48 protein-coding genes and 2 rRNA genes (1 of these 50 running past the window's edge) are annotated in these 57,671 nt (G+C 36.5%); 27 read left to right on the top strand and 23 right to left on the bottom strand.

The window, feature by feature from the left end:
- Both EO244_RS10790 and EO244_RS10785 read left to right on the top strand, forming a co-directional pair.
- Positions 1 to 838 carry the 3' portion of a Cbp1 family collagen-binding glycoprotein adhesin gene (locus EO244_RS10790; protein ID WP_129254689.1) on the top strand. The gene continues 17 nt to the left of window position 1, outside the view, so the window shows 838 of its 855 coding nt (coding positions 18-855); the start codon falls outside the window, past its left edge; the stop codon is at positions 836 to 838.
- 171 nt (positions 839 to 1,009) lie between these two features.
- On the top strand, positions 1,010 to 1,390 hold the full coding sequence (locus EO244_RS10785) for a hypothetical protein (protein ID WP_129254688.1): 381 nt from the start codon (positions 1,010 to 1,012) through the stop codon (positions 1,388 to 1,390).
- Between the two features lie 78 nt (positions 1,391 to 1,468).
- On the opposite strand, the gene EO244_RS10780 is transcribed toward EO244_RS10785, so the two are convergent.
- From EO244_RS10780 to EO244_RS10745, 8 genes are all read right to left on the bottom strand, one after another.
- Positions 1,469 to 2,278 (bottom strand): ion transporter, encoded by an 810-nt coding sequence (locus EO244_RS10780; protein ID WP_129254687.1) that lies wholly within the window; start codon positions 2,276 to 2,278, stop codon positions 1,469 to 1,471.
- Between the two features lie 129 nt (positions 2,279 to 2,407).
- Complete coding sequence (locus tag EO244_RS10775; RefSeq protein ID WP_129254686.1) at positions 2,408 to 3,361, bottom strand: mevalonate kinase family protein; 954 nt, start codon at positions 3,359 to 3,361, stop codon at positions 2,408 to 2,410.
- A 9-nt stretch (positions 3,362 to 3,370) separates the two neighbouring features.
- Positions 3,371 to 4,408 (bottom strand): diphosphomevalonate/mevalonate 3,5-bisphosphate decarboxylase family protein, encoded by a 1,038-nt coding sequence (locus tag EO244_RS10770; protein ID WP_129254685.1) that lies wholly within the window; start codon positions 4,406 to 4,408, stop codon positions 3,371 to 3,373.
- A gap of 15 nt (positions 4,409 to 4,423) precedes the next feature.
- A complete protein-coding gene (locus EO244_RS10765; protein WP_129254684.1) occupies positions 4,424 to 5,359 on the bottom strand; it encodes a GYDIA family GHMP kinase in 936 nt (311 codons plus the stop codon).
- A gap of 7 nt (positions 5,360 to 5,366) precedes the next feature.
- Positions 5,367 to 6,692 (bottom strand): hydroxymethylglutaryl-CoA reductase, encoded by a 1,326-nt coding sequence (locus tag EO244_RS10760; protein ID WP_129254683.1) that lies wholly within the window; start codon positions 6,690 to 6,692, stop codon positions 5,367 to 5,369.
- Between the two features lie 37 nt (positions 6,693 to 6,729).
- A complete protein-coding gene (locus EO244_RS10755) occupies positions 6,730 to 7,722 on the bottom strand; it encodes a beta/alpha barrel domain-containing protein (RefSeq protein ID WP_129254682.1) in 993 nt (330 codons plus the stop codon).
- Positions 7,723 to 7,743: 21 nt separating this feature from the next.
- Positions 7,744 to 8,940 (bottom strand): acyl-CoA dehydrogenase family protein, encoded by a 1,197-nt coding sequence (locus EO244_RS10750; RefSeq protein ID WP_129254681.1) that lies wholly within the window; start codon positions 8,938 to 8,940, stop codon positions 7,744 to 7,746.
- A 132-nt stretch (positions 8,941 to 9,072) separates the two neighbouring features.
- A complete protein-coding gene (locus EO244_RS10745; RefSeq protein ID WP_129254680.1) occupies positions 9,073 to 10,683 on the bottom strand; it encodes a MutS-related protein in 1,611 nt (536 codons plus the stop codon).
- A gap of 280 nt (positions 10,684 to 10,963) precedes the next feature.
- Here EO244_RS10745 and EO244_RS10740 point away from each other — a divergent pair, with 280 nt between their 5' ends.
- From EO244_RS10740 to EO244_RS10705, 8 genes are all read left to right on the top strand, one after another.
- On the top strand, positions 10,964 to 11,332 hold the full coding sequence (locus EO244_RS10740; protein ID WP_164977470.1) for an NfeD family protein: 369 nt from the start codon (positions 10,964 to 10,966) through the stop codon (positions 11,330 to 11,332).
- Positions 11,333 to 11,340: 8 nt separating this feature from the next.
- Positions 11,341 to 12,327: an SPFH domain-containing protein gene (locus tag EO244_RS10735; RefSeq protein ID WP_129254678.1), complete on the top strand. Its 987-nt coding sequence runs from the start codon at positions 11,341 to 11,343 to the stop codon at positions 12,325 to 12,327.
- A gap of 199 nt (positions 12,328 to 12,526) precedes the next feature.
- Positions 12,527 to 13,651, top strand: a complete 1,125-nt coding sequence (locus EO244_RS10730; RefSeq protein ID WP_129254677.1) for a DNA polymerase III subunit — start codon at positions 12,527 to 12,529, stop codon at positions 13,649 to 13,651.
- A 340-nt stretch (positions 13,652 to 13,991) separates the two neighbouring features.
- A complete protein-coding gene (locus tag EO244_RS10725) occupies positions 13,992 to 15,143 on the top strand; it encodes a PSP1 domain-containing protein (protein WP_129254676.1) in 1,152 nt (383 codons plus the stop codon).
- Positions 15,144 to 15,247: 104 nt separating this feature from the next.
- Positions 15,248 to 15,745, top strand: coding sequence for a gliding motility lipoprotein GldH (locus tag EO244_RS10720; RefSeq protein ID WP_129254675.1), 498 nt, complete (start codon positions 15,248 to 15,250; stop codon positions 15,743 to 15,745).
- A gap of 42 nt (positions 15,746 to 15,787) precedes the next feature.
- Complete coding sequence (trmB, locus tag EO244_RS10715) at positions 15,788 to 16,570, top strand: tRNA (guanosine(46)-N7)-methyltransferase TrmB (protein ID WP_129254674.1); 783 nt, start codon at positions 15,788 to 15,790, stop codon at positions 16,568 to 16,570.
- A gap of 10 nt (positions 16,571 to 16,580) precedes the next feature.
- The gene (locus tag EO244_RS10710) at positions 16,581 to 16,925 is read left to right on the top strand and encodes an MGMT family protein (RefSeq protein ID WP_129254673.1); all 345 of its coding nucleotides are present in this window, start codon (positions 16,581 to 16,583) and stop codon (positions 16,923 to 16,925) included.
- A 140-nt stretch (positions 16,926 to 17,065) separates the two neighbouring features.
- Positions 17,066 to 18,163, top strand: a complete 1,098-nt coding sequence (locus tag EO244_RS10705; protein WP_129254672.1) for an Mrp/NBP35 family ATP-binding protein — start codon at positions 17,066 to 17,068, stop codon at positions 18,161 to 18,163.
- A 131-nt stretch (positions 18,164 to 18,294) separates the two neighbouring features.
- Here the strand turns inward: EO244_RS10705 and EO244_RS10700 are convergent, their stop codons facing one another.
- Together EO244_RS10700 and metG are read right to left on the bottom strand one after the other, a co-directional pair.
- On the bottom strand, positions 18,295 to 19,608 hold the full coding sequence (locus EO244_RS10700; RefSeq protein ID WP_129254671.1) for an SPFH domain-containing protein: 1,314 nt from the start codon (positions 19,606 to 19,608) through the stop codon (positions 18,295 to 18,297).
- A gap of 149 nt (positions 19,609 to 19,757) precedes the next feature.
- Positions 19,758 to 21,788 (bottom strand): methionine--tRNA ligase, encoded by a 2,031-nt coding sequence (gene metG, locus EO244_RS10695; protein ID WP_129254670.1) that lies wholly within the window; start codon positions 21,786 to 21,788, stop codon positions 19,758 to 19,760.
- A 313-nt stretch (positions 21,789 to 22,101) separates the two neighbouring features.
- Between metG and EO244_RS10690 the strand changes: the two genes are divergently transcribed.
- From EO244_RS10690 to EO244_RS10645, 10 genes are all read left to right on the top strand, one after another.
- Positions 22,102 to 23,007 carry a S66 peptidase family protein gene (locus tag EO244_RS10690; RefSeq protein ID WP_129254669.1) on the top strand — a complete coding sequence of 302 codons (906 nt, stop codon included), beginning with the start codon at positions 22,102 to 22,104 and terminating at the stop codon, positions 23,005 to 23,007.
- A 33-nt stretch (positions 23,008 to 23,040) separates the two neighbouring features.
- Complete coding sequence (locus tag EO244_RS10685; protein WP_129254668.1) at positions 23,041 to 23,406, top strand: YraN family protein; 366 nt, start codon at positions 23,041 to 23,043, stop codon at positions 23,404 to 23,406.
- A gap of 19 nt (positions 23,407 to 23,425) precedes the next feature.
- Positions 23,426 to 23,779, top strand: coding sequence for an MmcQ/YjbR family DNA-binding protein (locus EO244_RS10680; RefSeq protein ID WP_129254667.1), 354 nt, complete (start codon positions 23,426 to 23,428; stop codon positions 23,777 to 23,779).
- 63 nt (positions 23,780 to 23,842) lie between these two features.
- The gene (locus EO244_RS10675) at positions 23,843 to 25,051 is read left to right on the top strand and encodes a C1 family peptidase (RefSeq protein ID WP_129254666.1); all 1,209 of its coding nucleotides are present in this window, start codon (positions 23,843 to 23,845) and stop codon (positions 25,049 to 25,051) included.
- A gap of 391 nt (positions 25,052 to 25,442) precedes the next feature.
- Entirely contained in the window at positions 25,443 to 25,979 is a 537-nt protein-coding gene (locus EO244_RS10670) for an RNA polymerase sigma-70 factor (RefSeq protein WP_129254665.1), read from the top strand.
- A 128-nt stretch (positions 25,980 to 26,107) separates the two neighbouring features.
- The gene (locus EO244_RS10665; protein WP_129254664.1) at positions 26,108 to 27,283 is read left to right on the top strand and encodes a FecR family protein; all 1,176 of its coding nucleotides are present in this window, start codon (positions 26,108 to 26,110) and stop codon (positions 27,281 to 27,283) included.
- Between the two features lie 98 nt (positions 27,284 to 27,381).
- Positions 27,382 to 31,032 carry a SusC/RagA family TonB-linked outer membrane protein gene (locus EO244_RS10660; RefSeq protein ID WP_206734542.1) on the top strand — a complete coding sequence of 1,217 codons (3,651 nt, stop codon included), beginning with the start codon at positions 27,382 to 27,384 and terminating at the stop codon, positions 31,030 to 31,032.
- A gap of 17 nt (positions 31,033 to 31,049) precedes the next feature.
- Complete coding sequence (locus tag EO244_RS10655) at positions 31,050 to 32,597, top strand: RagB/SusD family nutrient uptake outer membrane protein (protein WP_129254663.1); 1,548 nt, start codon at positions 31,050 to 31,052, stop codon at positions 32,595 to 32,597.
- Positions 32,598 to 32,621: 24 nt separating this feature from the next.
- Entirely contained in the window at positions 32,622 to 33,533 is a 912-nt protein-coding gene (locus EO244_RS10650) for a zinc-binding metallopeptidase (protein WP_129254662.1), read from the top strand.
- Positions 33,534 to 33,538: 5 nt separating this feature from the next.
- Complete coding sequence (locus EO244_RS10645; protein WP_129254661.1) at positions 33,539 to 34,771, top strand: DUF4302 domain-containing protein; 1,233 nt, start codon at positions 33,539 to 33,541, stop codon at positions 34,769 to 34,771.
- Between the two features lie 90 nt (positions 34,772 to 34,861).
- On the opposite strand, the gene EO244_RS10640 is transcribed toward EO244_RS10645, so the two are convergent.
- The 4 genes from EO244_RS10640 to EO244_RS10625 all read right to left on the bottom strand — a co-directional run bounded on the left by EO244_RS10640 (position 34,862) and on the right by EO244_RS10625 (position 39,726).
- Positions 34,862 to 35,848: a LuxE/PaaK family acyltransferase gene (locus EO244_RS10640; RefSeq protein WP_129254660.1), complete on the bottom strand. Its 987-nt coding sequence runs from the start codon at positions 35,846 to 35,848 to the stop codon at positions 34,862 to 34,864.
- 232 nt (positions 35,849 to 36,080) lie between these two features.
- A complete protein-coding gene (locus tag EO244_RS10635) occupies positions 36,081 to 37,268 on the bottom strand; it encodes a phosphoglycerate kinase (protein ID WP_129254659.1) in 1,188 nt (395 codons plus the stop codon).
- A 180-nt stretch (positions 37,269 to 37,448) separates the two neighbouring features.
- The gene (locus EO244_RS10630) at positions 37,449 to 38,573 is read right to left on the bottom strand and encodes a DNA alkylation repair protein (RefSeq protein WP_129254658.1); all 1,125 of its coding nucleotides are present in this window, start codon (positions 38,571 to 38,573) and stop codon (positions 37,449 to 37,451) included.
- Positions 38,574 to 38,583: 10 nt separating this feature from the next.
- Positions 38,584 to 39,726 carry a Fic family protein gene (locus tag EO244_RS10625; protein ID WP_129254657.1) on the bottom strand — a complete coding sequence of 381 codons (1,143 nt, stop codon included), beginning with the start codon at positions 39,724 to 39,726 and terminating at the stop codon, positions 38,584 to 38,586.
- 237 nt (positions 39,727 to 39,963) lie between these two features.
- Between EO244_RS10625 and EO244_RS10620 the strand changes: the two genes are divergently transcribed.
- Positions 39,964 to 41,241: an OmpP1/FadL family transporter gene (locus EO244_RS10620; RefSeq protein WP_129254656.1), complete on the top strand. Its 1,278-nt coding sequence runs from the start codon at positions 39,964 to 39,966 to the stop codon at positions 41,239 to 41,241.
- Positions 41,242 to 41,283: 42 nt separating this feature from the next.
- Here EO244_RS10620 and EO244_RS10615 read toward each other — a convergent pair whose 3' ends face one another.
- The 3 genes from EO244_RS10615 to EO244_RS10605 form a co-directional block, all read right to left on the bottom strand.
- Positions 41,284 to 42,129 (bottom strand): HAD family hydrolase, encoded by an 846-nt coding sequence (locus EO244_RS10615; protein WP_129254655.1) that lies wholly within the window; start codon positions 42,127 to 42,129, stop codon positions 41,284 to 41,286.
- A gap of 111 nt (positions 42,130 to 42,240) precedes the next feature.
- Entirely contained in the window at positions 42,241 to 44,076 is a 1,836-nt protein-coding gene (gene glmS / locus EO244_RS10610; RefSeq protein WP_129254654.1) for a glutamine--fructose-6-phosphate transaminase (isomerizing), read from the bottom strand.
- A gap of 231 nt (positions 44,077 to 44,307) precedes the next feature.
- Positions 44,308 to 45,117 (bottom strand): glycogen/starch synthase, encoded by an 810-nt coding sequence (locus EO244_RS10605; protein ID WP_129254653.1) that lies wholly within the window; start codon positions 45,115 to 45,117, stop codon positions 44,308 to 44,310.
- 303 nt (positions 45,118 to 45,420) lie between these two features.
- On the opposite strand from EO244_RS10605, the gene panC reads away from it, so the two are divergent.
- From panC to radA, 4 genes are all read left to right on the top strand, one after another.
- The gene (gene panC, locus EO244_RS10600; RefSeq protein WP_129254652.1) at positions 45,421 to 46,260 is read left to right on the top strand and encodes a pantoate--beta-alanine ligase; all 840 of its coding nucleotides are present in this window, start codon (positions 45,421 to 45,423) and stop codon (positions 46,258 to 46,260) included.
- Between the two features lie 18 nt (positions 46,261 to 46,278).
- Positions 46,279 to 46,629 (top strand): aspartate 1-decarboxylase, encoded by a 351-nt coding sequence (gene panD / locus EO244_RS10595; RefSeq protein WP_129254651.1) that lies wholly within the window; start codon positions 46,279 to 46,281, stop codon positions 46,627 to 46,629.
- Between the two features lie 138 nt (positions 46,630 to 46,767).
- Positions 46,768 to 47,265, top strand: coding sequence for a D-glycero-beta-D-manno-heptose 1-phosphate adenylyltransferase (gene rfaE2, locus EO244_RS10590; RefSeq protein WP_129254650.1), 498 nt, complete (start codon positions 46,768 to 46,770; stop codon positions 47,263 to 47,265).
- Positions 47,266 to 47,340: 75 nt separating this feature from the next.
- Positions 47,341 to 48,711: a DNA repair protein RadA gene (radA, locus tag EO244_RS10585; protein ID WP_129254649.1), complete on the top strand. Its 1,371-nt coding sequence runs from the start codon at positions 47,341 to 47,343 to the stop codon at positions 48,709 to 48,711.
- 66 nt (positions 48,712 to 48,777) lie between these two features.
- Here radA and rnr read toward each other — a convergent pair whose 3' ends face one another.
- Positions 48,778 to 50,913, bottom strand: coding sequence for a ribonuclease R (gene rnr, locus EO244_RS10580; RefSeq protein WP_129254648.1), 2,136 nt, complete (start codon positions 50,911 to 50,913; stop codon positions 48,778 to 48,780).
- 391 nt (positions 50,914 to 51,304) lie between these two features.
- Between rnr and cysS the strand changes: the two genes are divergently transcribed.
- Both cysS and EO244_RS10570 read left to right on the top strand, forming a co-directional pair.
- Positions 51,305 to 52,780 carry a cysteine--tRNA ligase gene (cysS, locus tag EO244_RS10575; protein WP_129254647.1) on the top strand — a complete coding sequence of 492 codons (1,476 nt, stop codon included), beginning with the start codon at positions 51,305 to 51,307 and terminating at the stop codon, positions 52,778 to 52,780.
- A gap of 131 nt (positions 52,781 to 52,911) precedes the next feature.
- A complete protein-coding gene (locus tag EO244_RS10570) occupies positions 52,912 to 54,015 on the top strand; it encodes a glutaminyl-peptide cyclotransferase (protein ID WP_129254646.1) in 1,104 nt (367 codons plus the stop codon).
- An 8-nt stretch (positions 54,016 to 54,023) separates the two neighbouring features.
- Here EO244_RS10570 and EO244_RS10565 read toward each other — a convergent pair whose 3' ends face one another.
- The 5 genes from EO244_RS10565 to EO244_RS10545 form a co-directional block, all read right to left on the bottom strand.
- The gene (locus EO244_RS10565) at positions 54,024 to 54,863 is read right to left on the bottom strand and encodes a DUF3108 domain-containing protein (protein ID WP_164977469.1); all 840 of its coding nucleotides are present in this window, start codon (positions 54,861 to 54,863) and stop codon (positions 54,024 to 54,026) included.
- A 10-nt stretch (positions 54,864 to 54,873) separates the two neighbouring features.
- Entirely contained in the window at positions 54,874 to 55,185 is a 312-nt protein-coding gene (locus EO244_RS10560; RefSeq protein ID WP_129254644.1) for an MTH1187 family thiamine-binding protein, read from the bottom strand.
- A gap of 10 nt (positions 55,186 to 55,195) precedes the next feature.
- On the bottom strand, positions 55,196 to 56,959 hold the full coding sequence (locus EO244_RS10555; RefSeq protein WP_129254643.1) for an Ig-like domain-containing protein: 1,764 nt from the start codon (positions 56,957 to 56,959) through the stop codon (positions 55,196 to 55,198).
- A 377-nt stretch (positions 56,960 to 57,336) separates the two neighbouring features.
- Positions 57,337 to 57,447: ribosomal RNA gene (gene rrf, locus EO244_RS10550) — 5S ribosomal RNA — on the bottom strand.
- 114 nt (positions 57,448 to 57,561) lie between these two features.
- Positions 57,562 to 57,671: ribosomal RNA gene (locus EO244_RS10545) — 23S ribosomal RNA — on the bottom strand; the annotation flags it as partial.

The raw sequence follows: 57,671 nt of genomic DNA, 5'->3' as shown, positions 1-57,671 counted from the left end.
TGCACTATTAATCTTGCCTTTTTTTGTTGCTTGTAATCAAAAAGAGTTGAAGCAACTTAAAGAACAAAATTTACAGCTTACTGAAACTGCTAAGCAGAAAGAAGTTGCTATTAACGAATTCATCGCTACTTTAAATTCTATTGAAGAGAATCTTGAAATCATTAAAGAGAAAGAAAAGATTGTAGCTGTTGATTCTGAAACTCCTACTAAATCTCAAAAGCAAAAAATTGCAAAAGATATCACTTCTATCAACAATTTGTTAGAGCAAAATCGTGCTAAAATTGCTGAATTAGATAAAAAACTTAAGAATAGCTGGTACCAAAACTCTAAGTTGAGAAAATTAACTGATCGTTTGAAAGCTGATGTAGCTCAAAAAGAAGCTGATATCGCTGCATTAAACGAGCAAGTTGCTAACCTTAACGTTAAAGTTGAAGGCTTAAATGCTGACGTTACTAAATTGAATACTGCAGTTACTGAATTAACTACAGAAAATGCTGATCAGGCAAAAACTATTAGCGAAACAACTACTGCGATGAACACTGCTTACTATGTAGTGGGTACAACTTCTGAGCTAAAAGCTAAGAATGTAATCACAACTAAAGGTGGTATCATCGGAATCGCTTCTGCTAAAGTTTTAAGCGAGAACGCAGATACAAAAGAATTTAAGAAAATTGATATCACTGAGACTACTTTGATTCCTGTTGAAGGAAAAGGTGTTAAATTGATTACTACTCACCCTTCAAGCTCTTATAAGGTTGAAGAAGGTAAGGGTATTACAATTACAAATGCTGACGAATTTTGGAAATCTTCAAAATTCCTAGTAGTTAAGGCTCGATAATCAATTCATGGTTGAGTTTTAAGGTTGTCCAAGAAAGGCTGTCCATTACGGACAGCCTTTCTTATTTTAAGGCCTTAGGAACTTAAGCCATTAAAATTTTCACAAAGTCTATTGCATAGATTGAATTAATTAGTATTTTTATTTATTCTAAATAAAATAAACAATTCAATTATGGACAAAGCACATAATATCAATAAAGTTTACGCCCTTATTCTTATCCTATTGGGCTTATTTGGTTTCATCATGAGGTATATGGAACTAGGGGATATGCAGTATACGGCATTAATTCCTGCTGTATTTGGTCTGATTCTATTCGCATTTACCAGAGGTATTAAAAATGAAAATGCGGTAATAGGACATCTGGCAGGCGTCTTCACCATCGTTTTGGTTGTAATGTCAAGCGTCATGATAACAAAAGGCTTAGTCGCTGAATTCAGCCTGGGAAGAAAACAGATTATCTTTCTTATTGTAATTGCAGGAGGGATTTATAGTCTTCGTTCACAATTTCTCTATTTTAGAGCACAACGCCGAAGAAAAGCGAAATTAAAATAGTCATCCAAACTATTCAAAAACAAATCCCGATCTACTGCTGTAGGTCGGGATTTGTTATTTTCTTGAATAACAGAGAAATCAATTCATATGATAATCAATTTCATGACCACAGTGTGGACATTTATCTTCAACCTTGTTTAGGCTTGGCTTCTCAATTTTATTCATAAAACCAGCACTTATTAAACCTGTTGGTAGAGCAACAATACCAATACCCAAAATGGCAATCAAACCGCTGATAAACTTACCTAAACCCGTTACCGGGTATACATCGCCATAGCCCACAGTCGTTAATGTAGCAATTGCCCACCAAAACGATTCTAATATATTGGGAAATGCTTCAGGCTGTTTATCGCCTTCGATGTAGTACATGATAAAAGAGGCAATCAATAAAATTAAAAAACTCAAAAAGCCTGTCACTGCCAGTTCCGATTTCTTTTCCTTGATAACCATCCATATTAAATTTAAGGAATCGTTATATCGATTCAACTTCAAAACCCTCAGGAAACGGGTTAATCTTAATGCCCTTAAAAATCTTAAATCAATTTTGATGAGCATAGGTAAAAAGAACGGAAGGATAGCAAACAAGTCAATCAATCCATAGGTTGAAAAGACAAAACGAAACAATGATTTCAAGCGGCTTTTAGAAGGATGAGTTAAATCGGAAACATAAAGCCTCATACAATATTCAACAGTGAAAATTATAATCGAAAAAACATTAAACCCATCTAAAAAAAAGGTGTATTCAGAATAGACTTCGGGCATCGATTCCAAGATCATCGCTATCAGACTCAATACAATCAGAGTCATTATAGAATAATCAAATAACAAATTATGTTTCCGCCCATGCGAGCCTTTTTCTACTAATCTGAATATACTTTCTTTAATCATCGAAATATCGTTTTGTAATTGAATTATCGAAGTTAACAAAAAGTATAAATTATTCAGATAATATATACGCTTAGCACATGTGTATTATTGCATAATATAGATGAAGAATATAAGAAATCACAACTGAAACTAATTGTTCTGATAAACCGTTACAATCTTGTGTCCCTTGTCCTTAAGTAATTCCTGAGTTTGGCTATAGTTTTGAGTAAATCCTAAGAGAAAACCGCCTCCACCCGAGCCACACAGCTTAAGTGAAAACATCTTATTTTCGAGACCCAATTCCCAGATAGCCAAAAATTCATCAGGAATCATCGATCGGAAATGTTCTAACTGAAAACTTGATAGTTTGGCCACATTATTGAAAAAGGGCGTCGATTCACCTTTTATCAACTCTTGAATACAGTTGTTATTAAGCGGAATAAATTCTTGTTTAATCTGCTCAGAATATTCTTCCTCCTCACATTTTTTAAGAAAAGCTTTTACCAAAGGGGCCGTATTCCCTTGCTTATCGGTATCAACGAGAAAAATAGCACTATCCTGACCAAATTTGCGACCTGGCAAGGTCACCAATTCAATTTTCTGCGAATTATGAATCAATAAGGGTAATTTTAAATACGAATTCAAAGGGTCCAGGCCAGAACTTTGTCCATGAAAGCCAGATTCCAGTTGGGAAAACTGAGCTTTTAACTCTGTAATCTGTTCTGTCTTGATAATTCGATTATTCGGAATCGCCTTTCGTGCATATTTCTTATAAATCGCCGCACATAAAGCACCCGAACTTCCCAAACCATAACTTTCGGGAATACTCGATTCAAAATACAAACCTTTAGCAATATCCCGATTTAATGCTTCAAGCTTAATTACATCATCAAGCTTATTCTCCTTTAAAAAAAAAGAGAATTTACTCAACTCCTCATTTGATCTGCGAGCAAATTGTCTATCGGTATATTTATTCTCATCGATAAAACTCAACTCCCCCTTGAAGTGCGTATAAGGAATGCTTAATCCCATTGAATTAAACAGAACAGCGTACTCCCCAAAGAGTAGAATTTTAGCGTAATATTGTTCAGGTCTACGATTCATTGTAAAGTCTTATTTAATTCTCGTGGGGCCATTCCCCATACCATCCTGAATATATTTACCATCTTCCAAAAGCTCAAGCAATTCCTCTTGTATAAAATTTTGAATGACTTTTTCGTCAGCTTTGGGATACAAAAGATGAATATTAGGACCCGCATCAAGTGTAAAACACAACGGTAATTGATTGGCATCACGAAAAGCTTTAATTCGATCGATGGCAGTGAGCGTATTGGGTTTTAATAAAGTGTACGATGGATTTGAACTCATCATCAAGCCATGTAAACTAAGGGCTTCGTTCTCGACAATACGTGCAAACTTATCGAAATCCCCCTCTTCTAAAACAAGCAACAAATCGGCCATATTCAGTCGAGCTTGATGAAAACGGGCATCCGCATAGGGGTGATTCTTCATCAGCCCATGCCCCGCGGTACTCGAAACTTTCTTAGGTGAGGAGTCAATCATTAAAATGGTATCCTGAAGTTCCTGAAAAACGGGATGAATGTTCTCTTTAAAAGGAATTGCAAAATAGTTTGAACTTTCGGTCTGCCCTTCAACCTCACCCCAAATGGCATATTGTCCAAATACTGAACGTGAGGCACTACCAGATCCTAAACGGGCAATTCGACTGGCTTTCTGAAGGAAAAAATCACGGGGCATCTCCATTTCATCAATAGCCTCCTGCATGCTGCAAAGACATAAAGCCAAAGCACTCATTGCAGAAGCTGAACTGGCGATACCTGCCGAATGAGGAAAAGTATTTGAACTTAATATCTTAAGTCGATATCGCCCCAAACATGGTAAATCATTTGAAAGAGAGGCAATAAATCTGCTCAATTTTTCTTCAAAAGCGTTATTTTCTTTCCCTTCAAAAAGATAGACAAGATCTTTGTCCCCTTCTTTTTTTAATGAATAGCTCAGTTCAAAACGAGATACAGACGCTTTTAAACTCATACTCAAAGAAGGATTACAAGGGAGTTGTTCCCCCATTTTCCCCCAATATTTAATTAATGCAATATTGGATGGACTTTCCCATATGATTGTATTTTCCATTTTAATCTGTTTTTTTTACACCTCATTTTCATCTTCGAGCACCATATTCTCCCAAGGAATAAGGGTTTCAAGGCCTTTAGATTCAAAATAATTTGTTAATCTTCTTTTATCCCAATCACTCCGAATCATAGCAAAATCTCCCCCCCAGGCACCTAAAGATTTTATCGACCCTTCAAAATCAGAGAATGCTTTCTGTTTCAAAGCCGGAATGCCTAATAAATTTGAGGTAATTGCTTCGTGCTCTTCAATAATCTTATCAAAATCCTTTGCCTTTTCAGCATCGAGAAGATGTAGAGACAAGGCCGATATTTCCTGAATTTCAGAAGAAAAATCCTTCTCTTGCTTAAGAAATCGTTTTACTTCGTTCTCCGATTTTTGCTTTTTACCTAAGTACAGAAAATAAATCTGTTCTTTAAATTCGGGAGAAAACATACAGGCCTCGTGCCAAATTCTATTTTTAGATCTTTGAAAAAGGATGGGGGTATCGTTCTGTGCGCAGGCAATATCGTAACCCGATGCCTTAGAAACTTTGGCAAGTAAATCAAAAGCATCAACCTGAGCCCATTGGGCCAAATTATTTATTAGAGTGGAACTGGACCCCAAACCCCAATTTCGATTGAAATTCAGTCGGGTTTCCAATTTAAACTGAGATTTCTTAAGAAAATCGGGATTCAAAATCATGGCTTGCCGTAAAAGCTCAAGAATAAATGCTTTTTCAACGGATATATCATTTTCTGAATTTAATATTTCATCAACAGAAAAATAAAAATTCAGCCATTGATTCTCATTCTCAAATGCCTGCCAGGTCAGACCTTCATCTGATTGGGGGTAGACAGCTAGTGATTGTCCATACTGAGTAGGGATAGCCAAAGACAAGGCACCTTTTAGCACCAAATACTCTGCTGTAATTAAGAGTTTCCCATTCGAATAAAAATACTGAGCTTGATCCAAATCCTGTTTATTTAGTGTTTCTAAGTGTATTCAGAAAATTTTCAACCTCACTGTAGCTCACCGTTGATTGAGCAAATCGGGTTTTAGCCATCAATTTCTCAGCTTTATTGGCATTAAAAGCATTCAAAAGGTTTGAAAGGTGCATCTTCATATGACCATGCTGAATACCTGTCGTTACCAATGAGCGAATCGCTCCAAAATTATTAGCCAATCCGGCCGCGGCAGTCAGCATCATCAAATCTCTCGAAGAAGGATCGCCTAAAAGTTCCAAGCCCAATTTTGCCAAAGGATGCAGTTTGGTTAGACCGCCAACCGTACCTAGGGCAAGAGGTAATTTCAATTCGTAACGAAAACGTCCGTCACTAATTTCAGCCTTAGTCAGACTCTTATATTTTCCAGTTTGTGATGCCCAGACGTGCGCATTGGCCTCAACAGCTCTAAAATCATTTCCTGTTGCCAAAACCACGGCATCCACACCATTTAAAATCCCTTTATTATGCGTACAAGCCCTGTAAACATCAAGCTCAGCAATTTGAGTTGCCTTTAAAAATTTATTGGCAAATACCTCTCCGGACATGCCATCGTAAACACCATCAAGATCTTTAATATCGCACTCAATCCAACATTCCACCAGGCAATCTGGTGTGTAGTTTGATAAAATAGACATGACAATTTCACATTCACGTTCCTCTACTGTCCAATCCTTTTGATTACGGATAAAGCTTTCAAGTGTACCAGCCATCATTTCCAGACAAGAATTGATGAAGTTAGCCCCCATGGCATCCAGAGTGTCAAAACTCACATGCAGTTGATAATAGTTCTCCAACTCATGACTCATATCGATTAACGACACATCAAGAATGCCACCGCCACGGCGTCGCATATTCGTCGTCAGGCTATGTGTAGCGCACATTAACTCCTTCTTCAAATCAGGGAAAACTTGCTTTAACCGATCGCTTTTCCCCTGCCACATGAAGTGAACCTGCCCCGTTTTTTCCACAGAAACAATTCTGGCATGAAAACCACCTCTGCCTGCCCAAAACTTGGCCGAACGAGAAGCTGCTGCAATCACAGAGCTTTCCTCAGTCACCATAGGAAGATGGTAAACCTTATTGTTGATTACAAAATTAGGCGCAATTCCAAAGGGAAGAAAAAAGTTAGACAATGTGTTTTCACTGATTTCATCCAACAGACTTTGTTGTTCCAGATCATTCAATCTGAAATAATCCAAATCGGCTTCAATCTGATCGCCTTTCCCACTAATCTCTCCCAGGTATTTCAACTTCTCAATCCGTGACAGTTTCGAAAACCCTTTTATTATCTTATTCTCCATAAGGATATAGCTTTACTACACTTAAATTCTTATTCGGCTAACGCAGATCCAAATAGGCTTCAGCCAACTGAAGACCTTTTATCTGACTCTGAATGTATCGCTCTAAGTCAGCATACTCACCCTGAGCATGCTTCAACAAAGCCGATGCTTGCCCGTAAATAGCAGGCATTTTACTTTTTTTCATCAGATAATAACCATCTAAACAAGATGATATACCACCTGATATGATAAGCTCTTTACACTGAACCGATTTACTGGTTTCATAAATACGATTGGTCCATTCAAGCATTTCTTCAGCATTGTGTCCAATCTCACTCAAACCCTCCAAAACCATTCCTGCTTTTTCAGGATGACGCATCAACTCAAGTTTAGCAAAATTGGTTCCTCCAAATGCCCCAAACTCAATAGCCTGAAGAGGTAAGTTCATCAAAGCCTCCAAACTTTTGGGCCCCATCCCTTGTCCAACTTCTTTTACAATCAGGGGCAATTGTATTTGCGACATTAAGTCCTTCAGCGTCTCAATCGGAGAACGATACAAGCGATCACCCTCAGGCTGCAAACTCTCTTGCATGGGATTAATGTGAACAATTAAACCATCGGCTCTCAGGTTTTGAAGCATCGCTTCAATCTTGTCAAGGGCTTTATCTTTAATCAATGTTTCAATCTGACAGATGCCTAAATTCGCATACAAAGGCAAATCATCCCCCATAACAGAACGTATATCGAAATCAGCAAAATGAGCCTTACTATCCAATAAAGAACGGCAAGACCCTAGTCCCATTCCCATTCCAAACTGTGCACAGGCACGAGCCAAATTCAAATTGATTTTAGCTGCTTTTTCCGTTCCCCCGGTCATGCTTGACACCCAAATTGGGGTACACAATTGCTTGCCTAAAAACCCGAAAGGTTCAAGCTCCTTATCAGGATGAGCACTTAATAAAGGTTCATAATAGAACCGTTTATCAGCCAATGCATTTTCCATATGCGAACGGAAAGCCAAATCAATATGGTCTCGTTTTCTGTCAGTCATTATTCTATCTGTTTTCGGTTATCAGTTATCACTGCAAACTAATCTAGCTTTATCGTCTTCTACTTTAACCTTTTTACTTGTAATATGTCTTGATATAACCAATCGCAATATTTCTGAAGTTCCTTCACCAATTTCCAACATACGCTGGTCGCGATAAAAGCGTTCCACTTCAGAAGACTTTAAAAGGCCATGAGCACCGTGAATCTGCACGGCTTCTGTCGCCACTTCTCTGGCAATTTCAGAGCAAAACAATTTTGCCATGGCGGCATGTTTCCCAAATTCATACCCATTATCCTTCAACCAACAGGCCTGATACAACAGTGAACGTGCTGCTTCAATCTTGGTCGCCATATCGGCTAATTTAAAAGCAATGGCCTGAAAGTTAACAATAGGTTTCCCAAATTGCTCACGCTTATTGGCATATTTTAAAGCTTCTTCATAAGCTCCCTGTGCCAATCCTAAGCCCATGGCAGCAATTGTTAATCGTCCTGAATCAAGGGTTTTCAGCATGATTTTAGCTCCCTGTCCCAATTCTCCTAGTAAGTTAGACTTAGGGACCTGGCAATTCTCAAAAGAGAGTTCTCCCGTGTCAGAAGCGCGCCACATCATCTTCCCTTTAATCGATTCGGCTTTAAAACCTCCTGTTTTTCTCTCAACTAAGATAACAGATAATTCCTTTTCACCTTCTTTTTCATCCGTAATCACCTGTAAAGTAACTCCCAAAGATGATTGTGAAGAGGCATTTGATATAAATTTCTTTGTTCCGTTAATCAGCCAGTTCTCATTAATCAATTCGGCTCTCGACTGAGTTCCTCTGGAATCTGACCCTGCATTTTCTTCTGTCAGACCAAAAGCCCAAACATGTTCACCAGTGGTTAAAGGAGGTAAAAAATTCTGTTTTTGTTCCTCAGTTCCAAAATGATAAACGGGTCCAATACCAAGTGAGTTATGAGCAGCCAATGTTGACGCCTGTGACGCATCTACTCTCGCCAATTCTTCAACGGCTATCAGCAGCGATAAATAATCCTTGCCTTGTCCACCATATTTCTGAGGAATATAAATTCCAAATAAGCCCAATTCACCCATCCTTCGTGTTAATTGCGCACTAAATTCTTCTTTCTCATCCAAATCGGCAGCCAAAGCTTTCACTTCAGTCTCGGCAAATTCTCTAACTCTCAAACGAAGAGCCTCGTGTTCTTTATTTGTATAGGGATTCATATTTTGTTTTACTTTTTTTATAATAACAGACTCTAATGTCTTTTAATTAACAAACCTAAATAAAATCCTTTATCTCTAAAAATTATTTAGAATTAATTTTGATAAAAACAAGGCAATTTTAACAACTTCCAATTATTTATCATTCATACACAAAGTCCCATCCATCTCCAAAGCTAAAGAATAAGCTTCTTGAATAACCGATTCCGGATAACCATTAATCTGAAGAATCTTAATGGCATTTCGGTTCATTAATTTCCCTTCCTTAAGTCTGTAATCAAACTCAACCGTTTTATTGCCTACAATTTCACTAAAATGATAAAGCTCGTATTCGTTATGAAGCAAGTCGGCTAATTCAATATCGTGTGTCGATACAAAAACAAAATTGTTCAATTGGGCTAATGATGATAAAACCGCTTTCCCTGCTGAGATACGTTCAATGGTATTCGTCCCTTTAAAAATCTCATCGAGTAAAAACAAATTCATTTTGCCACACTGGCTTACCTCTATCATTTTCTTTATTGTGAGGACTTCTTCAAAATAATAACTCTTATCATTAAGCAAGTCATCACTAATTCTAATGGCAGAAAAAATGCGCATTCGTGGCAAAGAAAAAGCCTTACCAAAACAAGTGTTAAGAGTCAGAGCAGTCAAGGTATTGATTCCAATTGTCCGAATGAAAGTTGTTTTACCTGACATGTTTGAACCTGTCAATAAAATTGACTTATCATTCACTCGAATGCTATTGGTTACCGCATTGAGGATTAAAGGATGATAAAGTTCTTCGGCTAACAAATCGGACTTTTCTTCAGATACCTTAGGAATACAATAATTCTCAGAACTTTTTCTCAAAGAAGCAATACTTAGTAAAGCATCAATCTCACCCACAAAAACAAACAAGGCTTCTATCTCACTTCTATTTTTATCCAGTTGCCTCAAGATTCCAAATAACAAAAGAGGTTCCAGAATGAATACAATTTTCACCAATTCAATCACAAACCAAAATAAGGCCTCCATATCACTCCCTAAATCGTCTCCCAATTTAAAAAGAGACATTCTAAACCTAAGTTTATCAATCGTGGCGATGGAAGAATTAAGATTGGGAGCAATATTTTTAAAACAGTCCTGACCAAAGAGATCCCGAGCGGTATCAGTCAATTTTAACAGCTGTGGAATCGATTTGATATAATAATACAGATTCTTCTTATTCCAATAGTGTATCCCAATATTAACAATAAAAACACCGAATAAAACAAAAAACAACCGCCCGTTAAAAGGGAAAAGTAAAATTGATAACAAACTCGTAAAAGAGAGAATACGAATCAGAAAATACCATTTAGGAGCCTGTATATGTTCATCCTGAAAAAGAGAGGTGATATAATGTGTATTTTCTTTACTCAGCTTATCAAGTTGTTTTTGAGTCTTAATTCGAAACTCCGGATCGTCCGTAAAAAACTGAATTAACACTTCATTCCTTTCAATATGATGCTGATCAGACGGAATATTTCGAAGTTTGTCGTAGAGATATTGTTGCCCAATTTTGGAATGGGTTCTGTCAACAAACATAAATAACTCATCGAAATCTAAATCCTGACAGGTTTTATCAGATAAAACCTGAAATGAATCTTCATGTTTTTTATTCCTAAAATACCTTTCAATCTGATCGAAATTAAACACATCCTCTTTTATTTTCCCAAAAGAATTCAGGTAAGCTTTATCTCTTTTCGTATTCCTTTTAAATATCATAAAGTTAAATTTCACACAGTGGTTCTGAATTAAACATTAGGGATTTGTCAAAAGATGATGGGCAATTCCTTATACTCAAGAAATAACTGCTAAAAATACAATTATTCCCTTTCAAAATAAAGAAGAAAGCCCCCTTCTGACAAACTTGACAGATTTGACAGTAGTTTTTTTTAGTTCTATAATTTAAATTTACATATTAATTAAGATTCTAAGTATGGAAATTGAAATTTGGCACATATGGTTGCTCGCTGCAGTCCTTTTATTCATAATTGAAATATTTATGACAAGCTTCGTTGCAGTCTGTATTGGAACGGGAGCTTTGGTCACCGGAATCGGTGCATATTGGGGGCTGGATATCACACAGCAACTCGTGTTATTTTCAGTTTTTACATTTCTAAGCCTCTTCTTTATTCGCCCATTTGCACAAAAATTTATTCTAAGATCAAAAGCATATATCAACACCAATGCTGATGCTCTTATAGGTAAAAAAGCAAGAGTGGTTGAAACCATCAATCACAAGAAAAGAAGCGGTCGCGTTGAGATAGATGGGGATAATTGGAAAGCAACATCTTTTGATGGACAGGAAATCCATCAAGGGCAAATTGTGACCATAGTGAGTTATGAAAGTATTGTTTTAACCGTAAAATAAAGTTTAGTATGGGTGGAATTATCCTGGCTGGAGCGATTGCTCTTTTAGTCATCATCTTTATGGCTTCAGGCCTAAAAATTGTTCGTCAATCCGAAACAATTATAATTGAACGTCTTGGAAAATACAACAGGACCCTTCAATCGGGAATAAATATCATTATTCCTATTTTCGATCAGACAAGAGATATTGTCTGGCGCTATGTTAAAGAAGATTTTAACGGACAAAAAGTTGTCATGTTTAAAAATAAAGCGCGTATTGATTTAAGAGAAACCGTGTATGATTTCCCAAAACAAAACGTGATCACAAAGGATAATGTAGGGGTTCAAATCAATGCCTTATTATACTTTCAAATCATGGATCCGGTTAAATCAATTTATGAAATTGAAAATCTACCCGATGCCATTGAAAAATTGACACAAACAACCTTAAGAAATGTGATTGGGGAATTAGAATTGGATCAAACATTAACTTCCCGAGATACCATAAATACAAAACTTAGAGGAATTCTTGACGATGCCACAAACAAGTGGGGTGTAAAAGTCAATCGTGTGGAGTTGCAGGACATTAACCCGCCACAGGATATTATTGCTGCCATGGAAAAACAGATGCGTGCTGAGCGTGATCGTCGGGCAGCTATTCTCGAAGCTGAAGGAATGAAACGCGCAAGTATTCTTGAAGCCGAAGGGATTAAAGAATCTGAAATTAATAAGGCTGAAGGTGAAAAGCAATCGAAAATTCTAAGAGCCGAGGGTGAGGCGCAAGCCCGAATTAAGAAAGCAATTGCTGAAGCGGAAGCCATTCAGAGAATTACCGAAGCGATTAGCCAGGAGGGCGGAGATCCTGCCAATTACCTGATTGCTGTTCGTTATATCGATACGCTTAAAGAAATGGTGAGTGGAAAAGATAATAAGGTTATCTATCTGCCATACGAAGCAACAGGCGTTTTAAGCTCGATTGGAGGCATTAAGGAAATGCTTACTGCTGGTGTAAAATAACCCTAACCCCTCATATATTGAATCAAAGGTCGAGCAATTTGTTCGGCCTTTAATTTTGGTATTCCTAAACTAAACCGGGAATATTCAGATCGAAATTTATCCTTTAAAAAAACATATCTGAACAAACCCTATTTTTTTTACCTTTGATATCTATTTGAAAATGTCAAGATCACTGGCTTAACGATTCATACAAAAATACATGCAGTTTAAAGATATTATTGGGCAAGAGGCAACCAAGTCTCGCTTTATTCAGACAGTAACAGATAATAGAGTGAGTCACGCGCAACTTATTGTTGGTGAGAATGGTGTAGGCAAGCTAGCTCTGGCAATTGCATTTGCACAATATGTTTCGTGCCAAAATAAACAAGCCAATGATTCTTGCGGACAGTGTCCTTCCTGCAAAAAATATCAGAAACTCGTTCATCCCGATTTACATTTTGTTTTTCCGGTTGTTAAAGCTAAGGCAGCGAGCAATCCTGTAAGTGATACTTATATCGAAAATTGGAGGAAACAAGTGCTGAGTGATCCTTATTTTGATCTTAACGACTGGTATACAAGTTTGGGTGTTGAAAATGCCCAGGGAATGATTTATTCCAATGAAAGTAATGAGATTCTTAAGAAATTAAGCCTTAAAACTTATGAATCTGATTACAAAATTATGATTATTTGGTTGCCGGAAAAAATGCATGCCTCCTGTGCCAATAAATTGCTTAAGCTGATTGAAGAACCACCTTCAAAGACCTTATTCTTTCTAGTCTCAGAAGATCCTAATCGAATCCTTCAAACAATTCGATCAAGAGCCCAGATGACAAAAATTCCAAGAATTGATAAGGAAGCACTTTGTTCTGCCCTCAAATCGGAATACAACCTATCGGATACAGAGCTGAATAATTTGGTTAGGCTATCCGAAGGAAGTTATCGCAAAGCCAGAATTTTAATCAAAAATTCTGACGAAAATGCTTTTAACTTCGATCGCTTTGTTAGTATTATGCGTATTTGTTATGCCCGAAATGTACTCGAGCTGATGACCTGGGCTGAAGAAATTAGTGCAATTGGTCGTGAAAGACAGAAAAGTTTTCTTCAATATTGTTTAAGAATGATTCGTGAAAACTTTATTCTGAATTTGAAACAGGAAGAAATGGTTTTTCTTAATGGCGAAGAAATGAACTTTTCGCAACGGTTTTCACCATTTATCAACGAAGATAATGTTTGGCCCATTGCCGATGAATTGACAAAAGCTTACAACGATATCGAACGAAATGGAAATGCAAAAATCATTTTCCTTGACTTAAGTCTTCGCTGGGTTAAATTGTTACGACCATAATAAAGGCATTAGAAATAGAATTCATTAGCCTTTTATCGACCTATTTAGATTGGTTTTTTAAATTATTCCCGCCTGTCAATCAATCCCATACTAAGTTCTTTTTCTATATATTTTTTCGGATTCTTCAGACCTTTAAAAAATTAATTAACTTTAAGGGTTATTTATGGTATAGACTCTCAGTAAGTCTGATAGATATCCCATTTTATTAGCTAATTTTGCAGGCACGATTATAAAATTTCAAATTCGAATAGTATTCGAATCTTTTACACAGATCATGCAAACTATTGGAGTACAAATTACCGTATACCAATAAGATACTGCACTCAATATATATATACATATGATAGAAGAGAAGGAACCAAAAGGCAAATGTGGCGGTTGCGCTAAGGGTAAAACCGATCATCGACTTTTGGCAGGTAAACTTGATGTTTACGACTGGTTAGGTGACGTTCCTGAAAGCGCTTTATGTCCCGATATTATAGAAGTTAAATTTAAAAATACACGCAAAGGTTTTTATTCTAACAATAATAAAATAAGACTAAAGCGTGGCGATATAATTGCTGTTGAAGCATCTCCCGGACATGATATTGGTATTGTTTCACTAACAGGTGATTTAGTGGTTGAGCAAATGAAAAGACAAAAGCTCGACGCTAAAACTTACGAAGCAAAAAAAGTATACCGAATCGCCAAACCTGTAGATATAGAAAAGTGGCACGAAGCCATTGCTCTTGAACACAAAACCATGATTAAGGCGCGCCAAATTTCTGCCGAACTAAAATTGAATATGAAAATTGGCGACGTAGAGTATCAGGGGGATAAAACCAAGGCCATTTTCTATTATATCGCTGATGAACGCGTTGATTTCCGTCAATTAATTAAAGTTTTAGCCGAAGAATTTCGAATCCGAATTGAGATGCGCCAAATTGGTGCTCGTCAAGAGGCCGGGCGTATTGGAGGAATTGGACCTTGTGGTCGTGAATTGTGTTGCTCAACCTGGATCACAAATTTTGTATCGGTAACTACCAACGCGGCACGATATCAGGAAATTTCTTTAAATCCGCAAAAACTAGCCGGGCAATGTGGCAAACTAAAATGTTGCTTAAACTACGAAATGGACGTTTATATTGATGCCCGTAAGGATTTTCCGCCAACCAATATTCCGTTGGAATGCAAGGATGGTACAGCTTATCATCAAAAAACAGATATCTTCAAACGAATAATGTGGTACAGTTTCGATAAGAATTATGCTGTCAATATGGTTCAGATTCCTGTCGAAAGAGTGAAGGAGATAATTCGTCTGAACAAAAAAGGCACTAAAGTTAACGAGCTGGTCATCAAAAAAGAGGAGATTACCCGTAAAGCACTCGATTACGAAAATGTTGTAGGGCAAGACAGTCTGAATCGTTTTGATAAATCAGAGACGGTTAAGAAACCTCGCCCCAAACGTAAATTCCGACGTAAACCTCGGAAAATTACTAAGCCCAAAGAGTAGCTTCGTCGAATAAAATAAAATCATAAAGTATTGAGCACATAGATAAATCATCTACTCAATACTTTATTGGCTTAAGAGAATTAAAGACTTGATATTTTGAATCAATGAAATTTAAATCCAAATACCTTTTACTTTTCAGTTTTGCACTGATACTCATCTCGAGTGCCTGTCAGGACAATCGTCTGTATGAGAATTATATCGATATTCCAAATCATAAATGGAATAAAGAACATATTGCTCGATTTGAAGTGGAGATAACAGACTCCATTCAATTGCACAACATTTACATCGATATCCGAAATACGGGCAGGTATCCTTACAGTAATCTGTGGCTTTTCATTAAGCAGACAAATCCGGAAGGTACCGTAAGCGAAGACAAATTTGAATGCCACTTAGCAAGTGATGCCGGCGAATGGTATGGAAGTGGGTTTGGTAATATATTCGATTTGCAGGTTCTTTATAAACCTGCCGTTTTATTCTCAAAACCGGGATTGTACACCTTCGAAATGGTACAAGGTATGCGAGATGACAACTTACCCGGAATCGTGAATATCGGTCTGAAAATTGATAAAACAAAACAATTAGAAACTAAAAATAAGTAGGCTGAATATTGATAAAGCAGTCTACTCTGACATAGGAAAAAAGTGGGAAAGAATAAATTAAAGCGTTTCGCTGAAATGGAAACTTTTGAGAATGTTTTCCAGCCTTCACACGAGGATGTGTGGGATAAAGAATTCAGACTTAAAAGTAAATGGAACAAGGAATATTTCAAAAATGATAAGCCTATAGTTCTGGAAGTTGGATGTGGTAAAGGCGAATATACAGTCGGTTTAGCAGAACGCTTTCCGGATAAAAATTTTATTGGTATCGATATTAAAGGGGCCCGACTTTGGCAGGGTGCCAAATATGCAATTGAAAATGGACTAAAAAATGTCGCTTTCATTCGAACCAAAGTGGAACTTTTACGTTCGGTTTTTGCCAACGGTGAAATTTCTGAAATATGGATCACCTTTGCTGATCCTCAGATGAAAAAAGTCACAAAACGACTTACAGGAACCCGTTTCATGCAACTCTATAGCGATTTAATGGCGGATAACGGAATGATTCATTTGAAATCAGACAGCCAATTTCTATACCATTACACACGCTACATGATTCAGGAAAACAATCTGAAAGTATTAACCGATACCGACGACTTGTATAATTCAGAACATGCCAACGATATTCTGGGCATTAAAACCTATTACGAAGCGCAATTCCTAAGTAAGGGAATTCCAATTAAGTACCTTCAGTTTCTACTCGAAGGGAAAAAAGAGTTTGTTGAACCGGATGTAGAACTGGAACTGGACGAATATCGCAGCTTTGGCCGTGACAGACGCAAGCAACCTACTGAAGAAAAAGATCTTAATAGGAAAAACAATCAATAAGCCTTAAGACATGTCAGATATTTATGCACGCATATTTAAAGTGGTCCAGCAAATACCGGCTGGACGCGTGTGTAACTATGGAACCATAGCGCGTTTTATTGGTTCTCCTCGCGGGTCCCGTCTGGTTGGATGGGCTATGAACAATTCTCATACCTGCGATGATTATATACCAGCTCACAGAGTAGTCAACCGTGTTGGCATGCTTTCGGGCAAACATCATTTCCCTGGGGAGAACTTAATGCAACAACTCCTCGAAAACGAAGGAATCGTTGTTATCGATGATCAAATTCAAGACTTTGAGAAACATTTTTGGGATCCGATGCAGGAACTTCCCGAAGATTTTTGTTCAGAATAGAATTTCATCACTTTTGTTATTTAAATTAAATCTAGATAGTTATCTTTGAGGTGTATTAATTTTTAAGTGTTTCTCGATGGGACAATTTTCCCAGTTTAAAACACATTTTTCGAATTAACACCCTAACAAATTAACAAGATATGTCATATACCAATAAACAAGTTACCGATGCTTTAAAACTTGTAAAGTTTCCTGGTAGCGATCAAGATATTATTAGCCTGGATATGGTTCGTAATATGAAAATTGAAGGTAAAAAGATCGGATTCGATTTAGTTTTTCAGAAATCTGACGATCCCAATATTATTCCCTTAAAGAAAGCTTGTGTTACAAACATTTTACGATTTGTTGACAAGGATGCTGAAATCAAAGGGAATATTAAAGTGAAAGCCGTTCATATTGTTGAAGCCCCTTCGGTACTTCCCAATGTAACCAATATTATTGCTGTTGCTTCGGGTAAAGGTGGTGTTGGTAAATCGACCATTTCGTCGAATCTGGCTGTTGCTTTGGCAAAAGCTGGTAAAAAAGTTGGCCTTATCGATGCTGATATTTACGGACCATCGGTTCCTAAAATGTTTGGTTCTGAAGATGCGAGTCCAAAACTTATACAAATTGACGGTAAGGATAGAATCGAACCACACGAGCGTTATGGTGTGAAGATGCTTTCTATTGGTTTCTTTGTTGATCCGGCTCAGGCAACTGTGTGGAGAGGCCCTATGGCTTCAAACGCACTTAAGCAAATGATTGAAGAGGGCAACTGGGGCGAGCTTGATTTCGTCTTAATCGACCTTCCTCCCGGAACATCGGATATTCACCTGACCTTGGTACAAACCGTTCCTGTTACCGGTGCTATCGTTGTGAGTACGCCTCAGGATGTGGCTTTAGCCGATGCCGTAAAAGGAATCAATATGTTCGAAGGCCCAGGCGTTAATGTACCTATCTTAGGTTTGGTTGAGAATATGGCTTGGTTTACACCTGCTGAATTGCCAAACAACAAATACTACATCTTCGGTAAAGATGGTTGTAAAAAACTGGCTGAAGAAAAAGGTGTAAATCTATTAGGACAAATTCCAATTGTTCAAAGCATTCGTGAAGGTGGCGATAATGGTGCTCCTGCAGCCTTGAACGAAGATTCAGTTACAGGTATGGCTTTCGCCGATTTGGCAAGCAAACTGATGGCAGCTGTTGAAGACAGAAACCAAAGTCAGGATCCAACAAAAAAAGTTGAAATGACCAGATAAGATCAATTGATCAATTCGTAATAAGTACAAAAGCACCTTCGATATGAAGGTGCTTTTTTAATATAATTGGACATCATCCTAAAATAAGATGACCCGATCATGGTTATCTCATCCTTTTAACAATTAAAACTTTATTTTTTACTTGTTTGCAATTGCTTGGCCATTGCAGCACCAATTAAACTTTCAAGTGGCGTTCCTCCCTTTTTATCAGAACTGATAATCATCGTCTCAGGAAATTTAATTTTTGCAATTTCGGCAGCTACCTTTATGTCACGGTTCAATTCCATCTGGAGTTTAACTTCAGGCGTAATACCAGCGCTTACTTTTTTAGAAATTTCGTAAGCTTCAGCATCAGCTGTCACTTTCTTTTTAAGAGCATTCAGCTTTTCTGTTTCCAAAGCAATAGCAGCCAGTTTCTTGTTGGTTTCCTCTTGCTTCAACTTAGTTTCAATTGCAATAAGAGCTTTAACCTGTTCCTTTTCCTGAGCCACACGCTCTGCAGCTTTATCACGCTCACCTTCTGCAATAATACGTTGTTGTGCATCCTTAGCAGTTTCTACTTTCTGTTGCTCAAGCTGTCGCTTAGCCGACTCATCTCTTTGCGCTTCAAGTCGTTGCTTAAAGGTCTTTTCAAGTTCAATATTATCTACAATAACCTGAGAAACAATAATATTATTCTCACTAAGCTCGTGTTTAATACGCTTAGGAATCCCATTAACAAGCACTTTATTCACTTCATAAGAAGTCTGAATTTCTTTTATGCTTCGATCATTATTTTGAATATCTGCATAAACAGTATCTCGTCTCTCAATTTTTTCAACAGCATAAGCCCCTCCTTTTAGTTGCTCTTCAAAAACCTGTCTGAAATTTTGAGCCTCACCCGAAATATAATCCTGGGCAGCAAACATATAAGCCGTATTAACCAATTGTTCTTTTACAGTTGGAACAATTGTGTTATTCACTAAATTGCTCATTGTTCTAAATTTAACCGCCAGATTTATAAAACTATCCTCATCTCTTGGCATTTCGAAACGTGTCGAAACAAATCCCATAGATGTTACCTGGTCAATAAAACGTAAAGGAATTGGTTTCATGATACCTTCAACTTCATCTTCATCAATTTCGATACCGTTACCTACGACCTTCACATCGATAAATTTCTGCCATTTATCAATCTTTGCAAAGCCTCTCCACTTAATACCTTGCTCCATTACAGCACTCATTTTACCTGTTGGTGAAACCAAAAGATAATTAAATCCTCTGTCAGCAAAAAAGAACATAGAACTCATCAAACTCAAAAGAATGCCAATAACAATAAGAGAATATCCATGAACATGAGTAATATGATTCATCCACTCGCCACTACCAGACTTCTTTTCTAATTTCGATATAATCAATGCTACAACACCTACGAGCAAAGCTATAACTCCCAAAAATGTAATCATAATGTTTTGTTTAAAAATTATTTTTTTTGTTAGATGCCAAACTTACATAAATATTTCTTTTTGTTCAGTGTCTAAATTTAAAATTTCCATAATAAAAAAAGCCCCAATCGTTTATAACGATTGGGGCTATATATTGAATAATTAAACGCTTATCGAACTTCCGAGCCAGCAGCAACAGCTTGCTCCGGCGACACAAATGCTAATTTACCATCAGCATCCTCAGCCATCAGAATCATCCCTTGCGATTCGATTCCTTTTAATTTACGAGGCTCAAGATTCATCAACACACTTACTTGTTTGCCAATAATATCTTCAGGTTTATAATGCTCAGCAATACCCGAAACAATGGTTCTGGTATCGACTCCTGTATCAACAGTCAGTTTCAATAACTTCTTGGTCTTAGCAACTTTTTCAGCTTCAGTAATCGTTCCAACACGAACGTCCATTTTCATGAAGTCGTCGAAATTGATATTCTCTTTGACCGGAGTTGCGACTCTGTTTTCAAGTTCATTAGCCACCTTAGTCGCTTCTAATTTATCAACCTGCGCTTGAATGGTCTCATCCTCGATTTTCTCAAACAACAATTCCGGCTTATTAATTTGATGACCAGCAGGTAATGCATTAGCTGTTACATCAGCCCACTCAATACGATCCATATTAAGGAATCCACGAAGTTTCTCTGCTGTAAATGGCAAGAAAGGCTCCATCAATGTAGAAAGGTTAGCAGAAATCTGTAAAGAGATGTTTAGAATTGTTTTCACACGATCCTCATCGGTTTTAATCACTTTCCAAGGCTCAGTATCCGCCAAATATTTATTACCCAAACGAGCTAAATTCATTGCAACCTTAAGGGCCTCACGGAAATGGAACGTTTCAAGATTCTTTTCAATTTCTGCCTTAAGAACAGGAATTTGAGCCAATGTTTCTTTATCAAAATCATTAAGTTCGCCAGCCTCAGGAACCAAACCACCAAAATACTTGTGAGTCAATACCAAAGCACGGTTCACAAAGTTTCCGAAAATTGCAACCAACTCGTTGTTATTACGAGCCTGGAAGTCTTTCCAAGTAAAGTCGTTATCCTTAGTTTCAGGTGCATTTGCTGTTAAAACATAACGCAACACATCCTGTTTTTCAGGAAACTCTTCAAGATATTCGTGTAACCAAACAGCCCAGTTACGAGAGGTCGAAATCTTATCACCTTCAAGATTTAAGAATTCATTTGATGGCACGTTATCAGGTAAAATATACGAGCCCTCTGCCTTAAGCATAGCCGGGAAAATAATACAGTGGAATACAATATTATCCTTACCAATAAAGTGAATCATTCTCGAATCTTCAGCCTTCCAGTACTTTTCCCAATCGGGTGTGTGCTCCTTAGTCGCCGAAATATAGCCGATAGGCGCATCAAACCAAACGTAAAGAACCTTACCGTCCGCTCCTTCAACAGGAACAGGTACTCCCCAATCCAAATCACGAGTTACAGCTCTTGGGTGAAGTCCATTATCTAACCATGATTTACATTGTCCATAAACATTTGGCTTCCATTCTTTGTGCTCCTCAAGAATCCATTCTTTCAAATAAGGCTCATATTTATCTAAAGGTAAATACCAGTGTTTGGTTTCTTTCAACTCTGGCTTGTTACCTGTAATTGCAGATCTTGCATCAATCAAATCAGTCGCATTCAACGATGTTCCGCAGCTTTCGCACTGGTCACCATACGCTTTCTCGTTTTTACAATGAGGACAAGTTCCTGTAATATAACGGTCAGCTAAAAACTGATTGGCCTCAGCATCATAAAATTGTTCCGACGTTTTTTCAATAAACTCCCCTTTATCGTGAAGTGTTTTGAAGAATTCTGAAGCCGTTTCGTGATGCGTTTTCGAGCTTGTTCTTGAATAAACATCGAATGAAATTCCAAACTTCTCGAAAGAATCCTTTATAATATTATGGTATTTATCAACCACATCCTGTGGGCTAACACCTTCTTTTTTTGCCTTAATGGTAATAGGTACACCGTGTTCGTCTGAACCACCAATTAATAACACATCATCGCCCTTCATTCGCAAATAGCGCACATAAATATCTGCAGGAACGTAAACGCCCGCTAAATGACCAATATGTACCGGCCCATTCGCATAGGGAAGAGCTGTTGTAACTAGTGTTCTGTTAAATTTTGACATCTCAAAAAGAAGTTTTAGAAGATCTATATTCAACAAGAGAGATCAATTTGTCTCCTGGAACGTAACAAGACCTTAGGTATTAATAATGAAATATGTTGCGAGTAGCCGATTAATGAATCGGTCTCTGAAGCGCAAAGATAAAATAGAAATAACAAATTCAAGCATTTAGCTTTGAAATCATTCAGTAATCATTTTCTCACATTTAAAGATTTTATTGTAATTTGTGATTTCTTAATTAACACGATCAATATCGAAAGAGGAAATCAGAATCCGATTGATTTTTAAATCTTTGATTGATCCCAATCATACACATATGTTTCAACCTTCCACATTAAAAAAAGGCGATAAAATAGGGCTTATTGCTCCCGCAGGAAAAATCGATAAACAAAAAATAATAACCGCACAAAAGGTGCTCGAATCCTTAGGCTACGAAGTTATCTTGGGCAAACATGTTTTTGATGAACATCATATATTTGCCGGAACAGACAAGGATCGGGCTGCTGATTTTCAATTCATGCTCGATCATAAAGAGATTAAAGCGATTATCTGTGCTCGAGGAGGATATGGCTGCATTCGCATTATCGATAAGCTAACTTTTGATGGGTTTGAAAAACACCCCAAACTGATCATTGGATTTAGTGATATTACCATTGTTCATGCACGTTTAAACCATCTTCATTTTGGAAGCTTGCACGCTACTATGCCAATCAATTTCACCGAGAATATTGCTGATTCTCCTTCGCTGCAAAAACTTGCAGATTATCTGGAAGGCAAATTGACAAATTACCTAATTCCATCGCATCAATTCAACAGAACAGGATCCTGTGAAGCTGAATTAGTCGGTGGAAATCTATCGATTATTTGTAGTTTGAATGCAACGGATTACGAACTGAATACTCACAACAAAATTCTTTTTATCGAAGATTTAAATGAGGATTTATATCATTTAGATCGATTAATGTTAAGTTTAAAACTAAGTGGAAAACTAGACCACCTCGAAGCACTTATTGTGGGTGGTATGAGTGATATGAAAGATGGGGAAACGCCATTTGGAAAAACAGCATACGAAATCATTCAAGAGGCTGTTCAGGATTACAAATACCCCCTTATTTTTAATTTCCCTGCAGGACATATCGATAAAAACTGGCCTTTACCCTTAGGTAAAAAAATCAGACTGGATGTAAAAGAGAAAGAGGTGGAATTGAGTTGGAAAAACTGATGATTAGCACTTTTGATTAAAAATCAAACAAATATGGCAGAACATAACGACTTAGGTAAATTGGGAGAAGATTTGGCAACCAAACATATGATGAGTAAAGGTTATCAAATTCTGGATCGAAATTGGATTTATCAGAAAAAAGAACTGGATATTGTCGCAACAGACGGCACATATCTTGTCGTAGTGGAAGTCAAATCGCGTTCTACAGATTATTTCGAACACCCTTCTGATGCCATTACCTTACCTAAAATTAAATTTCTTTGCCGAGCTACTCAAGCTTATGTCGATTTAAAAGATATTGAAATGGAGGTCCGTTTTGATGTCATATCTGTAATAAAACGAGGGGGAAAATTTGATATCGAACATATCGAAAATGCCTTTATTGCACCAATAGACTAATTTGTAATTATTAAATACCATGAATATTGAAGAACTAAGAGACTACTGCCTTTCGAAAAAAGGCGTAACCGAAGGCTTCCCATTCGACCAGGAAGTTCTTGTTTTTAAGGTGATGAATAAAATGTTTTTACTTACCAATATCAACAAGGATTTAAGCATGAGTGTAAAATGTGATCCCGAACTAGCTGTAGAGTTACGCGAACAATTCCCGCAAGTACAAGCAGGCTGGCATTTAAACAAAAAACACTGGAATATGGTTGCCATTGATGGTACAATTTCAGACAATCAACTTAAAGAATGGATCAATCATTCTTACAATCTAATCGTTGCCAGCCTAACTAAAAAACTACAAAATGAGCTCCTGAACATGTAAATAGTTCAGTAATCTTAATATCTTTCCACACAAAATGTAAAACACAACCATAAAACAACAATCATGAATTTTAAACAACTAAGCGTCATTGTGCTTTCTCTGACATTAAGCGTTCAAGGGCAAGCTTTCGCTAAAAAGAAAAAAACAACTGAGCCTGAAGGCTTCAAATTCACCACTGTTGCTGATGTGCCAACCACAGAAGTCCGAAATCAGGAAAGTACAGGGACGTGTTGGGCTTTTGCTACAACCTCATTCATCGAAACAGAATTGATTCGTTTAGGAGCAGGAAACATCGACTTATCAGAAATGTTTACAGTTCGACATGCCTATTCACAAAAAGCCTTGCACTATTTCCGTTTACACGGAAAAGGCAACTACAGCGAAGGAGGTCAGGCTCATGATGTCTTAAACGTTGTCAAAGAATTTGGTTTTATTCCTGAATCAGAATACTCAGGAAATCAGTACCAGAGCGACTATCATATCCATCAGGAAATGGTAAAATCTACCAAAGCCATGTTGGATCAGATTGTACAGAACCCGAATAAAAATATTACTCCGGTTTGGAACAAATCAGTTAATAGTGTTCTTGATACCTACATGGGAACCGCGCCTGAAAAATTTGAAACAAATGGAAAAACGATTTCAACTGTTGAGTTCATGAAGCAAACTGGTTTTAATCCTGATGATTATATCGAATTGACATCCTATTCACATCATCCTTTTTACAAGCAAATGAACCTTGAGATTCCTGACAACTGGTCGGATGATATGTATTACAACCTGCCTATTGACGAGCTAATGACAGTCATCGATAATGCACTAACCAATGGTTATTCTGTATGTTGGGATGGAGATGTTAGTGAAAAAGGATTCTCGCATCGCAATGGTGTTGCAATTCTTCCGATTTCAAATGTAAAAGACATGACCAACTCTGAAATTGAGAAATGGGATGCTATGTCTACCAAAGAAAAGAACGCATTATTATATAAGTTCGATAAACCCGGATCGGAAGTAAAAGTTGATCAAGTGCTGAGACAAGCAACTTTCGACAACTACCAAACAACTGATGATCACTTGATGCACTTAACCGGGATTGTGAAGGATCAGAATGGAACACGTTATTACAAAACTAAAAACTCATGGGCTAAAAACTCTAATAAAATGGGTGGCTACTTAAATATGAGTGAATCATACGTTCGCCTTAAAACAGTCGCAATCATGGTTCATAAAGATGCGGTTCCTGCAAATATTAAGGCAAAATTGGGAATATAATACTTATCATATTTTTAAAGAATAATTTAAAAGGTTCGAAGTGTATACTTCGGACCTTTTTTTATTTTCTAAATCACAAAACAATTTCAATTATTTTACAAAAAACAATTGAAATTTTAATTGATTTTTCTCTTATATAAAACCACACACCATTATATAAATAATCTAATTTAAATAACAAACCTCAAACAGCTCTTTTCTTTGCAGTTAAGAAATCACCGTTGCAGATTAAATTTTCCTCCCATCTTTGATCTTAATTTACAATAATATAAAACCTTTAAAGGTAAATTGCATCAATAAAATTATAGAGCATCATTTTTCATGAATAAAATATAAGAAAAAATGTATATAATTGTTGACCCAATTATAACCACTACTAACTGAATTAATCATGAAACCCCTAAGTAACTCCATTCTAAAGCAATTTAGAAATGGAGATAATTTCGCCTTTAAAAAGATATACGAACGTTATTTTGATGCTCTGTATCTTTTTGGAATGAAATACATCTCAAACCAAGATGTCATGGAAGACATTTTGCAAGAGATCTTCATTAAAGCCTGGGAGAAACGTGCCTACTTCTTTCATGACTTAGCTTTAAAAGCTTTTCTGTACAAATCTGTTAAAAACGCCTGTCTCAATCATATTGAACACCAATCTGTCAAAAAGAAATTTGAACAACGACAAGATTCAAACGCCTATGACGAAAATATCTTTTATAGAAATATTATCGAAGAAGAAGTCAATCGTCATATCGCAGAGGCAGTAAAAGAATTACCAGCTTCTGCACGCATTATTTATCTTCTGAGTCTAAAAGGTGTTAAAAATAAAGATATTGCTGAAGATCTTGAAATATCAATCAATACGGTAAAAACACAAAAACTTCGAGCAAGTCGATTTGTAAAAGAAAAACTAAAAGACAAAACCTGACTAAAAAACTGATAACCAATCAAAATAAGACATATTAAAAAAAAAAGGGGTGAAAAAAATATTTTTTGTCACCCCTTTTTCTATTCTTCCTGTTTAAGCAGATACAAACTACTAATGCTAATAAGAAGATGAATCAATTAAATTCCTCATTTAAAATTGCTGAGCTTATATCAAAGAGATTAAAAGGGAAATTATCTCTGGAAGAAAGTCATATTTTAGATGAATGGAAATACGACAGTAAGGAAAATCTAGATCTCTATCATAAACTCTCGAAGAACCCGGAAACAAACTTTTTTAAAAACGAAGAGCAACTCGAAAAAGTAAAAAAAGAAGAAATATGGCATAAAATAAACACCAACTTACAAGAGAAAAAAACGCGAAAGATCAGAACAGAATTTCTAAAATATGCAGCAAGTATTATCGTAATTGGTATAAGTACTTTCTTTATTATTAATTCTATTCCAAACAAACCAACAAATCAAACTGCTCATATTTCTCCCGGTAAAAACCAAGCCCTATTAATGCGAGATAAGGGTGAAACGATAATTCTGGATGAATTCGTTAAGCTTAAGGAAGAAGGCCTGGAAATCAGCAATACCGAGGGGCATCTCATTTATACGAATGACAATAAAATCACTAATAAAGAAAAAATCACCTATAATTCATTAATTATCCCCAAAGGAGGTGAATATAATCTAACTCTTAGCGATGGAACAAAGATCTGGCTTAATTCCAATTCAAAATTAAAATATCCCACCAAATTTTCAGGTAAAGAACGCCTTGTTGAACTGGAAGGTGAGGCCTTCTTTGATGTCAGCAAGAATAAAGATTTCCCTTTTGTTGTAAAAATGAATGATTTTCAAATAAAAGTTCTGGGTACCTCATTCAATGTGAATGCATATAACGATGAAAAAGAAATAATTACCACTCTTGTCGAGGGTCGGGTTGAAGTTAAGGATCAACTTCGAAATCAGAAAGAGATACTATTACCCAACGACCAATTTTGCATCAACAAGTACAATGGAGATTTTAAGAAAACACATGTGGACACTGAAATCTATACTGCCTGGAAAAATGGTCGACTTGTTTTCCAAAATGAGAGGCTTGAAGACATCATGATTCGATTATCACGCTGGTATAATGTGGAAGTCTTTTTTCTTAATAATGAATCTAAAGACCTAAAATTCACTGGTGATTTAGCCCGATACGAAGATTTCAACAATGTATTGGAAATGATCGAATTTACAGATAAAGTTAAATTTTCAATTAAAAACAGATCCGTACTTGTAGAAAAATTAAATTAAAAAAAATACGGAGAAAGCTTGCAACTAACTCCGTATCTGTCAATAAATCATTTCTGTTGTAGCAGAAATGGAATACTAACCAAATCAACTATAAAATTATGGAAAAAAAACGAGAAAAGTCTTTCTGTTTTTCTGGGGTCATCCTCAGAGGGAAACGACTGTTACTCATGCTCTTAATGCTAAGCGTGATTCATGTAAGCTCGATCGCAGCCCCACAACCTGCATTACTAAGAGTCGATTTAAAACAAACTTCTTTAATTGAGATCTTTAACTCAATAAAAAAACAATCAGATTATACCTTTCTGTACAGTGTAGAAGATGTCGAGAATATCGACAACATTTCTATCTCAAACAAAGCTGGAGATATCAAAACAATTCTTGATGAAAGTTTAAAGGGCACAAACCTAGAATACAAAATCAAGGATAATGTTGTTATTATCAAACCTGCTACTAAAACACCAATTAACAACACAAATACAGTACAGGAAGATAAGAAGATCTCTGGTGTTGTTACCGATGAGCAAGGTGAAACTTTACCTGGTGTTTCAGTCGTGATAAAAGGAACCAGTACGGGTGTTTCAACTGATTTCGATGGTAAATACCAAATTACAGTCCCATCAAAAGGTGCAATTTTAGTTTTTTCTTTTGTGGGAATGGATTCAAAAGAAATTAAAATTACAAATCAGACAAAATTGAATATTACTTTAAAATCTTCTTCTGAAAGCCTAAATGAAGTCGTTGTAACAGGTATGATCTCGACTGACAAGCGATTATTTACAGGTGCTAGTGAGAAATTACAAGCTGAAGAAATAAAATTGGCTGGTATACCTGACATAAGTAGAGCTCTTGAAGGTAGATCTGCTGGGGTTTCTGTACAAAATGTTTCAGGAACTTTTGGTGCAGCACCAAAAATCCGTGTTCGTGGTGCAACTTCAATCTATGGTAGTTCAAAACCGTTATGGGTTGTTGATGGTGTTATTTTAGAAGATGTTGTAGAACTGACTTCTGATGCACTTGCTTCAGGAGACGTATCAACTCTAATTAGTTCTGCTATTGCGGGATTAAACTCAGATGATATTGAAAGCTTTGAAGTTTTGAAAGATGGTTCTGCAACTTCAATCTATGGTGCACGAGCAATGGCTGGTGTAATTGTTATTACAACAAAAAAAGGTAAAGCAGGAGTTAGTCGTATTTCATATACTGGTGAATTTACTTCAAGATTAACACCTTCATATAATGATTTCAATATCATGAATTCGCAAGAACAAATGTCTGTTTACGAAGACATGCGTGAAGGTGGATGGCTTAATTATGCTGATGTTGCAAATGCTGCAGAAAGTGGTGTTTATGGAAGAATGTATCAGAGACTTAACCAAACGGATGCTAATGGAAATTTTTTACTAAAAAATACACCAGAAGCTAAAGCAGCATTCTTACGTCAGGCTGAAAATAGAAATACAGACTGGTTTAAAGAATTATTCAATACCAACTTGATGCAAAGTCATTCCGTAAGCATGTCTTCAGGTAATGATAAAGCTTCCTATTATGCATCTGTTAGTGCATTACTTGACCCGGGATGGACTCAAGCGAGTAAAGTAAACCGTTATACAGCTAATTTTAAATCGAATTATAAGATTTTAGATAATCTATCGTTCAACACAATTAGTAATGCTTCTTACAGAAAGCAAAAAGCTCCGGGAACTTTATCACAAGATGTTGATGCTGTAACAGGTAAAGTAAAAAGAGACTTTGATATCAATCCTTACTCTTTTGCATTAAACTCTTCAAGAACTTTAGATCCCGATGCATCTTATACTCGTAATTATGCACCTTTTAATATCAAAAAAGAATTGGGTGAAAATTATATCGATTTAAATATTGTTGATATAAAATTCCAAACAGAATTAAAGTGGAAAGTGACACCTAAAGTTGAATTAAGTGCATTAGGTGCGATCAAATATCAATCAACTTCTCAAGAGCATAATATTACCGAATTTTCAAATCAGGCTGAAGCCTATCGAGCAATGCCGAACTCAACTATTCGTGATAGAAACTCATTCTTGTATACCGATCCTGATGACCCTTATGCACTGCCTGTAAGCATTTTACCACAAGGAGGTATTTATAAACGTACAGATTATAGTATGCTGGGTTATGACTTCAGAACAACAGCCTCATACAAAGACGTATACAACGATGTTCATATCTTAAACTTATATGGTGGTATGGAGATCAACTCTTCTGACCGTAAGAAAACAAACAATACAGGTTGGGGTATGCAATACTCTATGGGTGAGATTCCGTTTTATGACTACCAGCTATTTAAAAAAGGTATTGAAAACAATAATCTGTATTATGGTATGGAAAATACCCGATACCGCAATATGGCTTTCTTCGGAAACGCAACTTATTCATATAAACACAGATATACTATCAACGGTACATTGCGTTATGAAGGATCGAACAAATTAGGAAAGTCAAAAAGCGCGCGCTGGTTACCAACCTGGAATATTTCAGGAGCCTGGAATGCTCATGAGGAGAATTTCTTTCAACAATTTAAACCTGCTCTATCAAACTTTACATTAAAAGGATCGTATAGTTTGACAGCTGATAGAGGACCTAGTAATGTTACCAATTCATTGGTTGATATTAGAAGTAAAACGCCTTGGAGACCAACCGCAGGTGTTAAAGAAAGTGCTCTGGAAATTGCATCTCTGGAAAACAGTGAACTAACTTATGAGAAAAAACATGAAATTAATGTTGGTGCAGAAATTGGCTTCTTAAACAACCGAATCAATACAACAGTAGACTGGTATACTCGTGATAATTTCGATCTTATTGGAATTGTTAAAACACAAGGTCTTGGTGGTGAAGGAACCAAGTATGGTAACGTTGCATCAATGGAATCTCACGGTTTTGAGTTCTCGGTTTCAACCAAAAATATCACAACCCGAGATTTCTCATGGGTGACGAACTTTGTTTATTCAAAGGCTAAAAATAAAGTCACAGAGCTTAACACCTTTTCAAGAGTTATGGATCTGGTTTCCGGTTCTGGTTTTGCTAAAGAAGGGTACAACGTTCGTTCAATCTTCTCAATTCCTTTTAAAGGACTAAATAATGAAGGTTTGCCAACATTCTTGAATCAGGATGGTGATATTACTGTTAGCGATATCTATTTTCAGGAAAGAGATAAACTTGATTTCTTGGAGTACTCTGGTTCTACAGATCCTACTGATGTTGGTAGCTTAAGTAATGTTTTCACCTATAAAGGACTAACTCTAAATGTCTTTATGACCTATGCCTTTGGTAATGTTGTGCGTTTAGATCCTGTATTTAACAGTTCTTATTCTGATCTTGCTGCACTACCTCGTGAATTTAAAAATCGTTGGATAAAACCAGGTGATGAAGCCTATACCAACATTCCAACTATTGCAACTGTTAGACAGGAAAGAAATATTGGCGCTTCAGATCTTGCGACTGCATATAATGCCTACAACTATTCTTCGGCTCGTATTGCAAAAGGTGATTTTATTCGAATGAAACAGATTTCATTGGCATATGAATTTCCTAAAACTATTACTGGAAAATTAGGCGTCAACAATCTATCTGTTAAATTACAAGCAACCAACTTGTTTTTATTATACTCTGATGATAAACTGAATGGACAGGATCCGGAATTCTTCAACTCGGGAGGTGTAGCCGCACCAGTACCTAAACAGTTTACATTTACATTGAAGTTAGGTTTATAAAAGCAAAAAAATACAACATGAAAAAAATAAATATAATACTTATAGCCTTACTAGGCATATTTGCTGCTTCGTGTGACTCATATCTCGACGAAACGCCAGATAACCGTGCGGAGGTTGATAGCCAAACAAAAATTAGAAAGCTATTAGTTTCAGCCTATACTGAGGGAAACCATGCATTCGTTACCGAATTAGCATCAGACAACATCGATGATACAGGAAGTACGAATCCATATTCTGATCGTTTTTCCGAGCAACTTGCCAACTGGGTAGATTTGACCGAATCAGATAACGAAGACACCCAAAATATATGGGAAGGTGCTTACACTGCAATTGCTCATTCAAATGAAGCCTTGGCAGCAATTGAAGAACTAGGAGATGAAAATCTATTACCTGAAAAAGGTGAAGCTTTAATAACACGTGCCTATTCACATTTTATATTGGTCAACGTTTTTTGTAAGCATTACAATGCTCAGACGAGTGCAACGGATCTGGGAATCACATACATGACAAAATCAGAAACAACTCTTGATCCAAAGTATGAGAGAGGCAATGTAAAAGATGTTTACGAAAAAATTAATGCTGATATTGAAGCAGCATTACCTTTGATTAGTGATGATATTTATGAAGTTGGATCATATCACTTTACTAAAAAAGCGGCTTATGCCTTTGCAGCTCGTTTCAACTTGTATTACGAAAAATGGCAAAAAGCAAAAGATTATGCTTCTGTAGTGCTGACAGAAAATCCATCTTCTCAATTGAGAGATTGGTCAAGACTAGGTGCGTTACCTAGAGATCCTGATGTTGTTACGAAAGCCTATATTAATGATCCTGCCAATTTATTAGCTCTAACTTCAAATTCGAATATGGGGGTAAATTTTGGAGCATTTTATACGGGATCTCGTTTTAACCATTCGAGAAAAATTGCTGACGAGCAAACCTTACTTGCTCCTGCACCTTGGGGAACCATTGGAACAGCTGATTACCGTTTCCGTCTATTCATTTATTCCGGTAATAATTTAGATAAGAGTTTGTTTTACAAGATTCCATATCTTTTTGAAATAACAGATCCTGTTGCACAAATTGGTTATAGCAGAACTGTAATGATACCTTTCACAACAGATGAAACCCTATTGGTTCGTGCAGAAGCTGAAACCATGTTAGACGAATCAGATCTGGCATTGGCAGATCTAAACCTGTGGAGTAAGAATTTCTTTAAAGACAAAGAAGCAACCTTAGATCAGGTAAATACCTTATACAATGATATGCCTTATTCAAGTGAAGCGCTTGTAACTCAAAAAAAGAAATTGAGTCCTAAATTTACAATCACTCCGGGGATTCAGGAAAATCTAATTCATTATGTACTACAATGTCGTAGAATTCTAACCATGCACGAAGGTTTGCGTTGGTTCGATATCAAACGTTATGGAATTGAAGTTCCTCGTTTTCAGATTCAAGCCGACGAAACTGTAGTCGTTCTGGATATATTAAAAACAGATGATTTGCGTAAAGCAATCCAATTACCTCAGGATGTTAGAAGTGCAGGATTGGAAGCTAACCCTCGTTAAATCTTAAATTAAAAAACACGAATTATGAATAAAATAAAATATTGGCTTTTAGCTACAGCAATGGTATTTGCTTTTGGGGCTTGCTCCGAAGACGATGAGCCAAATCCGAATGTCACTGTAATCAATATGGATAATGGTGAACAAAATGATTTCGATAAATATTTAGAAAAAACATTTGTTGACACTTACAATATCAACTTTATTTACAAGTGGGAAGATGTTGAATCGGATATGCAATATGCCTTAGTACCTGCTAAGGTTGAGAACTCTATTAAAATGGCTAACCTAATCAAGTACCTATGTTTAGATGCTTATGAGGAAGTTGCTCCTGAAGGATTCTTAAAGAAGTATTTTCCTAAAATGTTTATGATGGTAGGATCTGGTGGTTACAGAAATAACGGAACTATGGTATTGGGAACTGCGGAAGGTGGACTAAAAATCACGCTTTACCTAATCAATGAGCTTGATGTTACTGATGTTCAGAGATTATACTCACACTATTTCCGTACGATTTTCCATGAGTTCTCTCATATTTTACATCAAACCAAAGATTATACAACTGATTTTGATAAAATTTCTGCAACAGACTATGTAGGTGGTTCATGGAATGATGCATGGAAAGATGAAGGCGATGAAACAATTAAGCAGGATGAGAGATGGTCTAAAGGTTTTATTAGTGACTATGCCAGTAAAGAAACAAACGAAGATTTTGTTGAGCTGATTGCCCACTATATTACCAATACTCCTGAGTCATGGGAAGCAAAACTTGTGACTGCCGGGGATACAGGGAGACCAATTCTTGAGCAAAAAATAACTATTGTAAAGTCTTACATGAAAGATGTTTGGAAAATCGACATGGATGCTTTACGTGCTGCAATTCAAACTCGTGCAGAAAAGTTAGATGAACAAGATCTTGATAATATTTCTATAAACTAAGAACTATGAAAAAACATATTTATATAGTGCTGTTTGGTTTGTTATTAAGTATGGGTGTTGTTTCGTGTGACAACAACACAGATTTACTTTTTGACGAAACAGCTGCACAACGAAAAGAAAGTGCTAACAAAGCTTATGATGATGCACTTAAGTCTTCTGAACAAGGCTGGTTGTTTCAATATTATCCTGAGGAAACTCAGAAATATGGAGGATATAACTTTGTTGTAAAGTTTGCCGAAGATAATCAGGTTACAGTTTGGTCTGAGAATATGGCCGATTTTACACAACCTGAAACATCAACCTATAACATCATTTCGTATGGTGGACCAGTCTTAACCTTTGATACTTACAATTCGATAATGCATGAATTTGCAACACCTTCAGCAGATGAATATCTTGCAAAAGGGGGTGACTTTGAATTCCTAATCATGTCGAATGAAAACGATGTGATGACCGTAAAAGGTATTAAAACAGGCAACGAACTGATCTTAACTAAAATGACAGAAAGTCCTGAAGTTTATTTAGAAAAAATAAATGCCATTTCGAAGCTTTTTAAAGGATCATCATTAGAATCGACTATCAACGACATAGATATGACTATGGGGCTAAATGATCATCGATTAACATTTAACTTTACCGAAAATGAAGAAGTCAAATCCGTAAAAGCTGCATTTATTGTAACACCTACAGGTATCAGCTTCTATGAGCCTATAACAATCTTAGGAATTACCGTTAATAGCCTTACTGCAAATCTTGAAACAAATCAATTAATTTCTGAAGATGGCAAAATTGTTATCGATATTATTCAAGCACCTATTGATTTGACTGCAAATATTTGGTCAATTGAAACTTCTGTAGAAACAGATCGTTCTGAAGCTGTCAAAAATGCTTGGGACGCTGCTAATTCTGCAAACGCATTTCCATATCCACTAGGGACTAGAATGTTCCTTGGAAAAAGTACTTTAGCTGGTGAAGCACCAAGTTTATCACTTACCATTGCTCCATACTGGGTGCAATATAACCTTAGTTTTGGAGGAGTTAAGGGACAACCTAATTATGTTAGTATTAACAAATTACAAGGAGGTGTCAACTGGAGTTTTGTGCCTTTCTTTGATCCATTGGTTGATTTTATTGTAGGTAATGCACCTTACAGTGTTGAAATAGATAACAAAGATAACCCTACTCAAGTGAAAATGACTAGTGCCGCAAATCCTGAAGTTTGGTTTATTCTTAGATAATAAAACCTAAATTATTTTTAAGTTAGTAGTTAATTAAAAAAAGGAGCTTACTGTAGTTTGTAAGCTCCTTTATTTATATCAATATTTTTACTATTCACTCACCAACAAGTTACATCCCCTGATATCAGAGTTGTCGAATCGGCCAAGGATTTCAAATTTGCCATCAGCATGAATCTTACCTAAATCTTGTGTTTCGATAAAAGAACAGGAATAAAGATTGGCCAAATCGATGACGTTGACACCACCACTTCTCCCCGTTCTTTCATAAGAAAAAGGATCGTAAGCATCACGAATCAGAATTTTCATCCAGGCTGGAGTTTTAAACAGACTATCGCCTTTACTGTAGCCTTGCGATAAGAGTTCGGTCATTCCATATTCTGAATGAATTTTTTTTACTCCCAGGCGAGAGGTGAAAATAGCATGCAATTCTTCACGGGTCATTTCCTTTCGGCGACCTTTCATCCCTCCTGTTTCCATCACAATAACCTCTCCTAAATCGAGCTGGTGATTTTCGGCAAGTTCAAGCAGTGCAAAGCTGACCCCCAACAATAACACTTTCTGATTTTGAGATTTTAATTCATTGAGATTTGCAATCAATTCCTCGTGATTATTCAAATAGAATCCTGATTTCGGATGGCCACTATCTTTAATCAACTTCTCCATCATATAAATGAGAGAGGAGCCTTCGCGCTCAAGATAAGAGGGCAACAAAGCCAGAATACAATATTCATTCACCGGGCCGTAGAAAGCTTCAAATCCTTTGGTAAAACTATCTTCATAGATACCCAAATCCGGCACATAATGTCTTGATGTCAGATTTCCTGTTGTGCCGCTACTGGTAAAAATAGCTTTCGCTTCTTCCTGAGAAGAAACCACTTTATGCGATTTGAAAAATTCGATTGGTAAAAAAGGAATTTTATGTATCGCATCGATTTTAGACACATCAACATTCAGTAATTTTATATACTCGGCATAAACCGGGTTATTCGTTGCCTGAAATTGAAAAACTTCAAATGCAATTTGTCTAAATTCTTCTTCGGACTGTATGTTGAATATTCTGTGCTTCAAATCTGTCATATCAAATCTCAATCTAATTTTGAAAAATTAACTTCCAAGAGCATTTAATTTACACAAAACACGCTCAGGAAAAAATCATCAATACAAAGATACTTGATTCTTTAATGATAATGAATCAAGTATTAGATCATAAAAAAACCACGAATCCACAAATTATATAATCTGTGAATTCATGGTTATTTCTTAAGAATCCGACTTGAAAATAATCTCAAATCATAATTCAAAATCTATATTATCCTCTAATAGCTTTTACGCCTGGCAATTCTTTACCTTCGATGTACTCTAAAAGTGCACCACCACCAGTTGATACGTAGCTTACTTTATCAGCTAAACCATATTTATTGATTGCAGCAACAGAATCACCACCACCAATCAATGAGAAAGCACCTTTTTCAGTAGCTGTTACAATCGCATCAGCAATCGCTTTAGTTCCTTTAGCAAAAGTATCCATTTCGAAAACCCCTACAGGACCATTCCAAAGAATTGTCTTCGATTCTTCGATCACTTTTTTGAAGCTTTCGATGGTTGCTTCGGCAACATCCAATCCCATCCATCCTTCAGGAATTGCATTCACATCACAAGATTTTGTGTTGGCATCGTTCGAGAAAGCATCAGCAATTAAAGCGTCAGTTGCCAAGTGAAGTTTCACGTTGTTCTCTTCTGCTTTTTTCAAAATTTCTCTTGCCATTTCCAACTTATCATCTTCAACCAATGAATCACCAATCGTTCCACCTACAGCTTTCACAAAAGTGTAAGTCATTCCACCACCGATAATCAAGTTATCAACTTGTGACATTAAGGTCTGAATAATTTCAATTTTAGATGATACTTTAGCACCACCCATAATTGCAGTTAATGGACGCTTTGTATCTTTCAATACCTTATCAACACTTGATAATTCATTTTCCATTACATATCCGAACATTTTAGCTTCAGGGAAGAATTTAGCAATAACTGCTGTAGACGCGTGTGCACGGTGAGCTGTACCAAATGCATCATTGATCCAAAAATCAGCCAAATCAGCTAATTTCTTAGCAAAGGCCTCATCTCCTTTTTTCTCCTCATCGTAAAAACGAAGGTTTTCCAATAAAAGCACTTCACCTGGCTTTAATTCTGCAGCCATAGTTCTTGCACTTTCACCAATACAATCATCAGCAAATTTTACCTCAACACCAATCGATTTTGACAAGTGAGCAACAATATGCTTTAATGAAAACTTCTCATCTTTTCCCTTTGGACGACCAAGGTGAGACATCAAAATAGCTGAACCATTTCCCTCTAATACTTTCTTGATAGTAGGCAGTGCGGCACGAATACGAGTATCATCAGTAATTTCGAATTGCTCGTTCAAAGGCACATTAAAGTCTACACGAATAATAGCCTTCTTATCTGAAAAATTGTATGAATCAATAGTTTGCATGATATAATTATATTTAGTTTTTTTTCTGCAAAACAAAGTTACATTAATATCTTTTCTGCAACAAAGAATGCTTGATATATAAACTCAAAAACCTATAAATAAAGAGAATAGATCAGGATTATGTATCGTACTGAAACGATTGCATAAAGTTCTCTAATTTAGAATTTTAGTCCTAAAACGTCATTTTTTCAATTGAAATTCCCGCATGCCATATCTTTTTCCATTCACCTGAATTTCTATTTCATGTAAACCCTCATAATATTTGCGAGTGGTAATAGCCTTAAAGGATAATTTCTTTTTTAAAATCAGAGTTCCTTTTGCCGGCATTTTTTTCTTTGAAAGTTTAAAAACCTTGGGTGCTGTTTTGCCATTCGCTTTCATATAGTGGATAACAAAATCAATCATTAAATTCTGTTCTTCTTTGGCTTTTGATACGATTTGGAAAACAAACTCTATTTCTTCCCCCATCTTACATTCGGCTTTGTTCAGCATGAAATTCTCCACTGAGATTTTCACATCCGCTGGGTAGCCCAATAAGTCCAAAACTTCAGGCAAACCCTGTTTTAATAAGGTGCGTGAAGCATGAGTAATGATCCATTGCGTTCCTTTATTATTGATGGATTGCCAATTTTTTAACCTTTTTACAACCAATTGCGGATGATCTTTTGCGATATCGTTCAAATTATTAGCAACCGATCGGCGTACATACAAATCCGGATCTTCTTTTAGCTCTTCGAGTAGTTCTAAAACGGGACTCGGATCAACAATAAACTCTCTAAGTACAGAAGACCAGGGCAATCTTGGTCTTGTGCCTTCCGACACCAATCGTCTAACATGCACATTCTCATCCGCAGACCATTTATAAAAGTATTCAAAACTTTGTTTGGGATATTTACGAATAAAAGACCGAATAGCATCTTCTGAAGTAAAACGCTTGGTGATTTCGACTAAAGCCTTCATAGAGGTTTCAAAGTCGCCCTCATCCAAACCATAGATCGATACATAGCGAGCTATAGGCATATAATAAAACCCATCAAAACCAGTCGTCTCCAACTTTTCAACTGTTTGATTAAAGGACGATAATAGAATATCTATTGCTTTTTTATACTCAGAAGGAAGGTGGGTATAAAGAGCTTCACAAATAAGATGAGATCGTTCGGATAAACTCAAATCGACTAAATTTGGAACAATCTGATTTTGAAATGAAACTTCATCAAAACTAGGCCAAACAGCTTTTAAGTTTTGCCCCATGTTTGCAACTAGCTGCGGATTGAACACATCCTTAAACAAAAAACCTTCTTCCATAATTTTCTACTTACATTTCAAAAATGGCCAAATACTCCCACAAATAAAAGACTCTGTTTCGTCTGGCTCCGGCCATTTCTTTAATAAATCCTGCTTCCTCAAGTTCTTTCACCAATTGGTTTGATGACTGAAAACTCAAATTCATTTCTTCTTTTATTTCATTGACCGAAAGATAAGGTTTTGAGTAGAATATCTGTAAAAGTTGCTTTGCAGAAGGGTGTCTTTTTTTACCTAATTTTGTTTCAATTCTTTCCTGATAACTAGTTTTAAGCGCTTGCAAGTCTTCAAGCCTTTCAATACAATACGAAGCGGTTTCACTCATTCCTGTAATAAAAAAACGTATCCATTGCTCCACATCATTTTTCGATCGGATTAAATTTAATCGGTGGTAATATTCCAATCTATTCTTTTCGAAAAAAGCTGAAAGACAAAAAATAGGCTTTTCGATAAACTTCAAGCTTAATAATTCCAACAGAATCAATGTTCGGGCGGTACGACCATTTCCATCAAGGAAAGGAAGTATGGTTTCAAACTGACAAAGTGATATAGCCATTTTTATAAGGTAGGGAAGTTCAAGATCTTCGTTACGCCAAAACCACTTTGCATCATTAATTAGTCTTTTCAGTTCTTGCTTGCTCGGTGGGGTGTAGTTAGCCCCCTCAGATTCCTGATACTTATTGTCCTTGGCATTGAATTTTATTCTCAACTTACCAGCCGTTTCCTCTTCTCTAGGCAAATCAGCGTAAAGCATACGGTGCGTTTCCTTTATCATATGAAGACTCAAAGGAAATTTTTCCAGTTCATTTACTGCCCAGTCAATCGAATTGATATAATTCCTTACTTGTTTATGAGCAATCAAACTCCGATACCCCTTTGATGCTGAAGGTAGAAAAGCCTGAGTTATATTCGAGCGAATTCCTTCCATCATATTCGAAGCCGTCACCTCAATCGCAGTAAACATAGGAAGATGCGTGTCAATATCTTTAAAATATTTGCAATAAGCATTCAATTCACCAAGACGGTGCATGCAGGATTCCAGCATGATATTAATCTGCTTATCCTGCCATTCGAATGAACGATTAATCAAAAACGAGGATGTGCTTTTATAGCCTTCGCGATAGGTTTGATTAATAAAATTCCCCTTGCTTTTCATATTAAGTTTAACGTTCGTAAAATTGAATAAAATCTCCTTGTTGAAGTAAAAATATAAATAATTTAATAAGATTTCAGCATCCGATTTAATACAAATTTATTTCTTTAAAATTATGATCGACTGTAAACATCATAAAATCAAGGCTTCTATAAAACAAGCATCCACTAAATCTCCCCAGTATTCTTTCGAAAATTAGATTAAGTCTATATTGGATGCGAAAATTTTAATAATAAAATCATGTTAAGAAAAATTTATTTAGCAATAGCTCTTATTGCTGTCACTTATAGCGTAAAAGCGGAAGGTTATGCCGTTAATGTTCAAGGTGCCAAACAAACCGGGATGGGACACGTAGGTGTTGCCATCAACTGGGATGCCAGTAGTATGCAATTTAACCCTGGGGCACTTGCAACTCTGAATGCAAAATACTCCCTATCAATGGGGGGTAGTTTAGTTTGGTCGAACACAGAATACACTAACTTATCGAGTTCTGCTTTAAACACAGAAACTGACAACCCGGTATCAACGCCTTTCTATCTTTATGGATCTGCTAAATTGACGGATAAATTAGCAGTTGGTTTGGCTGTTTATACTCCGTTTGGTAGCTCTAATGTTTGGGGTGATAATTGGGCAGGAAAATATCTAATTCAGGATATTTCGATGAAATCGATTTACATTCAGCCAACCGTATCATATCAGTTAAATGAATGGCTTTCTGTTGGTGCTGGTTTAAACATCGTTTATGGTGAATTTGAATTGAATAAAGCATTTCCTATTATGAACCCTGCTGATGGGTCATATATTACAGATGGTAGTGCTCAACTGAGTGGTAATACCATCAAATATGGTTATAACTTGGGTATCTTCTTACAACCTACTGAAAAGCTTAACATTGGTATTTCTTACCGTTCAAAAGTTGATATTGAACTAGATGATAGCGAAGGTGAAGGTAAATTTTCTTTCCCTTCAACCGTACCGCCTGCTTTAGTTGCCGGATATAATGCGATGGGAGTAAAAGACGGAAGTTTCACTGCAACCTTACCTCTACCTGCAAGTTTAAATGTTGGTCTGGCTTATCAAATTGATGAGAAATGGTTAGTGTCAGCCGATGTAAATTTCGTTGAATGGTCAGTATATAAGAAACTTGAATTCGTTTCAAAAGATGCAGCAGCTCTAAATTCTTTAAATAAACGTGAGTGGGATAACTCCATGACTTACCGTATTGGTGCTCAGTATTCAGCAAATGAAAAACTCGACTTACGTGCGGGTTTCTATTACGACGAAACACCTACTAACGATAAATATTATGCTCCTGAGACTCCAGGTGCAAACAAAATTGGAATCACAGGAGGTTTCTCTTACCTACTGAATGAGAAGTTCAGTATTGATGCTGCTTTCATCTATTCAAAAGGTGAAAAAAGAGAAGCTTATGATACAAATACAAAATCACAAAATTTTGGCGGAGAATATCAAAACACCGCTTTTATTCCAAGTATCGGTATTACTTACAACTTCTAGAAAGTTTAATACTTCAAAAAAGCTGCCTTCGGGTGGCTTTTTTTATGCTTTCAATTTTAGGTTCGATTTCAAAATCCGGTCAACTGCATACGAGAATCCACTTTCATCAGCGGCTTTCGATACTTCATATTTTTCTTTCAGCTCCTTAGGGGCATTAGACACAACAAAGGGGTATTTTCCCCATTCCAATAGGTCCAAATCGTTATAATCATTCCCAATCACCATAGATAATCCGGGATCAATATCCAGATAAGTGCACAACCACTCGGCTCCGTACGCTTTAGATATATGCAGAGGAAAAATTTCCATCCAAATGGATTCATGATCCAAAGGGGAGGTTGCTCTGATAATCTTTACCTTATCAAATTTAGCTTTCAATTGATTGAAACCATTAACACAGTTGGATAAAATCACCAACAATTGACAGGCATCCCTTCTGGTATCATCTGAATGACCAATAGGGCTGGCAAAAGGCTTATACAAACTTAAGCGCCTGTCGAAATCAGGATTCGTTTTTCCCGATCGGTAATAAGCAAATTGATGGTTTTTGGGGATTGGATCCAGAATCATGAAATCGTTCTCTAAGCTCATCAATTCCAATGAAATTTCATGTACAAGCTCTGAGTCCAGTTTTTGAGAAAAGATCAATTGCTTCGTTTTCCAATCATAAATACCGGCACCCGATGCAAAAATTAAATAATCAATCGGAAAATCATCTGGCAGGACTGAAAGCACAGAATAAAGATTTCGCCCGGTAGCGATGACTCTGACGATTTTCTCATCCCGAAGTTTCTTTAGAGTTTGAAGATCACAATCACTGACCTCAGCCTGAGCTGGCAAAAGTGTCCCATCCAAGTCACTAATTACAATTTTAATCTTTGAGGTCATATTCAAACTTAATTTAGAGATCAAAACCCAAGATAAAGAAAATGTTTGGCTCAAAAATAAAAAAAGCGACACTTTTCAGTATCGCTTTAAATATATCTGTATCGTACACTGTTATTCTACAGTAACTGATTTTGCCAGATTTCGTGGTTGATCAACATTACATCCTCTCAATACTGCGATGTAATAAGAAATCAACTGGAATGGAATCACTGTCAATAGTGGAGCAAGAGCTTCAAGCGTTTCCGGAATTTCAATCACATGATCAGCCATACCTTTAATCACAGTATCACCCTCAGTAACAATGGCAATAACATGTCCTTTACGAGCCTTAACTTCTTGAATATTACTTACAATTTTCTCATAAGACTTATCCTTAGTTGCTGCTACAAAAACTGGCATTTGTTCATCAATCAGAGCAATAGGACCATGTTTCATCTCTGCAGCAGGATATCCCTCAGCATGAATGTAAGAAATCTCTTTCAACTTAAGTGCACCTTCCAATGCAACCGGGAAAAGATAACCTCGTCCAAGATATAAAGCATTGGTCGAATCAACATATTTTGCTGATAATTCCTTGATTGCCTCACTCTTATCCAAAATAGATTTGATCTTTTCTGGTAAACAAGCCAGTTCATCAATATGCTTCTCGTATTCCTCTTTTGACAGGGTCCCTTTTCTGTAACCTACCAACATAGCCATCATCGTCAAAACAGTTACCTGAGCAGTAAATGCCTTTGTTGAAGCTACACCAATTTCAGGCCCTGCATGAGTATAAACTCCGGCATCGGTATTTCTAGGAATACTTGAACCAACAACATTACAAATACCTAAAACTGTAGCTCCTGCTTCTTTAGCAAGATTGATTGCCGCTAAGGTATCAGCTGTTTCACCACTTTGGCTAATAGCCAAAACGATATCATCATTATAAATAACCGGATTTCTGTAACGAAATTCCGAAGCGTATTCAACTTCAACCGGAACTCTGGCAAATTCTTCGAACAAGTATTCACCAACCATTCCTGCATGCCATGAAGTCCCGCAGCCAATTATTAGAATTCGACGCGCCTCAACCAACTTAGGAATAACTTCATTTATTCCACCCAGGAAAAGTTCCTTTGATGCTGGAACAACACGTCCACGGAAAGTATCTTTAATTGATTGAGTTTGTTCGAAAATTTCCTTTAACATGAAATGCTCGTAACCGTTTTTCTCAATCTGCTCAATATCCAAATCCAATTCCTGAATATGTGGCGTCAACTTATCGTTGTGAATTGTTTTAAGTGTTAACTCATCACGGCTAATAATAGCAACATCATCGTCATTTAAATAAATAACGCTTTGCGTATACTCAATAATAGGTGTCGCATCCGAAGCTAAAAAATATTCGCCTTTACCAACACCAATTACAAGTGGACTCCCCTTTCGAGCAGCAACTAATTGATCCGGTTCATCTTCGCAAATAACAACCAGACCATAAGCACCAACCACCTTTGAAAGAGCCAAACGCACAGCCATCTCAGCTGTTACATTCCCTTTAAGGTAAATGTACTCAATCAGATTGGCCAATACCTCAGTATCTGTCTCACTGGAAAATTTGTAACCTCTGCGTATTAATTTCTCTCTTAAAGACGAATAATTCTCAATGATCCCATTATGAATGATCACAAACTTATTATTCATCGAACGGTGGGGATGAGCATTTTCATCATTAGGTTCTCCATGAGTCGCCCAACGTGTATGCCCGATCCCAATATGTCCCGAGATATCCAAACCTTCTACATGATTCTCAAGATCCTGAACTTTACCTTTACATTTAAAAACACGAGTTTCATCAGTTCTTAAAGCAATTCCTGCAGAATCGTAACCTCTGTATTCAAGTCTTTTTAATCCATTTATTAGAATAGGATAGGCATCCCTTTTTCCAATATATCCAACTATTCCACACATAGTATAAATATCTATTTAAGGTTCCATTTTTAGGACTAAAGTCCCTATTTCTTTTATCAATCAATCTGAAATAAAAAGGAAATAAATGTCCTTAATATCAGTAAATAATCATAATTTCCTTCAAATATACGCGAAGGATTCAATACTAACAAACAAATTTTAGCCTAAAAAAAATGGTGAGTTTAAAACAATCGTTTTAAACTCACCAATTATATTTTTTTAACGGATTAACTATTCGCTAACCAAACTGTCATACAAATCTGAGTAGGCTTGAACATACTCTTCTCCGTTTTTATATTCCATGAAAGTTTTGCCTGACGCCTTAGCATATGCAAGCAAATCCTCATTAATTGAAGGACTTCCCATAATAACAGCATCAGACCAATCAATAGCTAACTTATTTATCGCTAGATAATCAGCATTTTCAAGAATCTTAACATCCTCAGCTTTAACCCCCTCAATCAGTGATTTTTCAGCAAAATCGCTACTAAATGTAGTTGGAAATTCATCATCATACATTGAGAAAACAACCTTAGTGTCGGTAAATAACGGATCTTCGTTAAATGCTTTCTTTAAATATAAAGGTAGAAGTCCGGTAAACCATCCCTGACAGTGAACCACATCAGGTGCCCAACGTAATTTCTTAACTGTTTCCAAAACCCCACGAGCAAAGAAAATAGCTCTTTCATCGTTGTCAGCAAAAGCCTGCCCATCATCCTCTAACAAAACTTTCTTGCGGTGAAAATAATCATCATTATCAATGAAATAAACCTGCATTCTTGCAGCCTGAATTGACGCGACTTTAATTATCAATGGGTGATCCGTATCATCAATTATAAGGTTCATACCCGATAAACGAATAACTTCATGTAGCTGATTTCGTCTTTCGTTGATACAACCGTATCGTGGCATGAATGTTCTGATTTCTTTTCCTTTCTCTTGGATTCCTTGTGGCAAATATCTACCCACTTTAGACATCTCAGATTCAGGGAGGTAAGGCATTATTTCTTGTGATACAAACAGTACTTTTGTCTTTTCCATGTGATCGCTAATATTGTAATACAGATTATCCGTGCAAAATTAAGAAAATAATTTGTAATACTTCTACTTAAGCCGATCTAAAACAGCTAGTGTACAATTAAATGACCACATAATGAACTTCGTATTTATTAATTTTATTTATTTGCACTTTCATTCGTACAGGATTTTCAAACGATCTGTTAAGAAACTTATTGTATGACTATCTAATAATAAGACTAATAAACCAACAGTTATTATCTATTTATTGATTAAACAGATAATAGCCGATAAAATTGCCTTCTATTGGCAATAGAAATTATAATGATGCAAATAGTTAAATTAATTGCTGAAACACGGTCAATCATTAGCGAATACAAAGCAAAGGGTAAACGTGTTGGTTTTGTTCCCACGATGGGGGCTTTACACGATGGTCATCTATCATTAGTTGAACAATCAAAAAAGGAAAACGACATTACTGTAGTTAGTATTTTCGTAAATCCTACTCAATTTAATAACCCTAATGATTTAAAAACTTATCCGAGAATTCTGGACAAAGATTTGGAGCTATTATCTAAATTTCAACCCGATATCGTTTTTATTCCGGAAGTTGAAGAGGTTTACCCTGAGCCGGACACACGTGTTTTTGACTTTGGTGATCTTGATAAGGTGATGGAAGGCAAGAATCGACCCGGTCATTTTAACGGAGTTGCACAGGTTGTGAGTAAATTATTCGATTATATTACACCTGATAATGCCTATTTTGGACAAAAAGATTACCAACAAGTTGCTGTTATTAAGCAGATGACAAAGGATCTTAAATTAGACATAAATATAGTGTCATGCCCCATTATTAGGGAGTTAGATGGTCTTGCAATGAGTTCAAGAAACATGCTGCTTTCAGAGGTGGAAAGAAAAAATGCTGTAAAAATATCTGAAACTTTATTTAAAGCTTGTAACTTAGTGCCCGATTTTGGCGTATCCCAATTAAAAGAATGGGTTATAAGCGAGATTAATAATAACGCTTATCTAGAAGTTGAATACTTTGAAATTGTTGATGATACAAGTTTAAAATCCATTGAAAAATGGGAAGATTCGAACAATCGAATTGCTTGTATCACCGTTCAAGTTGGAAAAGTGAGATTGATAGATAATATTTCTTTATAATATTTAGTTTTAAGCGACATGTATATTGAAGTTTGCAAATCGAAGATTCACAAAGCAACTGTTACCAGTGCGAATCTGCAATACGTTGGGTCTGTAACCATCGACGAGGATTTGATGGATGCTGCCAATCTTATTGAAAACGAAAAAGTGCAGATTGTTAACGTTAACAATGGTGAACGTCTGGAAACTTACGTGATTAGAGGTGAAAGAGGCTCTGGTACTATTTGTTTAAATGGTCCTGCTGCTCGTAAGTGCGCTGTAGGTGATGTGGTTATTATCATATCCTACGCCTCAATGGAATTTGAGGAAGCTAAGACCTGGGAGCCTTGCTTGGTTTTCCCTGACACAGATACCAATAAATTGATCTAAACAATCAATTTGCGATACACACAAGGCTGTTCATTTCGAACAGCCTTTTTTCTTTGGTAGCCATATCGAGAATGATTAACTTCCCCTTATTTTTTAAACAATTCTGAACCTTAGAGTTCAATTTTCAGAAAAGCATCTATGAATAAACTCGAAATCATCAAAAATAAAATATTTACAGAAAAAGAATCGGCCTTTGCCACCCTACAAACCTGGCGTTTTAAAGAGGAGAAAATTGTCTTTACCAATGGCTGTTTCGACATTGTACATCGTGGGCATTTGGAATATCTTGCTCAAGCTTCAAATTTGGGGCATAAACTTGTGATGGGTTTAAATACAGATGCTTCTGTACAACGCTTAAAAGGCCCAAACCGCCCTATAAACGATGAATACTCAAGAGCATTACTCTTAGCTTCACTTGCCTTTATAGATATGGTGGTCTTTTTCGATGAAGAAACTCCCTACGACTTGATTAAATTTGTTCAACCTGACGTTCTGGTAAAAGGTAGTGATTACAATGCGGAAGATATTGTGGGATACGATATCGTAAAAGCAAAAGGCGGCGAAATCATTACGCTCGATTTTATCGAAGGGTTCTCCTCTACCGGAATCATTAATAAAATCATCAATACACACTAATAAGTTAAAAATCTTAACCTTACAACCAGAGTTTATCAACCAACTTTATCCTTTTCTTCTTTAACCTTTATAGCTATGCCTCCAAAAACAAAAACTGCTTTTTTCTGTCAAAACTGTGGTGTTGAATCGCCTAAATGGGTTGGGAAATGCCCCTCTTGTGGAGAATGGAACACCTTTGTCGAAGAGGTGATTGTAAAAACAAACAATAAGCAAACTGTTGGAAGTAATGGGCAGACTCCAAACAAGCCGCAAAAAATTTCGGATATTGAAACCTCTGAAGAAAAACGATACGACACCCAGAATAATGAATTGAATCGGGTTTTAGGAGGCGGTCTGGTTCCCGGATCGATGGTTTTAATTGGGGGCGAACCGGGTATAGGGAAATCAACTTTGGCTTTACAGATTGCTTTAAATCTAAAAAATCACACCACCCTTTATATTTCAGGTGAAGAGAGTGCACAGCAAATAAAATTAAGAGGCAATCGATTAAACTCGGATAACGACAGGTGTTTAATCGTGAGCGAAACTTCAATGGAGAATATATTTTCTCATATCAAAAATACCAAACCTGATATTTTGGTGATTGATTCCATTCAAACTTTGGGTACTCAGGTCGTTGAATCGGCGCCAGGTTCTGTTTCACAAATCAGAGAATGCACCGCGCAACTTTTACGATTTGCAAAAGAATCCTCAGTTCCTGTTCTCCTTATCGGGCATATCACCAAAGATGGTAATTTGGCGGGTCCGAAAATTCTGGAACATATTGTCGATACCGTTTTGCAATTCGAAGGGGATCAGAATCACATGTATCGTATTCTGCGCGCAACCAAAAATCGTTTTGGATCAACCTCAGAAATGGGCATTTACGAAATGCGCAGCAATGGCTTACGCGAGGTGAGCAATCCTTCGGAACTTTTGCTTTCTTCAAACGAAGAGAGTTTAAGTGGTGTGGCCATTTCAGCCTCAATGGAGGGCATGCGTCCCTTTCTGATCGAAGTTCAGGCCTTGGTTAGTACAGCTGCTTACGGAACCCCACAACGCTCATCAACCGGATTCGATCTTAGACGATTAAATATGCTGCTTGCTGTGCTTGAGAAACGTGCCGGTTTCCGAATTGGAACCAAAGATGTTTTCCTAAATATTGCAGGTGGCATTAAGGTTAACGATCCTGCTATCGATTTAGCAGTTATCATAGCCGTTCTTTCATCAAGCATGGATATCTCACTTCCAAAGGAAGTCTGTTTTGCCGGAGAAATTGGTTTGTCAAGCGAAATTCGTCCGGTCAATCGGATTGATCAACGAATTAGCGAAGCTGAAAAACTCGGTTTCAAACATATTTTTATTCCTAAAAACAATTCAAAAGGTCTGGACACATCAAAGTTTAAAATCAAGATTCACTTTGTAAGTAAAGTGGGACAAGTATTCCAAACCTTATTCAAGCAATAAACTTATACGAAAAAGGCTTCAAGCAATATAGCTTGAAGCCTTTTTTCATATCATTATATTTGATGATTAAGCCAAAACAAAGTCAAGTTGTTTTGCAGCCAGGTTAGCTTTCGCAACAAGAATTCTCACTTCGTCACCCAACTGATAAATTTTTCTATGATGACGACCGACAATGCAATAATTGTCTTCATCGAACTCGTAATAATCATCTTCAAGCTCTCGAATTGAAACCATTCCCTCGCATTTGTTGTCATTCAGTTCAACATAGAATCCCCATTCTGTAACACCTGAAATTGTGCCATCAAATTCTTCTCCCACATTGTCAAGCATAAACTCAACTTGCTTGTATTTGATTGAAGAACGTTCCGCCTGAGCTGCACGTTGCTCCATATCGCTGCAATGCTTACACTGCGATTCGGTTTTATCCTGATTGGCAGATTTACCACCATTCTCATACTGATTTAGCAAACGATGAATCATCATATCAGGGTATCGGCGAATAGGCGAAGTAAAATGCGAATAATAATCAAAATTTAAGCCATAATGCCCCACATTATTGGTTGTATATTCTGCTTTTGCCATTGAACGAATGGCTAAAGTTTCCACCAGATTCTGAATGGCATTCCCTTTCACATTATGCAACAGTTCATTCATCGACTTCGAAATTGAAGAAGGCGAAGCCGTTTTAATTCCAAAACCAAACTTATGAATAAAGTTATTAAAGGTCTCTAATTTTTGAGTATTAGGCTGATCATGCACCCTGTATACAAAAGTCTTAGCCGTTTTTCCTTTAGGCACCCGACCAACTGATTCGGCAACTTTCTTATTGGCCAAAAGCATAAACTCTTCAATCAGCTTATTCGAATCTTTCGATTCCTTAAAATAAACGCTTAAAGGTTTTCCATTTTCATCGATATCAAACTTCACCTCAAATCGATCAAAATCAATAGCACCCTGTTTGAATCGTCTTTCTCTTAATTTTTTAGCTAACTTATCAAGACACAGAATTTCCTCTTTAAAGTCTCCTTCGCCAGTTTCAATAACCTGCTGAGCTTCCTCATAAGTAAATCGACGATCAGAACAAATTACTGTTCTGCCTATCCATGTCTTATGAACATCAGCATGATCATCCATCTCAAAAACGGCTGAATAAGTTAGCTTTTCCTCATTAGGACGTAGCGAACAAAGTCCATTTGATAAGCGCTCGGGCAACATCGGAACCACACGATCGACCAAATAAACAGAAGTCGCACGCTCACTTGCTTCTTTCTCGATAATACTGCCCGGACGAACATAATGGGTAACATCGGCTATATGTACACCAATCTCCCAATTGCCATTTTCAAGCCTACGAAGCGATAACGCATCGTCAAAATCTTTCGCATCAGCAGGGTCAATCGTAAAGGTCGTCACATCTCTAAAATCGCGACGTTTCGCAATCTCCTCTTTTGTGATTTCGTCAGAAATTTCCTCGGCGGCTTCATTCACATGATCCGGAAACTTATAAGGCAGATCGAACTCAGCAAGGATGGCATGCATTTCCGTATCATTATCGCCAGGTTTTCCGAGAACATCGGTAATTTGCCCTACCGGGTTTTTCGATTTTTTAGGCCATTCTGTGATTTGAGCAATAACCTTATCCCCATCTTCAGCACCTTTTAATTTTCCCAGAGGGATAAAAATATCATAAGGCATGTTCTTACTCAAGGGAATCAAAAAAGCAAAGTTCTTCGAAATTTCGAGGGTTCCCACAAAACTGGTTTTCTTTCTTTTTACAATTTCAACCACTTCGCCTTCGGGTTGCTTACTTTTTTTACGAGCAAACAAAAAGACCTTAACCTGATCACCATGCAGGGCTCTGTTCAGATTTGCCTGACTCACAAAAATATCTTCTTCGGTTTCCTCTGAAACAATATAGGCCGAACCGCGAGATGTCATATCAACAACTCCAGTTACGGTACCCATTTTTGATTTTAATTTGAATTTTCCCGTCGATATTTCGCTAATCTGATCCAAAGCAACCAAATCATATAAAATGGAAACAATAAGTCGCTTGATACCCATGTCTTTAATTTCAAGGGCAGCAGCAATTTGTTTATAATTCAGTGTCTTCGATGATTCTTTCACAAAAATTTCAAGCACCTGCTGTTGCAAACTTTGCTTGTTATATCGGGATTGTATTTTTTTTCTTTTTCCTACCATAATATGGATATTAATACTGGATAAAACAAAAGTCCAGTAGCTTCTATGAACAAAAGTACTCAATTAGTCTGATAAAATCCTTTTGGCTATCTTATGTGTATCATAAATTAAAGAAAATAAAAAGATTAAGCACAATGGTTACTCATGAATTTTGTTAAATTACATCAAAATTTGATAGCTGTTCAACATTAAAATAGACTATACTGTTTGAAAATAAGACTGATACTCTTTAAAAGAGAACTAAATTAACACGCATTATTCCTCAGAATCAAGAGATGAAGCCATAATTTTTTTATAATTTTACCCACCCAAAAGAAAGCAGTGATTCTTTTGATCAATTTAAAGCTGTACAGTCACTCCAAGCAGTAGCTGATACCTAAACATGAAGACAATGGAAAATAATTTGCACATTTACAATACACTCAGCCGAAAGAAAGAGCTGTTTACACCTATTAATCCCGGACATGTTGGCTTATATGTTTGTGGTCCTACTGTATATGGTGATGCTCATTTGGGGCATTCTCGTCCGGCAATTACTTTCGATATATTATTCCGTTTTTTAAAACATTCTGGCTACAAAGTACGTTACGTTCGTAACATTACCGATGTAGGACACCTTGTAAACGATGCAGACGAAGGAGAAGATAAAATTGCTCAAAAAGCGCGTTTAGAGGAATTGGAACCCATGGAAGTGGTTCAGTATTTTACTGATCGTTACCATAAAAACATGGATGACCTGAACGTTCTTAAGCCAAGTATCGAACCGCGTGCTTCAGGGCATATCATCGAGCAAATGGAGGTTATCGATAAATTGTTTGAAAATGGCTTTGCATACGAAAGCAACGGTTCAGTTTATTTCGATGTGGAAAAATACAGCAAGCAACACGATTACGGTAAACTCTCGGGAAGAAAGATTGAAGATCTGATTTCAAATACACGTGAGCTGGATGGTCAGAGCGAAAAGAAGAATAGCTTTGATTTTGCACTTTGGAAGAAAGCGAATCCTGAGCATATCATGCGTTGGCCCTCAAAATGGAGCGATGGCTTTCCTGGATGGCACCTTGAATGTTCGGCAATGAGCCAAAAGTATCTGGGTTCAGAATTTGATATTCATGGTGGTGGACTTGATCTGCAATTCCCTCACCACGAATGTGAGATTGCGCAATCAACCGGAGCGCATGGTCACGAAGCTGTGCGTTATTGGATGCACAACAACATGATTACGATTAACGGTCAGAAAATGGGAAAATCATTGGGTAATTTTATTACGCTTGATCAACTTTTTTCGGGTGATAATGACGTTTTAGAACAAGCTTATAGCCCAATGACTATTCGCTTTTTCATTTTGCAGGCGCACTATCGCAGTCCTCTTGATTTTTCGAATGATGCACTTAAGGCTGCTGAAAAAGGCTTCAATAGATTAATGTCAGCTGTCGCTACACTTGATAAAATTAAGGCCGGATCAGAATCAACAGTTAATGTTGAAGACCTGAATACAAAATGTTATGCAGCTTTAAACGACGATTTGAATACGCCTATTCTAATCGCCCACCTTTTCGATGGCGTAAAGATGATCAATTCATTAGCAGCCGGAAAAGAAAATATTCAAGCAGAACAACTGGAGTCTCTTAAGAAACTGTATCACGACCTGGTTTACGAGGTATTGGGCTTAAAAGACGAGAAAGATGCTGACGGAGGAACCAATGAAATTCTTGATAAGCTGATTTCTTTATTATTGACAACCAGAAACGAAGCGAAACAAAACAAAGATTGGGCAACTGCTGACAAAATTCGTGACGAATTAGCCAGTTATGGTATAGCCATAAAGGATACAAAAGATGGTTCCGAATGGGAAATCATTAAATAGTTAAAAAAACTGCTCAAATTTAATTGAGCAGTTTTTTTTTAATCATTGCGAAATCAAAGTCATTATTTTAACTTTGATGGTTGGCATTTTTTTTCAACTTATCTCTTTTTACATCATCTCGTACTGAAAATATGAAAATTCAATCTCATATCATTCTTGTAATTTTAGCGCTTCTAAGTTCTTGCAATGGCACGCCTAAAAATTTTTCAAAAAAAGAAACAGAAGTAAAAACCATTGAATTTATTCACAGTTTAAAATTGAAACAACCCCAACGAGGAGAGGTTTTTACCCAAGCAGATACAATTGAAATTTCAATCAAAAAAAGAAAAAATTCAAAAGACATAGATTCTGTACAACTCATTATTGATGGTAAAATTAGTCAAACTCTTTATGCAAAGCCCTGGAGTTTTTCACATATTGCTACCGAGAAAAAAATGGGTAAGCATAACTTCCAAATTATGGCCTATCACAAAGATGGAAAAGTTGGCAATATTTCATCCTACTTCAATATTAAACCGAATACTGCCCCCCAAGAATTAACCTATAAAATTGTAAATACATTTCCACACGATAAAAAATCCTATACTCAAGGCTTGTTTTATCACGATGGCTATTTGTACGAAGGTACGGGCCAGTTTGGGGAATCGACACTTCGCAAGGTTGATATAAAAAAAGGGGAAAGTCTGTTTGACAGGAAACTTGAACCTCACTACTTTGGTGAAGGAATTACCTATTACAAAGGGAATATCATTCAATTGACCTGGCAATCGAAAAAAGCCTTTGTGATAGATGCCGAAGATTTTTCGCAAAAAGATTTCTTCAGACCACCCACAACAAATGGACAAGGCTGGGGGATCACAACTATTGATGACAAACTTGTAATTTCTGATGGCAGTAATAAACTAACCTTCGTCGATCCCAAAAACTATGGTAAAATTGATGAAATTGAAGTTTACGATGAAAAAGGAGAAATAACTAATTTAAACGAATTGGAATACATCAGCGGTAAAATATACGCCAACGTCTGGCTCACCGATCGTATCGTTGTAATCAATCCTAAAACAGGACAAGTTGAAGCGAATTTAAACCTGAAAGATATTTTGACTCCTGCTGAAAGAAGAAAATTAATCGAAGGCGATGATGTGCTTAATGGTATCGCTTACGATTCTATTAATGATCGTCTTTTTGTAACAGGGAAACGCTGGCCAAAGCTATTCGAAATTAAAATTAATTAATTCCAATTTTATTCAAATTCGAGCCTTCCTGATTTCTTCTTAAACAAGGATTCTCGCGTTGATCTAAGGCCTTCATAAGAATCCAGAAGGCCTTTTACACTTCCGATCAAAACCTTTGCTTCAACCATAATGGGGACTCTATTTCTATCGTTACTCACCCATATGGTCATATCTTCGCCTCCTTTAAAAAGATTCCCTTTCACCAGCATTGGAGAAAACTTCAGGCATTCATATACCTCTCCGTTTTTAAGTTTAACTTTTTCAATCCCCTTGTACCTGATGTACAAATTGTGAATCTCATTATCAATGAGCATGCGAAGTGGGATTTTCTCTCTCTTTTTATACTTTGAAAAATCCAGATTTCGCGTAAAGTAGGCAACCGATACAATATCCGAACTGATGTTCATATTCTCCAAAGTATCCTTTTTAATGGGCTTTTGTCTTTTTCTTATTTCAGAATAAACCTGATTTTTTTCATAATCAAACCAATATTGATGTCTGGCAATATAATCCCCTTCATGGGTTTTTCTATCAAAATAAAAGGGTTTTAAATTGGTTGAATCTACGTAACACGAAAGGGTATCACGCAGCTTAAAAAACCAATCAAATGCCTTTAAGGTTTTACCTTCTGCCTCAATTTTGTATGCGGGTTTATTGGAATACGCTTCATCTTTCACTTCAAGCTTAACTTCGCCGGCAGCTACCCAAATAAATCCCCAATTGTAATAACCTCGATAGGTCAATTTCTCACCTGATTGAAAAGCAAAGTTTTCTATCCCGGCTTGTTCCTGAGATTTTAGCTGAGTAAATGAACAGATAATTAAAAGAAAGATAAATGCGTATTTCAAATCCGGAATATTAAAGGTTAACCTTACCAATTTTGTTTTCAATAGCCGTTACTTTCGACTTTAAACGATTATGCTTATTTTTTTGAATATCTACAGTCATGGTTGAATATACACGATTAGAGTGAGGCTCAAGAATAGCATAAGCCTCATTCACGATATTCAATGCTTCCTGTAATGTATCCGTTTCAATAAGAGTTCCCATTGCCGTTAATTGATAATCGACACCAGATTCACGGATCATTTCAATCACCTGACTAACATACTGACTAACACTGTCCCCTTTATCCGTAGGGAAAATTGCAAATTCTAAAAGAGCTGACATAGACTAAATTTTAATGAGCTTGAGGTAAAACAACATTTTCTTCTACATCCCAATTGGAACGCACCTTAATCTCCTTACGGAAATAATGAATGGTTTCCGGTTGTAATTTTAACTTGTAATTACCCGTATCCCATTTCCCGTTATCATTCCAATCTTCAATAACTTTTATGATATAGGTTTTAGGTTCAAGATAATCAAAAGTGATAGTCTGATCAGAATAAATCTTTTTACTTTGTATAAGTGTTTCATTCTTATTATTCTCTAAAATCTGAACGATTAAAGGCTTGTGAACCTGATCAACTTTCAAAAGAATTTTGCCATAATACTCTAATTCCTTCGTTTTAAATTTCTTAGTAAAGGCATCACTTTCGAGTCCGAAAATATTTTTAAAAGCTGTGGAGTCAATATCCAATCGATAATTCATTTCTGATTCCCATTTCACATTCATATGATAGGTTCGTAACAAAGCAGAATCCTTTACAAATTCAAATGGAACATCAAACTCTAGTGTATCGACGATTTTAACAAGCTGAATACTATCAAGATTATACTCGGCAAGAGGTTCATTAAATTCAAATTCAATATCCTTATTCAAATCTTGTGTGGATTTAATATTGGTTTTGAATTCATAAACAGGCTTTTTAATTTTAGATTTCTTTTCCTGCTTTTTAGTTTGCTTAGCCTTTTTAGGGGCTTTAAAATTCAGTTTTACAGTATCACTAAAACTAACCAGTTGATTGGTGGAATCCGTCTTTAAATAGTTTAAAACAGCCGTTAAAGTATCCCTCTTGTAAATATTCGAATCCACAATCCAATACGATAAAGTATCCCGTCTGTTATTACTCTCGATAAGAAAACTACTGGCATCACTATTTACATCTAAAAAATCAATCTTTAAGTCATCGGTTCTTTTAAAAGAAAACTCAAAATCTAATTTTTCACGACGAGTCCTAGCGTACTTAGTCAGATATAATAATGGATTCTCTTCCTCAAATAAATTAATATGAACATCAGCTGGACTAAATGCCGTGTAGGTTCTCAAAGCTGATGAATCGGGCATAATACTATCCATTTTCTGGAACGTCTGAGCCGTTGGCGTCAGAAGGGTATCTAAAAAACCAATAATCTCGCCAGGTCCATTGTACTTGTAATCCCGGTTGCCATCAACTAAAGCAAAAATCTTATAAGTCCCGGCTTTTAAATTACTCAAATTAAAATGTCCGGCCGTATCCGTTTGTGCAACGTAATCAGGAATCGTCGTTAAAGGAACAGAATCCTGATGATTGGAATAGGCATAAATTTGAACTTTCTCAATAGGAAGCCTTGTGAAGGCATCTACAGCATGCCCTTGTATACTCAGCGAATCAAGTGTCTTTCCGGTAGAAAATACATATTGAAAATTTCCTAAAGGATTTCCCTCATTATTGTCAGCAATACCGTCTGCAAAATCAAGTGTATATGTTGTATTGGGTTTCAAACTATCCCCCATATCAACATAGATAGATTTGCCACGTAAATTCACTGTTGGTTTTCTATCCAGAGGCGGAGAAACTACAAATTTCTCGTTAATCTCCTTCAACTGAACAAATTCATTAAAATAAATATTCACCTTACCACCTTCAATTTCAGTCGAAAAATTGGGCGGATTACATTCTTTTACTTCCGGTGGGATTTCATCCTTGGCACCTCCGGTAGGATATCCCATATTAGCACATGAATAGATTAGGCATGAAACAGACAGGCCAATAAGAATTTTAATCGTTGATGCTTTCAATTCGTTATGTTTTGATAATGATCTACAAAATTATAAAGATTCAAAACAAAAATAAGTTAATAATGCCAAAATGCTTATGTCAAAGGTTTTTAATTTTGATTAATCTGCAAATTCTATTTTTAGCATCAAATTAAATAAGACGTAAATTGAAAATATTAGAAACAATACATTTAAAATTGATATAGAAATATCCATATTGAATCTAAAGATGGAGCTGACCAGAACGAATTTGATCCCGATCAAGATACCTGACCTGCTAAAGGATGCAACAAATAAGGGCTTATATTACCATTAAGTGATAAGACAGCATCAATCCGATTTCCAAATTTCAGGTCATAAAAAAAGCGTCTTACTCCATTTGGAATAAGACGCTTAAAAGTTGGCATCGACCTACTCTCCCACCACTTGGCAGTACCATCGGCGCTAATGGGCTTAACTTCTCTGTTCGGGATGGGAAGAGGTGGAACCCCATTGCTATAGATACCTGAAAATCTTCAGTTATCAGCTTTACGGTGTTTGTACACTAGCTGCAACAAATATCATAACATATTGAAAAAAAAAGTAAAAGTAAGTCAGAAAAGAATTCAACCATGGACCTCAGCATTCATAAGCTTATGGGTAATTAGTACCACTCGACTTTGACATCACTGCCTTTACATCTGTGGCCTATCAACGTTGTCGTCTCCAACGACCCTTTAAAGAAATCTCATCT

The sequence above is a fragment of the Ancylomarina salipaludis genome (genome assembly GCF_004122035.1).
Lineage (GTDB): Bacteria > Bacteroidota > Bacteroidia > Bacteroidales > Marinifilaceae > Ancylomarina > Ancylomarina salipaludis.
Note: the sequence above shows the minus strand (reverse complement) of the source record. Positions and strands in the feature narration are given on the sequence as shown.

Excerpts from the sequence above, each read along its gene's own strand:
- EO244_RS10785 (WP_129254688.1), top strand. The coding sequence starts at position 1,010 with ATGGACAAAGCACATAATATCAATAAAGTTTACGCCCTTATTCTTATC.
- EO244_RS10780 (WP_129254687.1), bottom strand. The coding sequence starts at position 2,278 with ATGATTAAAGAAAGTATATTCAGATTAGTAGAAAAAGGCTCGCATGGG.
- EO244_RS10775 (WP_129254686.1), bottom strand. The coding sequence starts at position 3,361 with ATGAATCGTAGACCTGAACAATATTACGCTAAAATTCTACTCTTTGGG.
- EO244_RS10770 (WP_129254685.1), bottom strand. The coding sequence starts at position 4,408 with ATGGAAAATACAATCATATGGGAAAGTCCATCCAATATTGCATTAATT.
- EO244_RS10760 (WP_129254683.1), bottom strand. The coding sequence starts at position 6,692 with ATGGAGAATAAGATAATAAAAGGGTTTTCGAAACTGTCACGGATTGAG.
- EO244_RS10755 (WP_129254682.1), bottom strand. The coding sequence starts at position 7,722 with ATGACTGACAGAAAACGAGACCATATTGATTTGGCTTTCCGTTCGCAT.
- EO244_RS10750 (WP_129254681.1), bottom strand. The coding sequence starts at position 8,940 with ATGAATCCCTATACAAATAAAGAACACGAGGCTCTTCGTTTGAGAGTT.
- EO244_RS10745 (WP_129254680.1), bottom strand. The coding sequence starts at position 10,683 with ATGATATTTAAAAGGAATACGAAAAGAGATAAAGCTTACCTGAATTCT.
- EO244_RS10740 (WP_164977470.1), top strand. The coding sequence starts at position 10,964 with ATGACAAGCTTCGTTGCAGTCTGTATTGGAACGGGAGCTTTGGTCACC.
- EO244_RS10735 (WP_129254678.1), top strand. The coding sequence starts at position 11,341 with ATGGGTGGAATTATCCTGGCTGGAGCGATTGCTCTTTTAGTCATCATC.
- EO244_RS10730 (WP_129254677.1), top strand. The coding sequence starts at position 12,527 with ATGCAGTTTAAAGATATTATTGGGCAAGAGGCAACCAAGTCTCGCTTT.
- EO244_RS10725 (WP_129254676.1), top strand. The coding sequence starts at position 13,992 with ATGATAGAAGAGAAGGAACCAAAAGGCAAATGTGGCGGTTGCGCTAAG.
- EO244_RS10720 (WP_129254675.1), top strand. The coding sequence starts at position 15,248 with ATGAAATTTAAATCCAAATACCTTTTACTTTTCAGTTTTGCACTGATA.
- EO244_RS10710 (WP_129254673.1), top strand. The coding sequence starts at position 16,581 with ATGTCAGATATTTATGCACGCATATTTAAAGTGGTCCAGCAAATACCG.
- EO244_RS10705 (WP_129254672.1), top strand. The coding sequence starts at position 17,066 with ATGTCATATACCAATAAACAAGTTACCGATGCTTTAAAACTTGTAAAG.
- EO244_RS10700 (WP_129254671.1), bottom strand. The coding sequence starts at position 19,608 with ATGATTACATTTTTGGGAGTTATAGCTTTGCTCGTAGGTGTTGTAGCA.
- metG (WP_129254670.1), bottom strand. The coding sequence starts at position 21,788 with ATGTCAAAATTTAACAGAACACTAGTTACAACAGCTCTTCCCTATGCG.
- EO244_RS10690 (WP_129254669.1), top strand. The coding sequence starts at position 22,102 with ATGTTTCAACCTTCCACATTAAAAAAAGGCGATAAAATAGGGCTTATT.
- EO244_RS10685 (WP_129254668.1), top strand. The coding sequence starts at position 23,041 with ATGGCAGAACATAACGACTTAGGTAAATTGGGAGAAGATTTGGCAACC.
- EO244_RS10680 (WP_129254667.1), top strand. The coding sequence starts at position 23,426 with ATGAATATTGAAGAACTAAGAGACTACTGCCTTTCGAAAAAAGGCGTA.
- EO244_RS10675 (WP_129254666.1), top strand. The coding sequence starts at position 23,843 with ATGAATTTTAAACAACTAAGCGTCATTGTGCTTTCTCTGACATTAAGC.
- EO244_RS10670 (WP_129254665.1), top strand. The coding sequence starts at position 25,443 with ATGAAACCCCTAAGTAACTCCATTCTAAAGCAATTTAGAAATGGAGAT.
- EO244_RS10665 (WP_129254664.1), top strand. The coding sequence starts at position 26,108 with ATGAATCAATTAAATTCCTCATTTAAAATTGCTGAGCTTATATCAAAG.
- EO244_RS10660 (WP_206734542.1), top strand. The coding sequence starts at position 27,382 with ATGGAAAAAAAACGAGAAAAGTCTTTCTGTTTTTCTGGGGTCATCCTC.
- EO244_RS10655 (WP_129254663.1), top strand. The coding sequence starts at position 31,050 with ATGAAAAAAATAAATATAATACTTATAGCCTTACTAGGCATATTTGCT.
- EO244_RS10650 (WP_129254662.1), top strand. The coding sequence starts at position 32,622 with ATGAATAAAATAAAATATTGGCTTTTAGCTACAGCAATGGTATTTGCT.
- EO244_RS10645 (WP_129254661.1), top strand. The coding sequence starts at position 33,539 with ATGAAAAAACATATTTATATAGTGCTGTTTGGTTTGTTATTAAGTATG.
- EO244_RS10640 (WP_129254660.1), bottom strand. The coding sequence starts at position 35,848 with ATGACAGATTTGAAGCACAGAATATTCAACATACAGTCCGAAGAAGAA.
- EO244_RS10635 (WP_129254659.1), bottom strand. The coding sequence starts at position 37,268 with ATGCAAACTATTGATTCATACAATTTTTCAGATAAGAAGGCTATTATT.
- EO244_RS10630 (WP_129254658.1), bottom strand. The coding sequence starts at position 38,573 with ATGGAAGAAGGTTTTTTGTTTAAGGATGTGTTCAATCCGCAGCTAGTT.
- EO244_RS10625 (WP_129254657.1), bottom strand. The coding sequence starts at position 39,726 with ATGAAAAGCAAGGGGAATTTTATTAATCAAACCTATCGCGAAGGCTAT.
- EO244_RS10620 (WP_129254656.1), top strand. The coding sequence starts at position 39,964 with ATGTTAAGAAAAATTTATTTAGCAATAGCTCTTATTGCTGTCACTTAT.
- EO244_RS10615 (WP_129254655.1), bottom strand. The coding sequence starts at position 42,129 with ATGACCTCAAAGATTAAAATTGTAATTAGTGACTTGGATGGGACACTT.
- glmS (WP_129254654.1), bottom strand. The coding sequence starts at position 44,076 with ATGTGTGGAATAGTTGGATATATTGGAAAAAGGGATGCCTATCCTATT.
- EO244_RS10605 (WP_129254653.1), bottom strand. The coding sequence starts at position 45,117 with ATGGAAAAGACAAAAGTACTGTTTGTATCACAAGAAATAATGCCTTAC.
- panC (WP_129254652.1), top strand. The coding sequence starts at position 45,421 with ATGCAAATAGTTAAATTAATTGCTGAAACACGGTCAATCATTAGCGAA.
- panD (WP_129254651.1), top strand. The coding sequence starts at position 46,279 with ATGTATATTGAAGTTTGCAAATCGAAGATTCACAAAGCAACTGTTACC.
- rfaE2 (WP_129254650.1), top strand. The coding sequence starts at position 46,768 with ATGAATAAACTCGAAATCATCAAAAATAAAATATTTACAGAAAAAGAA.
- radA (WP_129254649.1), top strand. The coding sequence starts at position 47,341 with ATGCCTCCAAAAACAAAAACTGCTTTTTTCTGTCAAAACTGTGGTGTT.
- rnr (WP_129254648.1), bottom strand. The coding sequence starts at position 50,913 with ATGGTAGGAAAAAGAAAAAAAATACAATCCCGATATAACAAGCAAAGT.
- cysS (WP_129254647.1), top strand. The coding sequence starts at position 51,305 with ATGGAAAATAATTTGCACATTTACAATACACTCAGCCGAAAGAAAGAG.
- EO244_RS10570 (WP_129254646.1), top strand. The coding sequence starts at position 52,912 with ATGAAAATTCAATCTCATATCATTCTTGTAATTTTAGCGCTTCTAAGT.
- EO244_RS10560 (WP_129254644.1), bottom strand. The coding sequence starts at position 55,185 with ATGTCAGCTCTTTTAGAATTTGCAATTTTCCCTACGGATAAAGGGGAC.